The organism is Flavobacterium zhoui (assembly GCF_042787235.1).
GTDB lineage: Bacteria > Bacteroidota > Bacteroidia > Flavobacteriales > Flavobacteriaceae > Flavobacterium > Flavobacterium zhoui.
In genome coordinates this window covers 1-57,671 of record NZ_JBHZPY010000007.1, presented here as the reverse complement: position 1 = coordinate 57,671, position 57,671 = coordinate 1, and the positions used below count along the sequence as shown (strand labels likewise).

The window sequence follows — 57,671 nt, the reverse complement described above, 5'->3', positions numbered from 1 at the left end:
GTAACACACTGGCTGATATCGCATTTTAACAAATAAATCTCTGAATAAGTTTTGTAATTAAGTAAAAAGTATTATTTTTGCCTTTTAATCTACTATTCCGATGGGGTAATAGATAAATTAATTGAATAGAAAATAATATGAATAAAGATTTAAAAGAAAGCAGTGCAGTAATAAAATCGGAAACGTCTTTTAAAGAACGTTTATGGGTTATTATTCCGGTTACTTTATTAATCGGATTGATATCTACATTGGTATATAATCATCATGCTGAATTTTCTTGGAATGCTTTTATAGGCGGATTTAATCAGGAGTTTTTAATCTTTTTCTGCATTGGAATTTTTGCTCAATTGGTGGATGGTACTTTAGGAATGGGCTATGGAGCAACATCAACTTCTTTTTTATTGGCTTATGGAATTCCTCCTGCAATCAGTAGTACTGGAGTTCACGTTGCTGAAATGTTTACTACAGGAGCATCTGCAATTTCTCATCATAGATTTGGAAATATTAATAAAAAATTAGTGAAACATTTATTGATTCCAGGTGTTTTGGGTTCTATAGCTGGAGCTTATTTATTATCAGATGTGATTGATGGGGATGCGATAAAACCTTTTATTGCGGTTTATATGATTGCATTAGCTTGTATTATTATTAGAAAAGCGATGCAAAAGAATATTATAAAAAAGAAAACCAAGCGTCTTGGCATTTTGGCTTCTTTTGGAGGTTTTATGGATGCTGTTGGTGGCGGTGGATGGGGGCCAATTGTCACTTCTACATTACTTGGGCGAGGCAGAAATCCCAGATATACTATTGGATCCGTGAATGCAGCCGAGTTTGCGGTTTCTTTTGCAAGTGGAATAACATTTATGATTTTTGGAGGCATACAAGGGTGGCAAGTGATTATAGGTCTGATTTTAGGTGGTGTTATTGCTGCGCCAATTGCTGCTTTATTAGTCAATAAAATCAAAAGAAAACCGATGATGATTTTAGTAGGTATCTTAATTATCGTTTTGAGTTTACGAACATTATCTAAATTATTATAATGAGTGCAACATTAATAAATACTTTATTAGAAAAAACAGCAAATTTCTCGATTGAAGAGACTTTGGCTTTTTTAGCTAACGAATACAAGGATAAAGTGGTTTTTTCTAGTTCTTTTGGGCAGGAAGATCAGGTGATTACAGCTTTAATTGCTAAAAGCAACTTGCCTATTACCATTTTTACTTTAGACACAGGAAGATTATTTCAAGAGACATATGATGTTTTTCACAAAACAATAAAGAAATATAAAAAAGAGATTAAAGTATGTTTCCCAGAAGCTACGGCTGTTGAAAACTTATTGCAAACAAAAGGTCCAAACAGCTTTTACGAATCAGTTGAAAATAGGAAAGAATGTTGTTTTATTCGAAAAGTGGCTCCATTGACTAAAGCATTAAAAGGCAATGAGATTTGGATTACCGGTTTACGAGCGGAACAATCCGAAAACAGAAATGATCTGGATTTATTTGAATACGATGCGCATTTTGATATCATTAAATTCAATCCATTATTAAAATGGACCTTAGAAGAGGTTCAAAAATATATTGATGATAACAATGTGCCTCAAAACGCACTCCATAAACAAGGCTTTGTGAGTATAGGTTGTGCGCCATGTACCAGAGCCAATACGCCTGGCGAGGATATCAGAGCGGGACGATGGTGGTGGGAGTCTAGTCATAAAGAATGCGGTTTACACCAAAAGTAAAAGTTTAATCGTTTATGTGTTTAGTCGTTTAACCGAATAAACAGATAAACAAATTACCAAATAATAATGAGTTCAATATTAAAAACAAACGCATTAGAAAGCGAAGCGATATATATTTTTAGAGAAGTAATTTCTCAATTTGACAAGCCTGTATTGCTTTTTTCAGGTGGAAAAGATTCAATTACATTGGTACGTTTAGCTCAAAAAGCATTCTTTCCCGCAAAGATTCCTTTTCCATTATTGCACGTTGATACCGGTCATAACTTTCCTGAAACAATCGAATTTAGAGATAGATTGGTCGCTGAATTAGGATTAGAATTAATCGTGCGTAATGTACAAGATGCTATTGATGAAGGGAAAGTAGTAGAGGAGTCCGGAAAATACTCAAGTAGAAACAGTTTGCAAACTGTAACTCTCTTAGATGCTATTGAGGAATTCAAATTTGATGCTTGTATTGGTGGTGCCCGAAGGGATGAAGAAAAAGCAAGAGCTAAAGAGCGTATTTTCTCTGTTCGTGATGATTTTGGTCAGTGGGACGAGAAAAACCAACGCCCGGAATTGTTTGATATTTTGAACGGAAAAATTGAGAATGGTCAAAATGTGCGTGTTTTTCCAATTTCAAACTGGACAGAATTGGATGTTTGGAGTTATATCGAAGAAGAGCAAATTGAAATTCCATCAATTTATTTTTCACATAAACGTAAAGTGTTCTTGAGAGACGGCATGATTTGGTCGCATTCTCCATTTGTATTTCAAGAAGAAGACGAAGAAATCGAAGAAAGAATTGTTCGTTTTAGAACCGTTGGAGATATGAGTTGTACCGCTGCCGTTGATTCTTATGCAGCAACAATTCAAGAAGTAGTTGGTGAAATTAGATCTTCAACCATTTCTGAAAGAGGAGCCAGAATTGATGACAAGCGTTCTGAAGCCGCAATGGAAAAAAGAAAACAACAAGGGTACTTTTAGAATACCAATTGAAAGATTTAAGGATTTAAAAATTAAAAGATTTAAGTTAAGGAGTTTTTAAAACTTGAAACTTTAAACCTGAAACAAAGATATATAATGGAAGTTTTAAAAATAGCAACAGCAGGAAGTGTAGATGACGGGAAAAGTACATTAATCGGGAGATTATTATACGATACAAAATCGTTGACTACTGATAAGATTGAAGCAATAGAAAAAAGCAGCAAGCAAAAAGGATATGATTATTTAGATTTTTCTTTGGCTACTGACGGTTTGGTTGCCGAAAGAGAACAAGGAATCACGATAGATGTGGCTCACATTTATTTTTCAACAGCGAAAAAAAGTTACATCATTGCCGATACTCCAGGTCACGTAGAATATACACGTAACATGGTTACAGGAGCTTCAACTTCACAAGTATCAATTATATTGATTGATGCCAGAAAAGGAGTTATTGAGCAAACCTACAGACACTTTTTCATCAATAATTTATTGCGTGTCAAAGAAGTGATTGTCGCGGTAAATAAAATGGATTTGGTGGACTATTCGGAAGAAGTTTACAACAAAATCAAAGCTGATTTTCAAGCTTTAAATGCAAAAAGTACATTCAAAGAACAGACGGTTAGTTACATTCCGCTAAGTGCTATCAATGGTGGAAATGTAGTGGACAAATCAGAAAATATGCCTTGGTACACTGGGCAAACAGTTTTGGAGCATCTGGAGGCTTTGGAGCCAAAAGACGTTTACGAAAAAGGACAAGCTCGTTTCCCGGTTCAGACGGTTATTAGACCAAAAACGGAGGAATACCATGACTTTAGAGGGTACGCTGGGAAATTATACGGAAACAATATTAAAGTAGGTGATGCAGTAACCGTTCTTCCCTCTTTGACAGAATCTAAAGTGACCAACATTCACTTTTTCGATAAAAAATACGATGAAGCTACTGCAGGTTCTTCGATTACAATCGAATTAGAAAATGATATCAATGTGACCAGAGGAGATATGATTGTAAAATCGAATGAGCTTCCTAGAATCGAAAAAGATATCAATACAACGATCTGCTGGATGGACAGCAAAAAGTTAGTTCCGGGAACAAAATATTTGATTCAACACAATACCAATAGGGTTTTGGCAAAAATTGAAAGCGTAAAAAATGTGATTGCTACTGATTATTCAGGTTCAACTCCAGTAACTCAATTGGCTATTAACGAAATAGGAGAAGTGAATATTAAATTAAGCAAAGCCATCTATTTTGATGCCTATAATGACAATAAGTCAAACGGCGCTTTTATTTTAATAGATACAGCAACCAATACAACTGCAGGAGTTGGTTTTATAAACTAAACCTAGCTTTTGCTAAAAAACAACTACAGATGCAAAGTTTTAGAACCGAAATAGAAGATCCGATTGTCCAAAAAGACATTATCGATTTAGAAAGAAAAATTGCTTTATTCCGTGACGGGAAAATTGATGATGAGCGTTTTCGCAGCCTTCGTTTGGCGAGAGGAGTTTACGGTCAGCGCCAGGAAGGCGTACAAATGATTCGTATTAAATTGCCTTTTGGGAAAGTGACCAGCGAACAATTGTTGCGTATTACCAAAGTTTCTGATGAATATTCAACCGGACGTTTGCACATTACAACGCGTCAGGATATCCAGATTCACTATGTAAGTTTAGACAGAACACCACAACTTTGGGCTGAACTGGAAAAAGATGATGTAACACTTCGTGAAGCTTGTGGAAACACCGTAAGAAATATTACGGCGAGCGAAACAGCAGGAATCGATTTAGAGGAACCTTTTGATGTGTCGCCTTATGCGCATGCTATGTTTCAGTTTTTCTTAAGAAATCCAGTTTGTCAGGAAATGGGACGTAAATTCAAAATGTCATTTTCTTCTTCGGATAAAGATACGGCGTTGAGTTATTTGCATGATTTAGGATTTATTCCAAGAATTGTAAATGGCGAAAGAGGATTTAAAGTAATGTTAGGTGGAGGATTAGGCTCTCAACCAAGTCATGCCGAATTATTATCGGAGTTTATTCCGGTAAACCAAATTATTCCAACAACCGAAGGTGTTTTAAGAATTTTTGATCGCTACGGCGAAAGAGCGAAACGTTTGAAAGCGCGTATGAAATTCTTAATCAAAGATTTGGGAAGAGACGAGTTTTTAAGATTGGTGGAAGAAGAGAAAAAAGCCTTGTCTTACCAAACGGTTGAAATCGATACGACTGCTTTTGATGGTGAAATTCCAGCTCCTTTATTGGAAGCTCCAAAAGTAGTAATCGAAGACACAGCTGCTTTCGAAGCTTGGAAGAAATCAAATGTTTTTTCTCAAAAACAAGCTGGATATGTAGCGATTGGTATCAAAGTTCTATTAGGAGATTTTTATACCGATAAAGCAAGATTATTAGCAGAATTAATCAAAAATTATGCAGCTAATGAATTGCGTTTTTCTTTAAGACAGGATATTTTAATTCGTCACATAAAGGAAGAAGATTTAGCATTTTTCTATCAAGAATTAGCCAAGCTTGACTTTGTAGCTTTGGGATACGATGGTACCGCAGATATCACCGCTTGTCCTGGAACAGATACTTGTAATTTAGGAATTGCAAGCAGCACCGGAATTGCAGTAGAACTAGAAAGAGTATTAGAAACAGAATATCCGCAATACATTAATAATCAGGAAATCACCATAAAAATCAGTGGTTGCATGAATGCTTGTGGACAACACAATATGGCCGAAATAGGTTTTCAAGGAATGTCTATTAATTCGGGAAAACTAGTGGCGCCAGCATTACAAGTATTATTAGGCGGAGGAAATTTAGGAAACGGAAACGGAAGATTTTCGGATAAAGTAATCAAAATTCCAAGCCGAAGAGGACCTGATGCGTTGCGTTTCATCTTAAATGATTTTGAAGCAAACGGAAATGGACAATCATTCTTAAATTATTATGATGCTAAAGGAGAGAAATACTTCTACGAATTTTTGAAACCATTAGCTGATTTGACTAATCTTACTGAAGCAGATTTTATTGATTGGGGAAATGCTGACAACTATGTAAAAGCAGTTGGAGTTGGAGAATGTGCCGGAGTTGTTATTGATTTAGTAGCCACTTTGATATTTGAGGCTAAGGATAAAATGACTTTTGCTCAAGAAGCTTTTGAAGAAGGAAAATGGGCAGATGCAATTTATTTAGCGTATGCTGGATTTGTAAATGGTGCTAAAGCATTGTTACTTGCTGAAAACCAAAAAACAAATCACCATGCAGGAATTATCGATTTGTTTGATACTGTTTTTATAGAAAGTAACAAGATTGAATTGGATTCGACTTTCAAAGAATCAGTTTATCAAATTAAAGAAAACGAACCTTCCCAAGCGTTTGCACAAAAATATATTCAAGAAGGAGTTGCCTTTTTTGATAAAATAGAAAAATACAGAGCAAAAGATTTAGCTGATGCATAATTCAAGACAACCAAAAGTAACTTTAGTAGGTGCAGGTCCTGGCGATCCGGATTTGCTTACTCTAAAAGGAGCAAAAGCATTGGCTGAAGCAAACGTGGTTTTGTATGATGCCTTGGCTAATGAAGAACTTTTGTCTTATGCTCCTAAAAAAGCATTGAAATTATTTGTTGGAAAGAGAAAAGGAAGTCATGCCTATACCCAGGATGAAATTAACCAATTAATTGTAGATAATGCACTTACTTACGGTCATGTAGTTCGGTTAAAAGGCGGCGATCCATTTATTTTTGGAAGAGGAAGTGAAGAAATAGAATTCGTAGAAAGTTTTGGAATTCCTACATTTGTGGTTCCGGGAATTTCATCTTCTATTGCAGTTCCTGCTTCTCGAGGGATTTCATTGACAAAGAGAGGTGTTTCTGAAAGTTTTTGGGTAATTACCGGTACGACTTCAGCACGAAAATTATCGGCCGATGTGGCTTTGGCAGCCCAATCAACAGCAACAGTTGTTATTTTGATGGGGATGAGTAAATTGGAAGAAATTGTAGCTCTGTTTCAAAAGGAATCCAAAGGAGAAATACCTGTTGCGATTATTCAAAACGGAACGACTCCTGAGGAAAAAGTAGGGATTGGAACAATAAACACGATACAAAGAGTCGTGGCAGAGAATAATTTAAGTTCTCCGGCGATAATCGTTATTGGAGAGGTAGTGCGTGATAATAAGAAAAAGTTAAGATTTTATAAAGAATTAAAATTAAACAATAATAAGGTACTGGTATATGGAAAGGAATGAATTATATCCGATATTTTTAAAATTACAGCAACTCAATGTACTTATTGTAGGCGGAGGTAATGTAGGTTTAGAAAAGTTATCGTTTATGCTAAAATCCAGTCCAAATGCCAATGTTGAGGTCGTGGCACCAAAATTTTTACCGGAACTGGAAGCGTTGGTGAAGAAGCATCCTTCAGTAAAACTGACGAAAGCCAAGTTCAAGAAAAAAATGTTGAAGAAACGGCACATGGTGATAGCCTGTACCGATAATTTGAAAGTCAATAAAAAGGTTTTTGATTTGTCACGAAAAAAATACTTGATTTGCAACATAGCCGATACGCCAGATTTATGCGATTATTATCTAGGTGGAATTGTAACTAAGGGTAATGTAAAGATTGCGATTTCTACAAACGGGAAATCACCAACAACTGCCAAAAGATTACGGGAGTTCTTCGAAGAAATAATCCCGGACGATATTAATAAAATGGTCGAGAACCTAAATGAATATCGAAAAACGCTAAAAGGGAATTTTGAAGAAAAAGTTCAAAAAATGAACAAAATTACCGAAGCATTAAAAAACAAAGAATAAAAGAGCCAATAAGAACGAATGATATTTATCATCTAAAACAGTAAAAATCTATCGTTAATTTGCAGTAAAATAGTTTAGCATAATTACATTACACATATAAAGAATAAAAAAATGGTTAAAACAGACATATTAATTATAGGAGCCGGACCAACAGGTTTATTTGCAGTTTTTGAAGCAGGATTGTTAAAACTAAAATGTCATATTTTAGACGCACTGCCACAAGCGGGCGGACAACTTTCAGAATTGTATCCAAAAAAACCTATTTATGATATTCCAGGTTTTCCGGAAGTATTGGCAGGAGATTTGGTAGATAACTTAATGGAGCAAATAAAGCAGTTTGAACCCGGTTTTACACTTGGAGAACGTGCAGAAACTATAGCTAAACAAGAGGACGGAAGTTTTATTGTGACTTCAAATAAAGGAAAGAAATTTCACGCTTCGGTTGTAGCGATTGCTGGTGGTTTAGGAAGTTTTGAGCCTAGAAAACCACTAATCGAAGATATCGAATTTTACGAAGATAAAGGTGTAAAATATTTCATCAAGAACCCGGAGAAATTCAGAGACAAAAGAGTTGTGATTGCCGGAGGTGGTGATTCAGCTTTAGACTGGAGTATTTTCTTGTCTAATATTGCTTCCGAAGTGACTTTGATTCACCGAAGAAACGAATTTAGAGGCGCTTTAGATTCTGTAGAAAAAGTCCAAGAATTAAAAGATTCAGGAAAAATAAAGCTAATCACTCCGGCAGAAGTTGTTGGGTTGAATGGTGCCGAACATTTGGAATCTATAGATATTGAAGAAGATGGAGCGCACAGAACCATTCCTACCGATTACTTTATTCCTCTTTTTGGATTAACGCCAAAATTAGGTCCTATTGGACATTGGGGATTAGAAATCGAAAAAAATGCAATCAAAGTAAATAATGCGCTAGATTATCAAACGAATATTCCAGGAATTTTCGCCATTGGGGACGTAAATACGTATCCGGGGAAACTGAAATTGATTCTTTGTGGATTCCACGAGGCGACATTAATGTGCCAGGCAGCCTACCAAATCATCAATCCTGGAAAAAAATATGTATTGAAATATACTACAGTTTCTGGTGTCGACGGATTTGACGGAACTCGTAAAGAGGCCCCAAAAGCAGTGGTGAAAGCCATTGTTTAACAACTTACTAGAAACTAGTTAAAAAATATAGCGCTAATACTTGCAAGTATTAGCGCTTTGTCTTTACTTTGCACTGTTCTTATATTTATTGACAGTTATCACGAAAGGCGGAGGGAAAGACCCAATGAAACCTTAGCAACCCTTTATTTTTAAAGAAGGTGCTACATTCTACTTTATACAGAACCAATTTCAGTATTTAAGATAGATAACACACGAATACTCACTTAGTATTTCTCAAACCTTTTCTTGACAACATATCGATATTTAGCCTACTGAATTAATTTCAGTAACAGGAGCGAACAATTGGCGTTTTTTTGCCAATACCGTTCCCGCTTTCCGTTGCAATCTTTTACTTTTTTAAAGAAAAAAAGTAAAAGGATTTTTACTTCAATCGGGGCTAAAGAGCTACTAGATTGAACTTTTGAAATTATTTAATCCATTAAAAGCTTTGCGCCTTTGCGTCTTTGCGAGCAAAAAAATAGATATGTCAAGCATTCAAGAAGCCATTAAAAAAAACATACTCATACTCGATGGAGCTATGGGAACGATGTTACAACGTTACAATTTTTCGGAAGAAGATTTTCGTGGAGAGCGTTTCAAAGATTTTCCACATTCCTTAAAAGGAAACAACGATTTATTGTCACTTACACAACCACAAGCTATCAAAGCAGTTCATGCAGCTTATTTTGTGGCGGGTGCAGATATCGTTGAAACCAATACGTTCTCAGGAACCACAATTGGTATGGCAGATTATTATCTGGAAGAATACGTTTATGAACTCAACTACGAATCGGCAAAAATAGCCCGTGAAGTAGCCGATGAATTTACTGCCAAAAATCCGGACAAACCTCGTTTTGTAGCAGGTTCAATAGGACCAACAAACAGAACGGCAAGTATGTCACCAGATGTAAACGACCCAGGTTATAGAGCCGTAACTTTTGATGATTTGCGTATTGCTTACAAACAGCAAGTAGAAGCCTTAATGGACGGCGGTTGCGATTTACTTTTGGTAGAAACTATTTTTGACACTTTAAATGCCAAAGCAGCACTTTTCGCGATTGAAGAAGTAAAAGACGAGCGTAATATCGATATTCCAATCATGGTTTCCGGAACAATTACCGATGCATCAGGAAGAACACTTTCAGGACAAACGGTGGAAGCTTTTTTGGTTTCGGTTTCGCATATTCCGTTGTTGAGTGTAGGTTTTAATTGTGCCTTGGGTGCCGATTTATTAAAACCATATTTGCAAACCTTATCACAAAATACTTCTTTTAACGTTTCGGCACATCCTAATGCAGGATTACCAAACGCATTTGGAGAGTACGACGAAACACCGGAACAGATGCAAGCTTTCATCAAAGAATATTTAGACGATAATTTAGTCAATATCATAGGCGGTTGTTGCGGAACAACCCCAGAACACATCAAGTTGATTGCTGATATTGCGAAAGATTATAAACCTAGAGTATCAACAGCAACAATGTAACCAAGAATGCCCGCGTGAGGGATAGCAGCGAAAAGCCCACAGCCTGACGAAGGAAGAGCGAGGACTTGCAGCGAATAGCCCGACCCTTTTTGGGTCACGCCCAAAATACTAATAAGTTATACGAAACCTACATGTTTGCTGAAATCGTGAAGGATCAAATAAAATAAAAAATGGCACAAGAAACTAGAAAAAACCTTGTATTATCGGGATTAGAGCCTTTAATCATTACGCCGGAAAGCGTTTTTGTGAATATTGGTGAACGTACGAATGTTACAGGTTCTAGAAAATTCCTTCGATTAATTAAGGAAGAAAAATACGAAGAAGCACTCAGTATTGCTAAAGAACAAGTGGAAGGTGGCGCACAAATCATCGATATTAATATGGATGAAGGAATGCTCGATGGCGAATATGCCATGACAAAATTCCTGAATTTGATCGCTGCCGAACCTGATATTTCTAGAGTTCCAATCATGATTGATAGCTCGAAGTGGGATATCATCGAAGCGGGTCTAAAAGTGGTACAAGGAAAGAGTGTTGTGAATTCCATTTCTTTAAAAGAAGGCGAAGAGCAATTTATTCATCATGCCAAATTAATTAAGCGCTACGGTGCTGCGGTAATTATCATGGCTTTTGATGAGGTGGGACAAGCGGATAATTACGAACGTCGAGTCGAAATTTGCCAACGGTCGTATGATATTTTGGTAAACAAAGTTGGTTTTCCTCCGCAGGATATTATTTTTGATTTGAATATATTTCCAGTGGCAACGGGAATGGAAGAACACCGCTTGAATGCTTTGGATTTCTTTAGAGGAACGAAATGGGTTCGAGAAAATTTGCCTCATGCACACATTAGTGGTGGAGTAAGTAATGTTTCGTTTTCGTTTAGAGGAAATGATACGGTTCGGGAAGCGATGCACTCGGTATTTTTATATCATGCGATTCAGCATGGTATGACGATGGGAATTGTAAACCCAGAGATGCTTTCCATTTATGATGAAATTCCAAAGGATTTATTAGAACACGTTGAAGATGTAATTCTAAACCGCCGTGATGATGCGACCGAAAGATTATTGGATTTTGCAGAGAATGTAAAAGGAGATGTAAAGAGTAATGAAAAAGCAGTTCAAGAATGGCGTTCGGGAACCGTTCAAGAACGAATTACACACTCACTTGTAAAAGGGGTCGATGCGTTTATAGAGATTGATGTTGAAGAAGCTCGATTAGCTGCTACAAAACCCATCGAAGTTATTGAAATTAACTTGATGACAGGAATGAATGTTGTTGGGGATTTATTTGGAAGTGGAAAAATGTTTTTACCTCAGGTTGTAAAGTCGGCGCGGGTAATGAAAAAAGCGGTGGCCTATTTGTTGCCTTACATAGAAGCTAGCAAACAAGCAGGTGACAAGCAAGGAAATGGAAAAATCCTTATGGCAACCGTAAAAGGGGATGTACACGATATTGGTAAAAATATTGTTAGCGTGGTGCTGGCGTGTAATAATTATGAGATTGTAGATTTGGGCGTAATGGTACCACCTGAAAAAATTATCGCAGCTGCCATTGAGCATAATGTAGATATTATTGGATTAAGCGGATTAATCACACCATCACTGGACGAAATGGTTTATCTCGCCAAAGAATTAGATAAACGAGGGCTGAAAATTCCGGTAATGATTGGTGGTGCAACGACTTCTCGTGCGCATACTGCCGTAAAAATTGCGCCTCAATATAGAGAAACGGTAATTCACGTAAACGATGCTTCGAGAGCCGTGACGGTTGCTGGAAGTTTATTAAACAAAGATAGAAAGATATACGCAAGCGATATTAGAGCGGAATATGATGCGTTTAGAGAAACATTTTTGAATCGTTCGCGTGATAAAAATTTCCTAACCATTGAGCAAGCACGTAAAAATAAATTGCAGTTGGATTGGGAGAATTTTACTCCTGTAAAACCAAATGTAATTGGAGAACAAACTATCGAAGTCGATTTGGATGTTTTAGTTCCGTATATTGACTGGACTCCATTTTTTAGAACATGGGAATTGTTCGGAAAATACCCTGCGATTTTAACGGATGAGGTAGTAGGAGAACAAGCAACGTCTGTTTTTGCAGATGCACAAGAAATGTTGGAAGTTATTTTGAGAGAAAAGAAACTAACCGCTAAAGGAATTTACGGAATTTTTCCTGCGAATCAAATCAACGATGATGATATTGAATTGAGTGATGAAAACGGAAAACCATTGCAGACATTCTTGACTTTACGTCAGCAATCGCAAAAAACTAAAGGAGCTCCAAACATCGCATTGGCTGATTTTATTGCTCCAAAAGACAGCGGAAAAAAGGATTATATGGGTGCATTTTGTGTAACCACCGGTTTTGGCGTTGATGAATGGGCGGCTGAATTCGAAAGAGATTTAGACGATTACAATTCAATTATGGTAAAAGCATTGGCGGACCGTTTTGCGGAAGCTTTCGCCGAATATTTGCACGAAAAAATCCGTAAAGAAATTTGGGGTTATTCGTCCGATGAAGCTTTGAGTACAGAGGCAATGATTGCTGAAGATTACAAAGGAATTCGTCCGGCGCCAGGGTATCCCGCTTGTCCAGACCATTTAGAAAAACCTACGATTTGGAAATTACTAAATGTAGAAAAAGAAATTGGTGTGACTTTAACGGAAAGTATGGCAATGTGGCCCGCTTCATCGGTTTCTGGATATTATTTTGGGAATCCGGAAAGTAAGTATTTTGGACTTGGAAAAATAAAAGAAGACCAAGTGATTGATTACGCTAAACGTAGAAGTGTTTCCACCGAAGTGGCAACGAAATGGTTGAATCCAAATATAGCGGACTAGCCCCCTAACCCCCAAAGGGGGAACTCCAATCTTTGTAAATAAAATTGGGGCTGGCAGAAATTATTCACTTAACATTCAACAAATTCAATTGTTTTGTCAACATAACAAAAAAAAATCTTGAAAAATTATATAATTATTAACCAAGTTGCGCTGTGTTTTATAGGCACGACTGTAATTCCCCCTTCGGGGGCTAGGGGGCTATGAAAGTAACACAGCATATAGAAGCAGCAAAAGAGAAAACATTATTCTCCTTCGAAATTATACCGCCTCAAAAAGGGAAAAGTATTCAGGAGTTATACGATAATATTGATCCGTTGATGGAGTTCAAACCGCCATTTATTGATGTAACCACTTCTCGCGAAGAATACATTTACGTAGATAAAGGGAATGGTTTGTTAGACAAGAGACTAACCAGAATGCGTCCTGGGACTTTGGGAATTTGCGCTTCCATAAAACATAAATATAACGTAGACACAATTCCGCACGTACTTTGCGGAGGCTTTACCAAAGAAGAAACCGAGTATTTATTGGTTGATTGTCATTATTTAGGTTTAGATAATGTAATGGCTTTGCGTGGTGATGCCATGAAGGACGAGCAATATTTTATGCCAAAAAAGGGAGGGAATGATTATGCTGTCGATTTGGTAAAACAAATCTATCAATTGAATCAAGGAAAATACCTGCATGATGTGATGGAAGTCGATAATAAAGCCAATTTTTGTATTGGAGTTGCGGGTTATCCTGAGAAACATTTGGAATCTCCTTCTTTGCAATCCGATTTAAAAAGACTGAAAGAAAAAGTGGATGCAGGAGCAGATTATGTGGTGACACAAATGTTCTTTGATAATGCTAAATACTTTGAATTTGTTGCCAAAGCCAGAGAAATGGGAATTACCGTTCCTATTATTCCGGGAATTAAGCCGATTGCTGTGCAAAGACATTTGCAAATATTACCTCAAATTTTCCGAATCGATTTACCCGAAGATTTAATTCAGGCTGTGGATCAGTGCAAAAATAATGCGGATATCAGACAAGTAGGAATAGAATGGGCGATTCAACAATCATTAGAGTTGAAAAAGGCCGGCGTTCCCGTGTTGCACTATTATTCTATGGGAAAATCAGAAAATATTCGTCAAATAGCGAGCAAGGTTTTTTAGGAGCTATTTCCAACTATTCGTTACAATCTTTTCTTGTCTCAAAAGACGAGACAAGAAAAGGATTTTCACTTCTATCTGGGCTAGGGATTTAATATTCCTCAATATCGTTAGTCCTTACAAATTCTCATTATTTTGTCATTCCGACGAAGGAGGAATCCCACATGATGAGATTCCTCCTTCGTCGGAATGACAAAACTGAGTTGTTTTATCTAAAATCAGTAATTTGAATACTACTCCTTTGTTATTTCTCTAAAAACAGCCTCCAAGTTTTTATTCTTCTGATTGAGTTGTAAGGTTTTCAAACCATTATCATGAGCAAAATCAAAAACTGCCGGACGCATATCTTTATCGGATACAAAAGTCAGTTCCCAGGAGAAATCATGAGTATTTTTATAATATTTTAAATGTGGAATCTTAGCAATGGCTTGTTCTTCTATTTTATAATCAAACTCTACTTCAATAATCTGTTCTTTGTCGGCAGAGATTAAGTTGTCGAGTTTTTTATCGGCAACTATTTTCCCGTTATTGATAATGATTACGCGGTCGCAAATGGCTTCCACTTCCTGCATAATATGTGTAGAAAGAAAAACGGTTTTGTCTTTACCTGCATTTTTAATTACGTTGCGTATTTCAATCAATTGGTTCGGATCTAAACCGGTAGTTGGTTCGTCCAGAATCAAAACATCGGGATTGTGCAATAAAGCGTTGGCAAGACCTACGCGCTGACGGTATCCTTTGGATAATTGCCCTATTTTTTTTTGACTTTCGGTCGTTAAACCAGTAAGCTGAATCACTTCTTCGATACGGGATTTCGCCACTTTATAGACATCAGCATTAAAAGCTAAATATTCCCTCACATACAAATCCAAATACAACGGATTGTGTTCGGGTAAATAGCCAATAGACAGCTGAACTGCCTTTTGTTGGGTGTTTACATCGTTTCCATTTACGATTGCTGAACCTTTGTCAGCATTAATATACGTTGTCAATATTTTCATTAAAGTCGATTTTCCAGCTCCATTTGGACCTAAAAAACCAACGATTTCTCCTTTTTTTATAGAAAACGAAATGTTATCCAATGCTTTTTGGGCACCATAACTTTTTGATATATTATTTACTTCTATTGACATGGAATATATTTTGTTACAAAAGTAAACAGAATAATCTTTGATTTATTAGTTTTCAGGGGACAATATCTAAAACTGTATTTTCAAAGCTTTAAAGTTTATAATGGTTGAGGTGTTTCTCAATTAGATTTATATATTTATAGAAAATTAAAAAACATGAATCAACAAAGCGGTAAGTCAAGTTTGTTTAAAACATACAGTAGCATCATTTGGTTACTATGCGGAATTATAGCCGGAAGTATATTAGGATTAGTTTTTGGAAAAGGTGTAGAAATCATCAAGCCATTAGGTGATATATTTTTAAATTTACTGTTTACAGCAATAATACCGTTGATCTTTTTTACCATCGCATCTTCGATTGCCAGTTTAGAAAAATCTGAGAAATTAGGAAAACTGTTTGTGATTGTTATTGGGGTATTTTTAAGTACCGTACTTATTTCTGCAATATTAATGATTATTGGAGTATTGCTTTTCCCCATTCATCAAGATATTATCATTTCAAAAATACCATTGGAAAGTATTCAAAGCGGCAATGCAGGATCACAAATTACCCAATTGCTTACCGCAGGTGATTTTTATGAATTGCTTTCTCGAAAAAGCATGTTGGCATTAATTATATTTTCCTTTTTAATTGGATTTGCCAGTTTACGTTCAGGGGAAAAAGGCGCCAGCTTTAGAGATTTTCTGAATTCTGGAAATGAAGTAATGAAACAATTGCTGCATTTGATAATGAAAACGGCTCCAATAGGATTAGGGGCTTACTTTGCGTATCAGGTTGGGATATTTGGACCGCAATTATTCGGAGCTTATGCTAAACCACTGGGACTTTATTATGCAGTATGTGCTTTCTATTTTGTTGTATTCTTTAGTTTATATGCATTTATTGCCGGAGGGAAAAGGGGGCTAAAAATATTTTGGGGAAATAATATCACACCGTCATTGACGGCTTTGGGAACTTGCAGTAGTATTGCGACAATTCCTGCTAATTTAGAGGCAACGGAGAAAATGAATATACCGTCACACATTCGCAATATTGCTATACCATTAGGAGCGCCTCTGCATAAAGACGGATCCAGTATGTCATCCGTTATAAAGATTGCTGTTATTTTTGCTATGTTTGGCAAGGATTTTACAGATCCACACACTTTACTGTTAGCTTTAGGAATCACAGTAATCGTTTCAGTGGTTGAAGGTGGAATTCCAAATGGCGGTTACATAGGAGAGATTTTAGCAATTACAATTTATGGTTTCCCGATGGAACAAGCATTACCGGCTGCTATGATTGTTGGGACTTTAGTGGATCCTATGGCTACTTTATTGAATGCCAATGGTGATGTCGTTTCATCGATGCTGATTACCAGAATTGCGGAAGGAAAAAGATGGCTTTCAGTTAAGATCGCTTCCTAATTGCTATTTTGAATCAAAATTAAAGGAAAAGTCATTTGGAAATCGGTAATAAACCATAAATTAAAAATCATTTATTTAAGTATTTGATAATAAAAAGGTTGTTTAACAAAGAATTCTTTTTTTGTTACGTAAAAAAATATTTTTTTTTGGGTCGGTTCGAAATAAGGCCTACATTTGCATTGTAATTATTAAGAACAACACACACAATCATGTCTCATAACCGTTTTTATTTTAGCAACACTTATTATTTCTTCTTTAGGAAGTAAGGGATTGTGCTATGGTTATTTGAAAAACAACAAACAAATAAAACTAATATACAATCCTGATGAAAATCAGGATTTTTTTTTGCTTAAAAGTTTAGAATATGAATGCAAAAATTGCAATACAAGGTATAAAAGGCTCTTTTCATCATCAAGTGGCACAAGAATATTATTATCAAAATGTTGAGGTAGATGAATGTTTGTCTTTTGAGGAATTGATTGATAGTCTAATGTCAGGCAAATCAAATCAGGCAGTTATGGCGATAGAAAATTCTATTGCGGGACCAATTATCCCTAACTACGCGTTGATTGATAAAAATAATCTGCACATTATTGGAGAGCATTATTTGGATATTCATCAAAATTTTATGGCTTTAAAAGGTCAAAAAATAGAAGATATCCTGGAAGTACATTCTCATCCAATGGCGTTGTTACAGTGTATGGAATTTTTGAAAAAGTATCCAAATATAAAATTAGTCGAAGATAAAGATACCGCTGAAACAGCCAGAAGAATTCATCAAAATCAGTTAAAAGGAATTGCGGCAATTGCGAGCAAAACAGCTTCTGAAATGTATGATTTAGAAATTTTGGCTCCGGAGATTCAGACGATAAATAATAACATGACACGATTTGTTATCATTAATAAAGCTGATAATTTTGTTTCTAAAAATGAAATAAACAGAGCTTCCATCAAATTTGAATTGGATCACAAACGCGGAAGTTTAGCGGCAGTTTTAAATGTAATGAGTGATTGTAAATTGAATTTAACTAAAATACAATCGTTACCAAAAATAGAAACGCCTTGGAAATATTCCTTTTTTGTGGATGTTACTTTCGAAAAATACGAAGATTATGCTAAGGCAAAAGCATTACTGACCATTATGGCAGAATACTTTAAAGTTTTAGGCGAATATAAAAATACAAAGCCTTAATTAGTCATAAAGTTGAAAGTCAAAAAGTCAAAAGAATTTTAAAATAGAAAAATGATTGCAACAGCGAAACGCCTCGATATAATTGAAGAATACTATTTCTCCTCAAAACTGAGAGAGGTGAGACAATTGGCTTCTGAAGGGAAACCAATTATCAATATGGGAATTGGAAGTCCAGATTTACAACCTTCACAAGCAGTTGTTGATGCAGTAGTGCAGGCGATGCAAGAAGAAAGTGCCCATCAATATCAAAGTTATCAAGGGTTACCGGAATTACGACAAGGTATGGCTGATTTTTATCAGAACTATTTTCAAGTAGTGTTGAATCCTGCCAACGAAATTTTGCCTTTGATGGGTTCCAAAGAAGGAATTATGCATATTTCACTGGCTTTTTTGAATGAAGGAGATCAGGTATTGATTCCAAATCCAGGTTACCCAACGTACACTTCGGTGACGAATTTAGTAGGAGCAATTCCAGTTTATTATGACTTAAAAGAAAATAATAACTGGGAGCCGGATTTTGAAGCTTTGGAAAAACTGGATTTGTCGAAAGTGAAAATCATGTGGATTGGTTATCCGCACATGCCAACAGGAGCAAGAGGAAGTTTGCAGTTGTTTGAAAAATTGGTGACTTTCGCCAAAAAGCACAACATTTTGTTAGTCAACGACAATCCATATAGTTTTGTTTTGAATGACAATCCAATGAGTTTGTTGCAAGTGGAAGGAGCAAAAGAAGTAGCATTAGAATTGAATTCTTTGAGTAAAACGTTCAACATGGCAGGCTGGAGAGTTGGGATGGTTTTAGGAAATGCAGCATGTATTGATGCTGTTTTAAAAGTAAAAAGCAACATGGATAGCGGAATGTTTTACGGGATTCAAAAGGGAGCAATTGAAGCTTTGAAAAGTGACAAGACTTGGTTTGAATCGATGAATTCTATTTATAGAAAACGCAGAATTCTTACCGAGCAATTGGCTGAAAAATTAGGTTGTAAAGTATATAAAGAAGGAGTTGGATTATTTGTTTGGGCAAAATTGCCGGACGGAATTACATCGGCAGAGAAATTCATTGATGAAATTTTATATGACAAATCTATTTTCATTACACCGGGAACCATTTTTGGTTCTAATGGAGAAGGATACATCCGATTTGCACTTTGTGTAAAAGAGGAAAAAGTACAAGAGGCTATAGAAAGATTTAGGAATTAGGATTTTTTGATTTAGGAATTCAAATTAATCCTAATTCGAAAATCCCAAATCCCAAATAATATAAAATATGAAAATATACGTAATAGGAATAGGATTGATAGGCGGTTCGATGGCATTGGACATTAAAACGTTGCATCCGGAAGCCAAAATTTATGGAATTGATAACAACGAAAGTCATTTGGCGGAAGCCATTGCTTTAGGAGTTGTTGATGAAGGCGCAGCATTTGATGATTTAGTTGACGCAGACTTTGTAATTGTGTCTGTTCCGGTTGATGTAGCGCTGACGGTTTTGCCAAGAGTCTTGGATAGTATTGGTGATACTACGATTGTTTTTGAAGTTGGGTCCACCAAAATGCCCATTTGCGAAGCAGTAGCCAATCATCCTAAAAGAAGGAATTTTATAGCAACGCATCCTATTGCAGGAACGGAATTTTCAGGTCCATCGGCAGCGATAAAAGGATTGTTTCAGGGGAAGACGAATATTATTTGTGAGGTAGAGAAAACAACTTTCAAATTGCAGGAAAGAGCATTACAACTTTTTACCGCGATGGGAATGAGGATTCGTTATATGGATCCAAAATCACATGACAAACATATTGCTTACGTGTCGCATTTGTCACATATTAGTGCTTTCATGCTGGGAAAAACGGTTATCAATAAAGAGAAAGATGAACAGGATATTTTTGATATGGCCGGTTCCGGTTTTGAAAGTACGGTTCGTTTAGCTAAAAGTTCACCAGCAATGTGGACACCTATTTTTAAACAAAACAGGAAGCAGGTCGTAAAAACATTAGAAGAGTATATTTCTAATTTGTCAAAATTTAAAGAACTATTAGAAAAAGAAGATTACGATGCGATTTACAATGAAATGGAGAGTGTAAATAAAATAAAAGAAATATTGAACGGAATGAACGTGAAAAAATAATCAGTGTTCAGTCGTAATTAAAATTAAAAAGAACAACACAAAAAACTAAAAAAAAATAAAATTAGAAAAGATGGAAAACAAGAAAGAAATGAGAAATTGGTTGAATGAATTCAATTTAACTCACCCATTTGTTATCGCAGGACCTTGTAGTGCTGAAACAGAAGAACAAGTATTGAAAATTGCTCATGAATTGAAAGATTCAGATGTAAGTGTTTTTAGAGCTGGAATTTGGAAACCAAGAACACGTCCGGGAGGATTTGAAGGTGTTGGTGAAATAGGTTTGAAATGGTTGAAAAAAGCAAAAGAAGAAACTGGATTGTTAATGGGAACGGAAGTGGCAAATGCTGCTCATGTAAAATTAGCTTTGGAATATGATATCGATGTATTGTGGATTGGTGCAAGAACGACAGTAAATCCATTTGCTATGCAAGAAATTGCAGATGCTTTAGCAGGAACTAAAAAAATTGTATTAGTAAAAAACCCGGTAAATCCAGATTTATCTTTGTGGTTGGGTGGAGTGGAGCGTTTGTACAATGCAGGAATCGAAAAACTAGGGGTGATTCACAGAGGTTTCTCTACTTACGAGAAAACAAAATACAGAAACATTCCAGAATGGCAAATTGCTATCGAATTGCAAAATAAATTCCCTGATTTACCTCTAATCATCGATCCGTCTCACATTACAGGAGATCGCAATATGATTCTTGAAGTAACGCAAGAAGCACTTGATTTGAATTATGACGGTATGATTATCGAGACACATTATGATCCGGACAATGCGTGGAGTGATGCTGCACAACAAGTGACACCAACTGCTTTGAAACAAATTTTTGTAGATTTGAAAGTAAGAAAAGTAAATGATGTATCTGAAGAGTTTACTCAAAAGATGACGAAATTGAGAACGAATATCGACATCTTGGATGAAAATTTATTAGACTTATTAGGAAAACGTATGAAAGTGGCGGATGAAATTGGTCAAGTAAAAAAAGACGCTAACGTTGCCATTCTTCAAAACACACGTTGGAATGAAATACTAGGTAAAATGATTCTTGAAGGAGAGAAAAAAGGATTGACTGAAGAGTTTGTGCTAAAAATGTTCAAAGCGATTCACCAGGAAAGTATTGGTCACCAGGAAAAAGTGCTGAATAAGTAATTGATTTAAGCAAATAATTTATTTATTAAAACCTACAATTTATTTGTAGGTTTTTTTTGTATTATTGCGACAACCTAAAATCAATTTATTATTATGAAAAGAATTACTTTACTGCTTATCTGCTTGTTGTCGACAACGCTAATGTTAGCACAATTTGAAGGAGCAAAACAAATTTTTGAATCGCCAAAATTAGTTCAGTTAACTGCAGAACACAAAACAGTGGCAATATTGCCTTTTAAAGCATCGATCTCGTATAAAAGATTGCCTAAAAATTTTGATGCGCAGACAAATAGAGATGAAGAAACAAAACTAGGCTCTAACTTGCAATCCGGAATGTATACTTATCTTTTGAGAAAATCAGATGATTATACGGTTACTGTTCAGGATATTGAAAGAACAAATGTTCTTTTGAAACAAAGTGCAGTTTATGATAAAATTGACGAAATGACTCCGGATGCACTTGCTAAAATTTTAGGTGTTGATGCAGTAATCAAATGTGGTTACGCTTATGAAAAAACCAGTAGTGAGGGATTAGCACTTGCAAAAACACTTTTAATTGGTTTTGGAACGGGAAAAGTAGCCAGTGGAGAAATGACTATGAATGTTTACAACGGTACGGATGGGGATTTGCTTTGGAGATTTTATAAAGAGATGAATGAAGATGTAATGAGCTCAGCAAATGCTGTCATGGAAAGAATGATGAGAAAAGTGGGGCGAAATTTCCCTTATCAAGTTAAAAAATAAGGGATCTATATTTCAGTAGTATTCTTGAAAATCAATTTCCATAGCTTTAAATTTAAAGTTGTGGGGATTTTTTATTTATAGGGTAATCTTAAAAACTATAAACTTTATCTTCAACTGTCGGGATAAACTTAAAACAAAAATTTACCTTTGCACCATGACAGGACTAGTTTACAAATCTACAGGAAGTTGGTACACCGTAAAATCAGAACAAGGTGATTTTATAGAATGCCGTATGAAAGGGAAATTCCGTATAAAAGGAATCAAAAGCACCAATCCTATTGCTGTAGGTGATATTGTAGATTATGAACTTGAAGAATCGTCCGATACCGTTACAGGAACTATTCATAAAATTCATGACAGGAAGAATTATATCGTTCGAAAATCAGTGAATTTATCACACCAAATGCATATTATTGCGTCTAATATTGATCGGGTTTTCTTGCTAGTTACGATAAATAATCCGCCAACGACTTTTAATTTTATTGACCGTTTTCTGGTTACTGCCGAAGCGTATGGAATTGAAACGATACTGGTTTTTAATAAAATTGATACTTTTGATGATGCCACGCTGGATGAACAATTGTACATGCAACATGTGTATCAGGAAATAGGGTATAAGTGTTTGCGCGTTTCTTCGACAGAAATGAAAGGAATTGAGGAATTGAAAGCAATGATGATTGGTAAAGTGAGCATGTTCTCCGGACATTCCGGTGTTGGAAAATCGACTTTGGTAAATGCTATGGAACCTTCTTTACATCTAAAAACAAAGACAATTTCTGAAGCAAGCAAGCAAGGACAACACACGACTACTTTTGCCGAGATGTACGATTTGTCTTTTGATGCTAAAATTATTGATACGCCAGGTATCAAAGGTTTTGGAATTGTCGATATGGAAAAAGAAGAGATCAGCGGTTATTTCCCAGAATTTTTCAAACTGAAAGAGCAGTGTAAATTCAATAATTGTTTGCACAAGGACGAACCGCATTGCGCCATCAAAGCAGCTTTAGAAAAAGATGAAATCGCATGGTCCCGCTATAGAAGTTATCTTAAAATACTGGAAGGTGATGATGAAAATTACCGTACAGATATTCATAATGAAGATAGAATTATAAGTGATAAAACAAGGGAATAAATAAGGGAGCGTTAAACAACTAATTACAAATTAATTGTACTATTTTTGAATAAATAATTTCACAATATGATTACCTATCTTAAAATAAATGGATTTAAATCTTTCTATAATTTTGAAATGGAATTTACGCCATTTACAGTAATTGCTGGTGCAAATGCTTCTGGAAAAAGTAATTTATTTGATGCACTAACTTTATTGTCTAGACTTGCTGAATCTGATAATCTTAAAAGAGCTTTTAATGAGCAAAGAGGCGAATTTATTGAATTATTTACACAATACGGAGATGACAAATTTGCTTCAGAAATGGAATTTGTTGTAGAAATGTTAGTAAACAAAAATATAAAAGATGCTTGGGGTAATGAGGGTAAATTAAAATATACTCGATTAAGGTATGAATTGTCAATTAAGAGAATAACAAATTCATCAGGAATAGAAGATTTATTAGTTTCAAAAGAAAATTTAATTAAATTAAATCATCAGGAAGACAAATGGATTAATTTAATATCAAAAAAGACATTAGCGTTTTGGAGACCTAAAGTAGTTACAGGAAAAAGGGGGATTCCATATATTCAAACTGAAACTGAAAATAATTTACCTACCGTTTTAGTTTCACAAGACGGAACGACTGGTAATAAAAGAAGATTTCCTTTAAGTAATGCAACAAGAACAGTTTTAAGTAGTTTTGATACAGTTGATTTTCCACACGTTTTAGCCGCAAAAGAAGAAATGAAAAGCTGGAAATTTTTGCAATTAAATCCTGAAGATTTGCGTCAAGCAACTAGTAAAAATAACGGAGAAGATACCATATCTACAAGCGGAAAAAATTTAGCTGCTGCGTTGTATCGTATTAAGCAAGAAGACAAATATGTTTTAAAAGAAATTTCAAGAAAACTTAATAAATTTTTACCGAACTTCATTGAGGTTGATGTAATAGATGATAAAGAAAATAAACAATTTTTAATAAAACTAAAAGATGTTGAGAAAAAAGAATTTTCGTCACGAGTTTTATCTGAAGGAACTTTAAGGATTTTGGCATTGTGCATTTTAGAATTTGATGATAAGCATACAGGTTTGCTTTGTTTCGAAGAACCAGAAAATGGTATTCATCCATTTAGAATTAAAGCAATGACTGAATTGTTAAAAGATTTGAGTGTCGATTTTAATCAAGAAGAAACTCCTTTACGTCAAGTGATTGTAAACACACATTCGCCTGTTTTGGTTGGTAATATGATGAAGTGGCAAAACGACACGAATGTAAGTATTTGGTATGCTCAAATGAGAAATACAATTACGGAAATAAACAAGACTAGATTAAAAATTAGTACAACCAAAATAAGTAGAGTGATAAAAGATAATAGTTTGCAACAACTTCATTTGGTTTTTTCTGAACAAGACAGAAAATTAACCTTAGCAATTGTAAATGATTATTTGCAAACTGCTGAATTTGAAGATAACATTATTTAATATTTATGAGTAATTTTATTTTAACTGGGTTGTTTACCGAAGGAACTACAGATAATAGATTTTTGGAAAGTGTTGTGAAAAGAACTTTAGAAGAAGTTGCTTTCGATTGCACAGGAGATATAGATGTAGAACTAGAAATAATTAAGATTGATAAAAAAGATTTGAGTTTTAGTGATCAAGTATTAGAAGCTTCAAAGTCTGCTTTTGAAAAATTTAGCATCTTATTATTATTTGTTCACACAGATTCAGACGATACAAATGATGAATTAATTTTTACATCAAAAATTGTTCCTGCCCAAAAAAGGCTTTCAGATCAAGATGGCAGTTCTTATTGTAAAGAAATGATTGCTATCGTACCAATTCATATGACTGAAGCTTGGATGATTGCAGACAGAGAGCTCTTGAAAAGTGAAATTGGTATTGATAAAACCGATGCAGAATTAGGAATTCATTTAAATCCTGAAAGATTAAAAAATCCTAAAAATATAATCGAAGAAATAATCCGTTTGTCTAAAGAAGATTTAACTAAGAGGAGAAGAAATAATGGTTTAAATATTTCTGATTTGTACCAAATTATGGGTCAAAAAGTTGAATTGTCAGAATTAGAAAAATTACCGTCTTATTTGAAATTTAAAAATTCCTTGATAATAAAACTTAAAGAATTGAATTTTTATCATAAATAATGAAAGTTGTAATTCAAAGAGTTTCTTCCGCCTCAGTAACCATCGACAATAAAATCGTAGCCGATATCCAAAAAGGATTATTGGTTTTAGTTGGAATTGAAGATTTAGACAATCAAGAAGACAGTAAATGGCTGGCTTCAAAAATAGCCAACATACGTATTTTTGGAGATGAGAATGACGTGATGAACTTATCTATTGCAGCTATTGATGGCGATATTATTGTGGTAAGCCAATTTACACTTCATGCTTCTACCAAAAAAGGAAATCGTCCTTCCTATATCAAAGCATCAAAACCAGAAATAGCCATTTCATTATATGAAAATTTTGTACTGCAGTTAGAAACAGAATTGGGTAAAAAAGTACAAACTGGCGTTTTTGGTGCAGATATGAAAGTACTTTTGCTGAATGATGGTCCTGTAACGATCGTAATTGACAGTAAAAATAGAGAGTAAGTTTTGCTGGAATTGAACCAATTATTTGTATATTTACTCTAATGCTAAAATAAATCGCATTATCTTTGCACCCTGATTAAAATTTATGTCTCTGAAAATGAATGCATTAATTAATCATTTTAATTATGATAGCTAACAATAAATATTCTCGAAATCAAATTGATAAATTAGGTAATGCTTTAATTTATTTGATTGAAAATATGGGTATTCTTCCAAAGACAAGTTTGTTAAAACTGATTTATATTTTGGATGAATACTCCGTTAAAAAGAGAGGGTTTCCTATGTTTAATTTGCAATATGAAATTTGGAAATATGGCCCTGTTTGTCAAGATTTATATATAGAGTTTAACGATGGGGCTTCACTTTTAAAAGATTATATTAAATCTGAAGTTATTGAGAATGCAACGCATATTTCTCCTGTAAACAGTTTCAATGATGATGAATTTTCAGATTCTGATATCGCAATTTTAGACTCAATCGTTACGACCTTTTCAGGAAAAAACGCCAATTATTTAGTAGATTATACACATCAAAAAAATTCACTTTGGTACACAACTGCTTCAAAAAATGGAGTGCTTGAAGCCTTGTTGAATGAAGAAATCAATGCCACCGATTATAAAATTGATTTTGCGGATTTAGTTGCTCACGATGAAAATAAAGTAGCATTCTACCACGACCATTTAGAATTTTTAAACTTTACGGCATCTTTAAATCAAAGATAAAAGATGTTCGAAAAAGGAAATCTGTTTTATCTTAAAGATTATATTTTTAAAAACGGGAACGAGCCAAAAAACAAATTTTTTCTAGTTTTAAAAACCATTGAAAATGGTTTTATTGCGGCTATTTTGCCTACAAAAGTAGAATCACTACCTGCTAATATTGGAAAAATTCACGGTTGTATTTCTTTTCCTGAAAAAATGTATTTGTTGCTATTATATTCCCAAAGACATAATTGTAACGGATAAAGGATTTTCTTTTCAATTGGATACTTACTTGTATGCTCAATATGTTTTTGATGAAACAGAAACCAATTTATTTTCAACCTATCAAATTGAGGATATTGAATTTAAAGGAAAATTAATTGAAGGTGAATTTGAGAAAATCATTCAATGTTTTTCAAATTCCGCATTACTTCCTAGGAAATTCAGAAAAGACCAATTTAAATTATAAGAAACACCTCACTGAAGGTGTTTTTTTAGGTTCCAATTCTTTACATTTGTTCAAATACAACTGAGATGACCTTAGAACAATACATTCAAAATATAAATTCCGCATACAAAAGAGGAAACGCAACAGAACATACCTATCGTGGGGATTTAAAGCAACTCATTGAAAGTATTGTAACGGATATTGCCGCAACTAATGAACCTAAACGCCAACAATGCGGAGCTCCGGATTATATCATCACCAAAAAAGATATTCCGATTGGTTTTATTGAAGCCAAAGATATTGGCGACAAAGATTTATCGGGTGCAAAGAAAACGGGAAACAAAGAACAATTTGATCGCTATAAAAATTCGCTAAACAATTTAATTTTTACCGATTACTTAGATTTTCATCTTTATATCGATGGTGTTTTTATAACAAAAATTGCCATAGCCGTCCTTCGACAAGCTCAGGATGACAATAAAATGGAAATCGTTCCTTTACCGGAAAACTTCACTGCTTTTACGAACCTCATTAAAGATTTTTGTATTCACAGTAGTCAATCTATAAAAAGTTCCAAGAAACTGGCAGAAATGATGGCGGGAAAAGCCCGATTGTTATCGGATGTGATTGAACAAGCTTTGACTTCTGACGAAAATAATAGTGAAGACAGTACGTTGAAAGACCAAATGAACGCTTTCAAAGAAATCTTAATTCATGATATTACTCCCAAAGGGTTTGCCGATGTCTATGCCCAGACCATTGCATACGGTATGTTTGCCGCGAGATTGCACGACCCAACGTTACCTACTTTTTCCAGACAAGAAGCAGCTGAATTAATTCCGAAATCAAATCCTTTTTTACGAAAACTCTTTGGCTACATCGCAGGACCGGATCTTGACGACCGTATCAAATGGATTGTAGATTCTTTGGTGGATATTTTCTTGGCATGTAATGTGGAACAAATCTTGAAAAATTACGGAAAATCAACTAAAATGGAAGATCCAATCATTCATTTTTATGAAACGTTCCTGAGCGAATACGATCCGAAATTACGAAAAGCACGAGGCGTTTGGTACACACCAAAACCTGTAGTCAATTTTATCGTTCGTGCCGTTGATGATATCTTGAAAACGGAGTTCGATTTGCCGCAAGGTTTGGCCGACAATAGCAAGACCAAAATAAAAATTGACCTTCAAGGTAAAAAAGTAGATCAAGAGGTGCATCGCGTTCAAATTCTGGATCCGGCAACGGGAACCGGAACTTTTTTGGCGGAAGTAGTCAAACACGTTCACAAAAAATTCAAAGGACAACAAGGCGTTTGGAGCAATTATGTAGAAACGCATTTATTGCCCCGATTGAACGGATTTGAGTTATTGATGGCGAGTTACGCTATGGCGCATTTGCAAATGGATTTATTGCTAACCGAAACAGGTTACACTCCCCTCTCGAGAGGGGCTGGGGGTGTGTCACAACGGTTGAAAATATATCTCACCAACTCTCTTGAAGAAAGTCATCCGGATACTGGAACGTTATTTGCCAATTGGTTGAGTTCCGAAGCCAATGAAGCCAATTTCATCAAACGTGACACTCCCGTAATGTGCATTATTGGAAATCCTCCGTATAGTGGCGAAAGCAACAACAAAGGCGAATGGATTATGAAATTGATGGAAGATTACAAAAAAGAACCGGGCGGAAAGGAAAAACTGAAAGAACGAAACCCAAAATGGATTAATGATGATTATGTGAAATTCCTGCGCTACGGACAACATTATATCGAGAAAAATGGCAGCGGAGTTTTGGCATTCATCAACCCGCACGGATTTCTGGACAATCCCACATTTCGCGGTATGCGTTGGAATTTATTGAAAACCTACGACAAAATTTATACGATAGATTTGCATGGTAATGCTAAGAAAAAAGAAACGGCTCCTGATGGTTCAGCGGATGTCAATGTATTTGATATTGAACAAGGAGTTTCTATTAATGTTTTTGTGAAAACAGGAAAGAAAAAAACTAACGAATTAGGACAAGTTTTTCATTATGATTTGTTTGGAAAACGAGAATTTAAATATGATTTCCTTTCTGAAAACTCATTGAAAAGTATTAATTACAAAGAATTACCGAGTGTTGCGCCAAATTATTTTTTTGTTAACAAAAATTTTGATCAACAAACGGATTACGATAAAGGTTTTGTAATAAATGAATTATTTCAAATTAGTTCAGTTTCGATTGCAACTTCGAGAGATGGATTTGTAATTTCAATGGATAAATCTGAATTAATAAAAAGAATTAATCATTTTTGTGACATTAACAAATCGGATGATCAAATATATTTAGAATTAAACTTAAAAGACAATAGAGATTGGAAATTACCTTCAAAAAGAAAACTAATAATAAACGACAATGATAGATTATTAAAAGTTACTAAAATAGATTACAGATTATTTGATAAGAGAGAAATATTTTATCATAAAGACGCTATTGATTTTGGCAGGGAAAACGTAATGAAACATATGTTAAATGAAAATATTTGTCTTATTTCAAATCGTCAATGCAGATTAGAAAGTTATCAACATATATTTATATCAAAAAGCATTACCGATCTTCACATAATGGAAACTGCTAATGCTTGCCCAAATCATTTCCCATTATATCTTTATCCTGAAACGAATGGACAACAACAATCCCTGTCAGGGTTCCAAACCCTGACAGGGTTGAAAGAACCTACCGATGGACAACAACAATCCCGGTTGAAAGAACCTACCAATGGGCAACAACAATCCCTGACAGGGTTGAACGAACCTACCGAGATTTTAAAAAGGATCCCCAATCTTAACGCAGAAATCGTCAATCAAATCGCCAAACAATTAGGCTTGACTTTTGTTGCTGAAAAAGAACCAGAAGGCAATGTTTGTATGGCAAATAATTCCGAAGTTCGTCCTGAATTCAGAGAAACGTTTGCGCCAATTGATATACTGGATTATATTTATGCCGTCTTGCATTCGCCAACTTACAGAGAGAAATACAAAGAATTTTTAAAGATCGATTTTCCTAAAATCCCATATCCAAAAGACACAAAAATCTTTTGGGAATTGGTCGAATTAGGGTCACAAATCCGAGAAATTCATTTGCTGGAAAGCGCAACAGTAGAAGAATTTATTACAGAGTTTAATATTGACGGCGATTGTGTGGTAAACAAACCACGATTTGAAATTAGCCCTAACAGGGTTCAAAACCCTGTTAGGGTTGGAATGGTCTGGATCAACGAAACCCAATATTTCGACAACGTTCCCGAAGTAGCTTGGAATTTCTACATTGGCGGTTATCAACCCGCTCAAAAATGGCTCAAAGACCGTAAGGAACGCAAACTGGAATTTGACGATATTGCACATTATCAAAAAATCATAGTAGCACTAAATGAAACGGACAGATTGATGAAAGAAATAGAAAAAATAGAGATAGAGTAGGCAGTATTTCATCCCAACCCTAACAGGGTTCGAAACCCTGTTAGGGTTAAAATTTAAAAGAAATAGTAACATGGAAATAAAACAACCCATAGTTCACGGGAATTACTACCACATTTATAATCGTGGTAATAACGGAATTGATATATTTCTTGAAAACGAGAATTACTATCATTTTCTTCGGTTGTATGCTAAATACATAGAACCTATTGCCGAAACGTATGCATGGTGCTTGTTGAAAAATCATTTTCATATCTTGGTGCGAATCAAAGAAAAACTTGAAATAGAACAAAATGAATTAACTTACACCACAACCGAAAAACCAAAAACCATTGACCCATCAAGACAGTTTTCGCATTTATTCAACGCTTATACGCAAGCTATAAATAAACGTCATAATAGAACTGGAAGTTTATTTGAAACAACTTTTGAAAGAAAATTAGTTGCTTCGGAAATGTATTTTCAACAATTGATTTTTTACATACATAACAATCCAGTACATCACGGTTTTGTAAAACAAATGAGTTTGTATCCTTGGTCGTCTTATGAAACCATAATTTCGAATAAACCGACTAAACTTAAAAGAAAGGAAGTTGTTGAATTATTCGGCGATGCAGAAAAATTTATTTTTTTTCACAATCAACAACAAAATTTAAACGAAATCAATGATTTAATAATCGAATATTAATCTTTACGATCAACCCTGTCAGGGTTCAAAACCCTGACAGGGTTTAAAATTACAACACCATGAACCTAAAAAATTCCCAACAAGACGTTGACACTTGGATAAAAGAACACGGCGTTCGCTACTTTAACGAATTGACGAATATGGCACAACTTACGGAAGAAGTAGGTGAAGTGGCTCGAATCATCGCTCGACGTTACGGAGAACAATCCGAAAAAGAATCGGATAAAAACAAAGATCTTGGCGAGGAATTAGCTGATGTTGTTTTCGTGGTTTTATGTTTGGCAAATCAAACCGGAATCGATTTGCAGGCTGCTTTTGACAAAAAGATGGATTTGAAATCTATTCGTGACAAAGACCGTCACAAAAACAACGAAAAACTCAAATAAATTATGAATTATAAATTATGAATTATAAAGGAGGAGTGGTAAATTGCGCCCCAAAGTATTTGAGTAGAAAGCCGAAGCTAAAACTCATAATTATAACACATAATTAAAAACATGAATTTACTGTTACAATCTTCCCAATCTAATTTACAAGCTCAAATTGCAGTTACCGGCTCAAAAAGTGAAACCAACCGACTATTATTATTACAAGCGTTGTTTCCCAATATTACTTTGGCCAATACTTCGAACTCAGATGATAGTGAAGTGATGCAAAAAGCATTGAAAGGAAATGAGGAAATAGTTGACATTCATCATGCGGGAACCGCGATGCGTTTTCTAACGGCTTATTTTGCGGTAAACGAGGGCCGAGAAGTGGTCTTGACTGGTTCACAAAGAATGACAGAGCGTCCAATAAAAGTTTTAGTGGAAGCATTGCAACAATTAGGTGCGCAAATCTCTTATGAAAATGAAGTTGGTTATCCGCCTATTCGAATCAAAGGACAAAAAATCACGACCTCTAAAGTTAACATTCCTGCAAATGTAAGCAGTCAATACATATCAGCATTGTTACTAGTGGCGCCAAAATTGGAAAATGGTATCGAAATCACTTTAGGAGGTGAAATCACATCCATTCCTTATATCAAAATGACCTTGGCTTTATTGAATGATTTAGATGTTAAAACCAGTTTTGAAGGAAATGTAATTACGGTTTATCCAAAACAAGAAGTGGAATCGAAAGTAATGACCGTGGAATCCGATTGGAGTTCTGCTTCGTACTTTTTTAGTTTGGCTGCTGTAGCTGATAATGCAGCTATTTCATTGACGAGTTATAATGAAACTAGTTTGCAGGGAGATTCGGCTTTGGTTGAAATCTACAAGCAAATGGGTATTGATACACATTTTGATGGAAACAAAATGACTTTGGTTAAACAGTCTAACTTTAAACCTGAAACTGTAAATTTTGAATTAAATAATACTCCGGATATAGCCCAAACCATAGTGGTTACTTGTCTTGGATTAGGAATTGGCTGCCATCTTACAGGACTTCATACCTTGAAGATTAAAGAAACTGATAGACTGGAAGCACTGCGAATTGAGCTGACAAAACTTGGGGCGAATATTTCGGTGACTAACGATAGTTTGACGCTTGTGGCTTCAAACAATATCAATCATAATGTAACAATCGCAACTTATAACGATCACCGAATGGCGATGGCATTTGCACCTTTGGCCTTGAAAGTGCCAATAATCATCGAAAATGCGGAAGTAGTTTCAAAGTCCTATCCTGATTTTTGGAGTGATTTAAAAAGTCTAGGCATCGAAATTTCAGAAAAATAGCAGTTGTAAACACTAGTGAATCAGCCACTTTTGAAAATAAACAGCAAAACACTTGACAACGCCTATCTCACAATCGTATATTTGCAAACGATTTAGAATTTTGCCGTCCTGAGAGAAGTTGAAGGACATAAATTATAAGTCATAACTCATAAATTTTTTAAATGAAATTATCACATTTTCAATTCGATTTACCAAAAGAACTTCTTGCCGAATATCCAGCTGAAAACAGAGACGAATCTCGTCTAATGGTTATTGATCGTAAGAAGGGAACTATAGAACATAAAATGTTCAAAGACGTTATCGATTATTTTGATGACGGAGATGTTTTAATTCTGAATAATACTAAAGTTTTTCCAGCGCGTTTGTATGGAAATAAGGAAAAAACTGGTGCAAGAATCGAAGTTTTTTTACTTAGAGAGTTAAACTCTGAGCAAAGACTTTGGGATGTTTTAGTTGATCCGGCCCGTAAAATCAGAATTGGAAACAAATTATATTTTGGGGATGATGATTCATTAGTTGCTGAAGTAATTGACAATACAACCTCTCGTGGACGAACATTGCGTTTTCTTTACGACGGTTCTTATGAAGAATTCAGAAATAAATTAACGGAACTTGGAGAAACTCCAATCCCAAAATACATTTCAAGAGACGTAACGCCGGAAGATGCGGAACGTTACCAAACAATATATGCAAAAGAAGAAGGAGCAGTGGCAGCACCAACAGCAGGTTTGCATTTTTCTAAAAATCTATTAAAAAAATTAGAGATCAAAGGAATTAAATTTGCCGAAGTTACGCTTCACGTAGGTTTAGGAACTTTCAATCCAGTTGAGGTAGAAGATTTATCGAAACACAAAATGGACTCTGAGGAATTGAAAATAACTCAAGAAGCGTGTGATATTGTGAATGAAGCCAAAGCTAAAAAGAAACGTATTTGTACCGTAGGAACTACTTCTATGCGCGCCGTTGAAAGTTCAGTGTCCTCACATAACACCTTAAATCCTTTTGATGGATGGACAAATAAATTTGTTTTTCCTCCTCATGATTTCACAATTCCAACGTGCATGATTACTAATTTTCACACACCAAAATCAACTTTATTAATGATGGTTTCAGCATTTTGCGGACACGATTTAATGAAAAAAGCATATGCAGAAGCTATCAAAGAAGGATACAAATTCTATTCTTACGGAGATGCCATGTTGATTATCTAATCTGCCCCGCAACTTCGGGATCAATCAGATTCTAAATAACAAAATCTCGTCAGTAATGGTGAGATTTTTTTATGCAATCTCAAAATATAATGATAATGGCGTTCTTCGGGCTGTACATTGCAAGTTTTTCTCAAAAACAAAGTAATACTAGCACTGTGGGAGCTTCCTCCGGTCGCTTCCTCGTTGCTGTATTACTATTTTTTTTTGTGAAAAAAGCTTTCCATTTCCATCCCTAACGCAATGTGTTGGTATCGATTACTTATTATTATAAACTATAATCTAATTTACTTGATAAACCAGCTTTACAGTAATGTTTGCTGTTTTGTTTTTGGATTGTGTATTGAACGAACCGCCATAAGAAAAATCTTCCGATGAGTTTTGACCCGTAATTTGAAAAACACCCATGTCTGATTTTTTTAGATTTGCAAGATTTGCATCCGCATTTTCAGCAATACTTTTGGCTCTGATACTCGCATCTTTTGTAGCTTCAGCAATCATTTTTATTTTTAGTTCGGCTAATTTGGTGTAATAATATTCCGGTGGATTCGAGTAAAATTCCACACCCGAATTAATCAATTCACTGGATTGTCTCGAAATTTCTTCAATCTTATTTACTTTCTTAGATTGAATACTTACGCTTTGGGTCAACGTAAATCCAGTGAAAATCTGTTGTTTTGTAGTACCGTTATCATTAAAAATGGTTTGAAAATCTTTATTGAAATTCACCGCCGAAAAGACCATTTCATTCGGAGCAATTCCTTTTCCTAATAAATAGCTTTTTATTTTTTCCCGGTCAGCATCTAATGCTGCGTAAGCTTCCTTCAAAGTCATACTTTTTTTAGAGAAAGAACCGCTCCAGACTATCAAATCAGAAACAAAATATTTCTTTCCTAAACCTGTTACACTTATAGTATCATTACTTTTATTTCGATTCTGAAAGGCATTCGAAAATAAATAAGCTGAAATCACAACGGCCAACGAAATAATAATAACGTTCAAATTGTTTTTAAGCATCACTTAGCGTTTTTTTTAATTCAATCAAATATAATCAATAACGAGTTAGTTTATGAAAGAGTATAATATAGAGGAATTATTTTTCGTTCGCGAATTACTTTATTTTAACTTTTATCTTTCTGTGTGAAATACTAAAGTCTTTTATCTATCTATCTTTTTTTATTACTTTTACAGAACAAAATCCAAACAATGACTTTCGAAAATACCCTTGAATTTGCACAAAAACTTGATACACAAGATCAATTAAATAAATACCAAAATGAATTTATTTTTCCAAAAGTAAACGGAAAAAAGGTTATTTATTTCACCGGAAATTCATTAGGATTACAACCTAAACGCACTAAGTCATACGTAGATGAGGTGATGAATGATTGGGCGAATCTTGCTGTTGAAGGTCATTTTTACAGCGAAAAACCATGGTGGGATTACCACGAACGATTTGCTAATCCGTTGAGTAAAATAGTTGGAGCGCTTCCAAGTGAAGTTACCGTGATGAATACTTTAACAGTAAATCTGCATTTACTGATGGTTTCCTTTTACAGGCCGACAAAAACCAGATATAAAATCATTTGTGAGGAAAAAGCGTTTCCTTCAGATCAATATATGTTTCAAAGTCAGGTGCATTTTCGCGGGTACAAACCAGAAGATGCTATTGTGGAAATCAAGCGTCGCGAAGGGGAACACAACATTCGTTTAGAAGATGTTTTGGCAAAAATTGAAGAAGTAGGTGATGAGTTGGCGTTGGTTTTAATTGGTGGTGTCAACTATTACACGGGACAAGTTTTTGACATGAAAACCATAACTGAAGCTGGCCATAAAACGGGTGCCAAAGTTGGCTGGGATATGGCTCACGCAGCAGGAAATATTAAATTAGAACTTCACGATTGGAATGTAGATTTTGCCGCTTGGTGCAGTTACAAATACATGAATTCTGGACCCGGAAATGCTTCTGGTTGTTTTATTCATGAAAAACACCATAATAATTCGGAGTTGCCAAGATTTGCCGGCTGGTGGGGACATAATAAAGAACGTCGATTTAAGATGGAACCAACATTTGATCCCATTCATGGTGCTGATGGCTGGCAAATAAGTAATTTACCGGTGCTTTCTCTGGCACCATATTTGGCTTCAGTAGAAATGTTTGATGAGATTGGGATGGACGCTTTAATCACAAAAAGAGATACAATTACTTCCTATTTAGAATTTATTCTTCATGAAATTGATAAAGAAGTGGATCGTACTTTCGAAATAATAACGCCGTCAAATCCTGCTGAAAGAGCTTCACAATTGTCAGTTCTGTTGCACGGGGAAGGCCGTAGTTTGTTTGATTACCTAATGGAAAATGGTGTAATTACAGATTGGCGTGAACCTAATGTTATCAGATTAGCGCCCGTTCCATTGTATTGTTCTTTTGAAGATATATACAATTTTGGTCAAATATTAAAAGCGGGGATACAAGGTTAGGTTAGCCGTTTAATTATGTAATAAACAGCTTAAATTCTATAAGGTTTGTTTGAATGTTTCGTCTTTACTTTATCGTTAGAAATTCTAAATTTTAAAATCATGAAAAATATATATTTTATAGTACTGTCTTTAGTAATTATTTCTTGTCAAAATCAAGGTAAAATGGAAATTCAAAAAGCCAAACAGGTTAGTATTGATTCTATGAAACAAGTTAGTGCGGATTCAATGACTGCCGAATTCGAGAAGCAACAAGTTATCGATTCCATGCAAATTGAAATGGCGAGAGTTGAAGAGGCTAGGATTGTTCCTCAAAAAGAAGTTGTTGTTGTCAATCATCAAGCGGCAGCTACCACTACTACAACGACTGCAAAAAAGAAAGGTTGGAGCGGGGCTGCGAAAGGAGCTGTGATTGGAGCTGGAGTTGGTGCTGTTACTGGAGCAATTATCAGTAAGAAAAAAGGTCAAGGAGCAATAATTGGAGGTTTAGCAGGAGCAGGAGTTGGTGCTGGAACTGGTGCTATAATTGACGGAAAAAAAGAATAAAGTAAATTTTTATATCAATAGAGAGTGTTTAAGTTCTATTAGAATTTAAGCACTCTTTTTATTTAAGGCATTTTCAGTTCAATACGAATCCATATCTTCAATAATGGTATTGGCCTTAATTTTAATTTTATACATTTCTTCCGGATTGATCTTGTTCAATAGATTCAGCATCATTGCCATGCGTTGGTTTCCTTTGAAATACTCTTTCTTTTCATCCAGGAAATTCCAATACAAAGCATTGAAAGGACAGGCTTTTTCTCCAAATTTCTCTTTGACATTGTAATGGCATTTACTACAATTATTGCTCATTTTATTGATGTAACTTCCGGAGGAAACATAGGGTTTTGTGGCTATAATTCCACCATCAGCATATTGTGACATGCCGCGGGTGTTGGGCATTTCGACCCATTCAATAGCATCTATGTATACGCCAAGGTACCACGCATCTACTTCATCGGGATGAATTTGTGTGAGTAGCGTAAAATTCCCTATCACCATGAGGCGCTGAATATGATGTGCATAAGCTTCGTTTAAACTTTGATTGATAGCGTGGCTCATGCAATTCATTTTGGTTTTACCCGTCCAGAAAAAATTTGGTAATTTATTATCGTTTTTCAATACATTCATTTGGGCGTAATGGGGCATTTCTTTCCAGTAAATCCCTCGAATGTATTCGCGCCAACCTAGTATTTGTCGCACAAATCCTTCTACCTGTGAGATGGAAATTTCAGCTTCGTTTTTATGATAAAAAGTAATAACGGTTTCCAGAACTTCTTTTGGCGAAAGCATTTTGCTATTCATGGCAAATGACAAACGAGAATGAAAAAGGAATTTTTCATCGGTGTGCATCGCATCTTCATAATCACCAAAATGTATTAGCAGATTTTTACAGAAATAATCTAAAACTTCCAAAGATTGCTCACGGGAAGTCGGCCAGCTAAAATTTTGTGCGTCGATGTTTCCAAAAGTAATTATGCCAGCTTCTTTTATTTGAGCAATAATTTCAGAAACGTTGGTGTGGAAATTTTTTTCTGACGGAACAGGAACTTCACCTTTGTATTTTTTGCGATTATCTGCATCAAAATTCCATTGGTTTCCTATAGGAGTTGATCCATTTATTAAGATATGATGTTTCTTACGCATATTGCGATAGAAATTCTGCATCAGCAACAACTTTTTGCCTTCAAAAAAATCGGAAAGTTCATGACGTGTAGTATAAAAATGTTTCGAGTCAAAAGCTTGTGACTCTATTTTTAGATTGGAACTAATCTTTTTTAGTTGTTGATCCAGTCGGTATTCATCAGGTAGTTGGTATTCAAATTTTTCGATTTTATATTTTTCGATACAACTGGCAATGATTTTTTCTAAATTCTGTGGATTGTCCGCATCGGTAATTTGAAAATAGACGGCTTGATGTCCCTGTGTTTGTATTGCTTTGTAAAAATTCCTCATCGATAGAAAGAAGCCTACAATTTTTTGGATATGATGTTTTACATAGTCTGTTTCCTGACGCATTTCGGCAAGGACATAAATTGTGTTGTTATCACTTTCCTGAAACCAGGAGTGCTGTAGGTTTAATTGATCACCAAGTATTAACCGTAGTTTTTTCATTTCTATTTTTTGTAAAAAGAAGTAGTGGGAATTTCTTTTCGGGCATATTCAAAACGATCGACTAATTTTGGGAGGCAATACCCATCGAGTCCATTAAGTGCTACAACATTTCCTTTATCAATTTGTAACCAACCGTCTTTATGCGCCAATTCTTCTTCAAAAAACAAATTTTCAATAGAGGCAATCACATGAATTGTATCATTTTCCTTGATGTAATACTCATTTACATATTTGCAATATAATTGTACCGGACTTCCTTTTACAAATGGAATTGCAATATCATTTTTATACTCTTCTTCGAGATTTGTTTTGTCAAATTCAGAAATTCCCAACTCGTAATTAGCCGAGGTATGATGCGCATTTTCAATCATGTCAACAGTAATATGATTTACGGTAAAATAACCGGTTTCTCTAATGTTTTTATAGGTATCTCTGGGCACTGTGGTAGGACGCGTAACAAATCCGATCAAGGCAGGATTGCTTCCTAAATGGGTAACACTGCTAAAAATAGCTACATTAGATTTCCCGTCAAGTGATTTTGTAGCCAGAAGATTAGCCGATTTATATCCAGTACAGGAATTGATAAGGTTCAATCTTTCTACTTTCTCCATTAGAGAAATAGCATCTTTAGAAATGTGCTTCATGTCTTTATAATTTAAAAAACAAATATACTTTTTGTTTAAGTAAATATAGAATAAATTAAACAAAAATAAAAATATTTATTTATAAATATTTTTAAAGCCAAAAAGGTGCTGAAAATTAATTGTTTAAAATAACTTACAAATCATATATATTTGTTAACCAATTTATTCAAAGATGAAAACACTCAAAAACGCCATACTGGTTTTACTTGCCTTACTAATTAGTATAACAACTGCTTTAGTTGTTTATGGTTTTTATCTAAAACCAAAATATGAAGGCAAGGTGCCGCTGAAAAATATCCAGAAAGAAACTACAGTTTATTTTGATGAATTTGGGGTCCCTCATATTTATGCTAGCAGCTCCAAAGACGCGATGGAAGTTTTGGGTTATGTCCATGCGCAAGACCGATTATGGCAAATGGAATTGATGAGGCGCATAGCTCCTGGGCGTTTGTCTGAAATATTTGGTTCAGTTGCATTAAAGAATGATAAATTTTTTGCAGGCCTTGGAATCGAAGAAGCTTCTGCAAAAGCCATTGCAAGTTTAGATAAAAATAGCCCAAGCTACCAGTTGACAATGGCTTATTTGGATGGGATAAATCAATATATTGACGAAGGAAAAACTCCGATTGAGTTCAGTTTAGTTGGAGTTAAGAAAGAGAAGTTTACGATAAAAGACGTTTATAATATTTTTGGTTATATGTCTTTTAGTTTTGCGATGGCTCAAAAATCAGATCCGTTATTGACTGATATTCGCAATAAATACGGAATGAATTATTTGAAGGATTTTGGTATCGATGGCTCTTTTAATACCACTCGAATCAAAAATGCAAAGGAACAACCTCAGGAATATGTCGCAATTGCTAATTCAGTAGCTTCGCTTTTAGACCAATCTCCAATTCCGCCTTTTGTGGGAAGTAATAGTTGGGTAATTGCACCACAGAAAACAAAAAACGGGAAAGTGATTTTCGCCAATGATCCGCATATTGGATTTTCGGAACCCGGCACTTGGTATGAGGCGCATATTGTCACGCCTGATTTTGAACTGTATGGTTGTTATCTGGCAGGAACACCATATCCTTTATTGGGTCATAACAGAGAATATGCTTATGGTTTGACGATGTTTGAAAATGATGATATCGATTTGTATCAAGAAGAAAATAACCCTTATGATTCCAATAAATATAGAATACCAACCGGTTTCACTAACTATGAAACCAGAAAAAAAATCATAAAAGTAAAAGACTCTGCCGACGTGGTTTTGAACGTAAAAGTGAGCCGCCACGGACCTATTATGAATGATATGATTGATGGTTTAAATAAGGAAAAACCCGTGGCCATGTCATGGATTTATACGCAACAACCTATTCAAATTCTTGACGCAGTTTATACCCTTTCACACGCTAAAAGTAAAGAGGATTTCCATAAAGGAGTGGCATTGATAGCTGCGCCGGGATTGAATGTGATGTATGGTGATGCCAAAGGAAATGTGGCTTGGTGGGCAACCGGCAAATTATATAAACACAACGAAGGTGTAAATACTAATTTTGTATTGGATGGCGCCAGCGGCAAAGATGATATTACGGAATATTTGGATTTCTCCAAAAATCCATCGGCGGAGAATCCCGCTTGGAATTATATATATTCTGCGAATAATCAACCGGAACCTATAGACGGTTTTTTATATCCGGGTTACTATTTACCTGAAGACAGAGCCCGAAGGATCACACAATTGTTAGACCCTAAATCCAATTGGGATAAAGAGTCTGTCAGCAAAATGATTTTTGATAATACTTCAATAGTTACGCCGGAAGTAGTTAAGAATTTAATTTCAAATGTGAATTACAATGTACTTTCTAAAAATGAAAAAGGAGCAATTACTACTTTAAAATCTTGGAAAGGATCTAATAATCTTAACGATGTGGCTCCGACAATTTACAATAAATGGATTTATTTTTATTTAAAAAATACGTTTGAAGATGAACTTGGTGCAACTAATTTCAAGCAGTTTCTAGGAACACACATCATGAAACAAATTGTTGCGAAACAAATGTCAAATATTAATTCAATTTGGTGGGATAATATTGCCAGTAAAAATGTGAAAGAGACCAGAAGGCAGATTCTCTCGAAATCTTTTAAAGAAGCAATGGCCTCCTTAGAAAAGCAACTTGGAAATTCAGTTCCTTCCTGGACTTGGAATCGAGTTCATGTTTTGGAACATCAGCATCCTTTGGGAAAGGTGGTGGCATTGAGAAGAATTTTTAATGTGGGACCCTTTGAAGTTCCGGGTTCGAATGAGGTAGTCAACAACCAATTTTTTGATTATACCGATGATGCAAAATATGTGGTAAAAGGAGGTCCGTCAACGAGAAGGATAATCGATTTTTCGGATGTAGAAAACAGCTGGAGTATTTTGCCAACGGGACAATCGGGAAATCCGATGAGTTCTCATTACAGTGATCAGGCTGAGCTATACAATGCCGGAAAGTTTAGAAAAATGAAAATGAATAAAGCGGAGATTGTTAGGACTTCGACGAAATTAGTTTTCATTGCTAAATAAAAAAAATAGGTTGAAAGATTTGTGATTATATCGATTTTCTACTTTTCTGGTTAAAACGGGTTTTGTTAGTGGCATGATTCGCGTGAGGGAGTGTAGTGGAAATCCTTTTTTGAGGAACGAAAAAAAGATTGCAACGAAAAGCCCGACCTGACCTTTTTGGGAAGGTCACGCCCAAATAAATCTTCTAAATTGCCTGATTCTGTTGATAATTACTTAATTTTGCGAACTTACACTTACTTTTTTCTTGATGCAAACTCCTAAAAAAATAGCAATTGTTGGTTCCGGGTTAGTCGGTTCCTTATTGGCTATTTACCTCCGTAAAGCGGGTCATACTGTTCATATTTATGATCGTAGTCCAGATATTCGACAAATTCAATTTTCGGGGCGTTCCATAAATTTGGCAATGTCTAACCGGGGTTGGAAAGCGTTAGATGCTGTTGGAGTGGGGGATGACGTTCGAACTATTGCAATACCAATGGACAAACGCGCCATACATTTAGTTGACAAACTCAATTTTCAGAATTACGGTCAGGAAGGCGAATCTATTTATTCGATTTCCAGAGGTAGTTTGAATAGAAAAATGATAGACTTAGCGGAGAGTGCGGGAGCTGAATTCTTCTTTGAGCATAAGATTTGGGATGTCACCTTAGAGGATGCGACTTTGCACATCGGTGAAACGGAGCGTGGAGCTTGGGAAGATAAGAAGTACGATATGGTTTATGGTGCCGATGGTGCTTTTTCAAGAATTCGTCACCGTATGCAGCGCCAGAGCATGTTTAATTACTCCCAGGAGTTTTTAAATATGGGTTATAAGGAATTAAATATTCCGGCAAATGCGGATGCTTCCCATAAATTAGATAAGAATTCTTTTCATATTTGGCCGCGAGGCGAATACATGCTAATCGCTCTGCCCAATTTGGACGGCAGTTTTACTTGTACTTTATTTATGCCTTTCGAAGGAGAAAACTCTTTTGCATCTTTGACAGACAGAAAATTGGTGGAGGAGTTTTTTGAAAAGAATCTTCCCGATACGATTGATGTTATTCCGAAATTAGCCGAAGATTTCTTCAAGAATCCTACGAGCACGCTCGTAACGATGAAATGTTTTCCATGGACCTATGATGATAAAGTAGCGTTAATTGGCGATGCTTGTCATGCTATTGTTCCCTTTTATGGACAAGGTATGAATGCCGGTTTTGAAGATATTTCAGTACTTCAGGAAATGATTGAAAAGTACGGCGATGATTGGAAAACGATCTTTTCAGAATATGAAAAATCCCGTAAACCCAATGCAGATGCGATTGCGGAACTTTCCTATCGCAATTTTATGGAAATGAGTTCTAAAACGGCTGACGAGAAATTTTTGTTGCAGAAGAAAATCGAAAAGTCTTTTTCTGATAAACATCCTGATAAATGGATTCCGCTTTATAGCCGAGTGACATTTAGTGATCGTCCTTATGCCGAGGCTTTAGCGATTGGTGATTATCAAAATGCCATTATGGAAGAAGTTTTGAGAATGGAAAACATAGAAAATATCTGGGACAGTAAAGAAGTAGAAAATAAGATTTTGGCTTTATTAGAATAAAAAATAACAATCAAAATTCAATTCTAAAGTGATAGAATTAAATTTTGATTGTCGTTGTTAATCCTCTTCTCGATGCACTTTTGTGAAATCGAAAGCTGGCTTGCAAATAGCAATGTATTCGCAGGCTACGTCAAAAGGATTGGAATATTGAACTCGGGTGTTTTTCTCAATTTTTATGGACTGACCCGTTTCAAGAATGATGATTTCTCCGTCAATGTTAAATTGTTTCTTCCCTTTAATAATATAAGTGTATTCTTCAAATTCAGGAGTTTGAAATGGTTCGCTCCATTTTGGTGGGGCAATCATGTGTGCAATTGAGATTTCAGGATTATTTGTGGTTGCAATTCCATGATGTTCTTCTATGAGTTTTCCATCAGTTGTTGGAACTATAAAAGGATTTTTTTGAATAAAATATTTTTTCATTAGGGATTACTTTTTAAACATTTTGGACAAAACCCCAAAAGCGCCTCTTATAAAAGTAGCACTTGTTAATACTTTAAGAACGGATTTGCCTACAACATCTGCAGTGCTCGGCCCTTTGCTTTCTTCTTTTTTCTCTGACTTCTCTTCTTCTTGTTCTGCGACTTCCTGTTCAGCCACTGCTATTTTTTTGTTAAGCATTTCGTAGGCACTTTCGCGGTCAATAAGTTCGCTGTATTTTTTTACCAGCTTCGATTTGTTGTTTATTTCCTGGATCTCACTCTCAGTCAAAACATCCATTCGGCTCATTGGCGCTCGCATCATAGTAGCGGCAAGTGGCGTAGGGATTCCTTTTTCATTCAGCGCCGTCACTAATGCTTCTCCAATTCCTAAACTAGTCAGTACTTCATCGGTTTTATAAAATTCTGAAATAGGATAATTATCGGCTGTTTTTTTGATAGCTTCTCTATCATTTGCAGTAAAAGCTCTTAAAGCATGTTGTATCTTTAATCCTAGTTGTGCCAAAACGCCACTAGGGATATCCATAGGGTTTTGAGTTATAAAATACACACCAACTCCTTTAGAACGAATAAGTTTAACAATGGTTTCTATTTGTTCTAGCAAGGTTTTGCTTGCTTCATTAAAGATTAGATGGGCTTCGTCAATAAAAATAACTAGTTCAGGCTGATCCATATCTCCTTTTTCCGGCATTTGCTGGTAGATTTCAGCCAATAAACTCAACATAAATGTGGAGAATAGTTTGGGTTTGTCTTGAATGTCTGTCAAGCGGATAATATTGACATATCCTTTTCCATTTTCATCAATTCGCATTAAATCTTCGATGTCAAATGACATTTCTCCAAAAAACAATTCTGCTCCTTGCTGTTCCAGTTCAATTATTTTTCTTAGAATTGTGCCCGTTGTAGAAGTGGATATTTTACCATAATTTTCTTCAATTTCATCTTTGCCTTCCTCGGTTATATAATTGATTACTTTTTTGATGTCTTTTAAATCTAATAAGGCCATCTTATTATCGTCACAATATTTGAATATTACTGAAACTACTCCGGCTTGAGTATCATTCAAATTTAATATTCGGGAAAATAAAACGGGTCCAAATTCTGAAACAGTGGCACGAAGACGAACTCCATTTTGTTCGGAGATCGTTAGCAACTCAACGGGAAAGCTGGAGGTGGAGTAAGGGATGTTTATTTTAGCATGGCGTTCGGTTATAAAAGCTTTTTCTTCGCCTTCTTTTGCGATACCGCTAAAATCTCCTTTAATGTCCATCATTAATACCGGAATTCCAAGCGAAGACAATTGTTCGGAAAGTACTTGAATAGTCTTAGTTTTTCCAGTTCCGGTTGCTCCCGCAATTAATCCATGGCGATTTAATGTTTTCAAAGGTATTTTGACTTGCGCATCAGCTAAAGCTTCACCATCAAGTATAGCTCCGCCCAGAATGATGCTTTCCCCTTTTGAATTGTATCCTTCATTAATATTTTTTATAAAAGCATCTTTTCTATCCATGATTTAATCAAATTTAAATTAATTGCAAGTTATTGGTTTTTTTTAAAATGGCGTTATTTTTAGTATTTACTACTGTTTTATTGCTTTTTTGTTAAGAATTGTTAAAAAAAATATTTTATTTGTCTTTCGCTTGTATATTAACATATTGTCACTATATTTCATAATATTGTATGTTTGTATAAGTTAAATGTTTAAATTTATTATATATTTTGATATAAATGTAAAGTAATGGAAGGTAGTGTATTTATTGAAATAAAATTAATTACAATAAAATAAAAAAAAGTTTTTTTATTTAAACTAAAAATATAAATTTGCTCCACTACAAGTTTATTATAACTAAAGATTATTATTTAAAACTATTAAAATTAAAAAAAATGGCAAACGTTAAAAAAGAAAACGGATCAAAAGGAGGAGGAATGATTTCAGGAATCATTATTGTTGCATGTGTTTTTGTTGGATGGATTGTATGGAATTTTATAATGGGTAATGGTGCTAATTTCGAAGGTGGAGTTAATACAGGTCACCCAATACCAGGAAATTATTTAGCAATGGTTTACAAAGGAGGTCCTATTGTGCCAATTTTATTAGGATGTCTTTTAATGGTTATTGTATTCTCTTTTGAGCGTTTTGCAGTAATTTCAAAAGCAGCTGGAAAAGGAAATTTAGATACTTTCATGAAAAATGTTCAAAATAACATTACTAATGGGGATATTGATGGCGCTATCGCTTTGTGTGACAAGCAAAAAGGATCAGTTGCTAATGCAATAAAATCTGCTTTGCTGAAATACCAAGACGTTAAAAAAGAAGGTTTAGATAGTGAAGCTGCTGCTGAAACTATCCATAAAGAAATCGAAGAAGCTACTTCGTTAGAGATGCCAATGTTAGAAAAACATATGACTATTCTTTCTACTTTAGTTTCGTTAGGAACTCTTGCAGGTTTGTTAGGTACGGTAACAGGGATGATTAAAGCGTTTGGTGCGTTGGCTTCTGCTGGAACTCCAGATCAAGCTGCACTTGCAAATGGTATTTCTGAAGCTTTGATCAACACTGCAACAGGTATCTCGACTTCAGCTTTAGCTATTGTTGCTTACAACTTTTTTACTTCTAAAATTGATACTTTGACTTATTCTATCGATGAGGCTGGTAATACAATTGTAAATACTTACAGACACTACAGAAGTACTCAAAAATAATTAATAATTTAATTTATAAGAAAATAGCAATCTTGTAATAAGATCTATTTTCTTATAAATATTAAAAAATATATTAATGGCTATAAAAATGTCCAAAAAAGCAGCGTCTATTGATATGACAGCTATGTGTGATGTGGCTTTTCTTTTGCTGACTTTCTTTATTTTGACTGCTACAGCTAAGATTCCGGAAGCATTGCCAGTAGACACTCCTGCTTCAACGGTTCAGACTAAGTTACCAGAAACGGACTTGGCTACAATTACTGTTGGAAAAGGAAAAGTATTCTTTGACTTAAAAGGTAGAGAAGTTCGTAAAAGAACGCTTGAATTGATGGGTCAAAAATACGGTGTAGCATTTACTGAAGAGGAAGCAGCAAAATTTGCTCTTATGGAGGGAATTGGTGTTCCGATTGCAAACCTTCAGCAGCTTCTTGCAATGAAAACTGCAGACAGAAGTAAAGAAGGAGTTCAGCCAGGTGTTCCTAAAGATTCGCTTGACAATCAGTTGAAAGATTGGATCTACAATGCTCGTATTGCTAATATTGAAGTAGATGATAAAGAATTGCAGTTCGCTATAAAAGGTGATGCTAAAGAAGAGTATCCGGCTATATTAAAAGTTATGGATATTTTACAAGAGCAAAAAATCAACAGCTTCAATCTAGTTACTGGTTTAAGAGCAAAAGATAAATAACTAAAAAAAATACACTAAAATGGCTGAATTAAATACCGGCGACGGTGGTGGCAAAAAGGGTGGAAAGGTAAGAAGTAAAAAATCAGGATCAAAAGTAGATTTAACTGCTATGGTGGATTTGGCTTTCTTGTTAATTACTTTTTTTATGCTTACTACGACGTTGTCAAAGCCCCAATCCATGGATTTGGCATTGCCAGATAAGGAGAAAGATCCTAAAGAAAAGAACGATATAAAAGTAGATGAAAATCGTACTATGACTATTTTATTGGGAGATAATGATAAATTAGTTCGTTATGTAGGTTTACTTGCGACCCCTGTCTCTGGAGGTGCTCCTAAGGATTTTACTTATGGTAAAGATGGTATTCGTAAAGAGTTATTCTCCAGAAGTAAATTAGTTTTGGAATATTCTGCAGCTAAAGGTAAACCAAAAGATGGTATGATTGTAATTATTAAACCAAGTAAAAAATCAAATTACCGTAATTTGGTGGATATACTTGATGAAATGGCAATTGTTGGAGTTGGTAAAAACGGTGCATATGCGATCGTTAATGACATTACTCCTGAAGAACAAAAATTGTTAGAAGGTAAATAAGATTTATCTTATTACTCAATAACCTAATAACTAAGAAAAATGAAATTAGATATATTCACAAACCAATGGCTTGATATTGTATTCGAAGGTCGTAATAAGGCCTATGGCGCTTATGAGCTTAGAAAAACGAATAACAAGACTACGGTTAAAGCTCTTGTGCTTGGCGCAATTGTTTTTGCTCTTGCAGTTAGTAGTCCTCTTATTGTAAGTCTTCTTCCTAATTCTTCAGATGATACTGAAACATTAGACACGAAAATCACAGCAATCAAATTGCCGCCTAAGAAAGAAGAAATAAAAAAAGATCTTCCTCCGCCTCCACCACCTCCTCCAAAGGTGGATCAAGTGAAATTTGTGAAGCCAGTAGTGGCTAAGGCAGAAGAGATTACAGAAGAACCACCTAAAATGGAAGCTATTAAAGACAAGAAATTAGGTGCTGAAACTATTAAAGGTGATCCAGATGCAGTCTTGACTGTTGAACCAGTAGGTACAGGTCCTGCAGCAGTTGTTGAAGAGGATAACCAAATTTATAATACTGCTGGTATCGAGGTTAAACCAGAATTCCCAGGTGGTATGGATAAGTTTTATGGGTATGTAGCCAAAAATTATCAAACACCTGAAGAAGATGGTTTGAAAGGTAAAGTGTATGTTACATTTGTAGTGGAGAAAGATGGTTCATTAACGGATATCAAAGTAATTAGAGATATTGGTTACGGTACAGGAAAAGAGGCTATTCGTGTTTTAAACAAATGTCCTAGATGGAATCCTGGTGAGCAAAATGGTAAGAAAGTTAGGGTGCTTTATTCTCTTCCTATTACTATTCAAACTGCAGAATAATGTTAAATAACATAGTAAAGAATATTAAGAAGAAATCGCTTAAAGAGCGATTTCTTCTTGTTTTAGGGATTTTGTTTTTTCTAGTTTATCTTATTTTGGGTTTATTTATTATCTTTATGAAGAATTTTCCTCTTGCGATTCAACCAAATTATAGAATTGCTTTTGGGGTATTACTTATAGTGTATGCTTCTATTAGATTCTTCCGGATTATCAATGCTAACACAAACTAGATTATGAAAAATTATGTTAAAATTTCGTATTTTGTTTTTCTTGCAGTAATTATATTATTTTTTGCATGCAACCAATCTAAAAGCTCTAAGAACAAGGAAACCATACTTAAAGGTTCAGCAACTGTTTATGTTGATGAAACTCTAACCCCTGTTATTGAAGACCAGGTTGAAGTTTTTGAAAATAAATATGAAGCTAAAATTAAACTTATTTCTAAATCAGAAGCTGAGACTGTTAACTCATTGTTTAAAGAAAAGTCTGCGATAGCTATCTTGTCAAGAAATTTGACAGTAGAGGAATCAAAGATATTTGAACAAAAGAAAATAGTTCCTAAAGTAACGATTTTTGCTACTGATGCAGTGGCTTTAATCTCCAATAAAAATAATAATGATACTATTGTCGCGTTAAAGGATATTATCAGTTTTATGCAAGGGAACACAGTTCCATCCATCAAGGGATTAGTTTTCGATAATCCAAATTCAAGTACTGTTCGATACATGAATTCTTTGGCAGGAATAAAAGCAATACCTGAAAAGGGTGTATTTTCATTTAAGACGAATGATGAAGTTATTAAATATGTTTCTGAAAATGAGGGGATGATTGGTATTGTTGGGGTTAACTGGCTTTCACAGCCTATGCCGGCCATGCAAAAATATGTTGATAATGTAAATGCATTAAACGTAAAAGGGCTGGATAGTGAAAATGCTTTTGCTCCAACTCAGAATAATATCGCAGAGAGAAAATACCCTTTGGCACGCGATTTGTATATTATCAATTGTCAGGGATATTCTGGATTAGGAATGGGCTTTGCTTCATTTGTGGCAGGAGATATAGGGCAGAGAATAATTTTAAAATCTGGATTGCTTCCTGTTCGTATTCCTGGAAGGAATATAACAATTAGGAAAAATATTGAAAACGATAAAAAATAAATTAACTACAACAAAGATGAATAAATTTAAAATTTTTAGTGTTGCTTTATTAGCTTCGGTAACCGTGAGTCAAGCTCAAGATTTAAATCAAGCAAAAAAAGCAATTGACGCAGAACAATTTGAGAAAGCAAAATCGATGTTAAAATCGATCATTCAAGCTAAACCCAGTAATGGAAGAGCCTCGTTTCTTTTAGGAAATATCTATCTTAATCAAAGTGTTACTGATTCTGCTAAAATCTATTTTCAAAAAGGATTAGCGGGGAGTGATAACGGAAAACTGAATTATATCGGTTTAGGACAAATTGATTTAGATAATAATAATAAAGCTGCGGCTCAAACTAATTTTGGACTAGGTACGAAAGGAATTAATAAAAAAGACGTTGAAGAATTAGTATATGTAGGTAGAGCTTATATGAATGCTGAAAAGCCAGATTATAAAAGTGCCATTGCAATTTTGAATCGTGCTAAAATTAATAACTCATCAGATGCACAAGTGCAGTTAGCATTAGGGGATGCTTATTTTGGCGATAACAATCAGAATGAGGCTTATGTTGCATACAGAAATGCTTTTCAAACAGATAATTCTTTATTAAGAGCTAAAATGCAATTAGGAGTTTTGCTTAAAGGAGCTAAATCTTATGATGAGGCAATTAAAGCATTTAATGAAGTAATCGCTTTAAATCCTAATTATGGTCCGGTTTACAGAGAACTTGCCGAAACCTATTATAAAATTGCTAGAAATAAACCTTCAAAATCTGTAGAGAGTTTGAAAACTGCGATTGGGTTTTATGATAAATACATGAGTTTGACAGATTATTCTCTTGCATCTCGTATGCGTCATGCTGATTTCCTTATTCTTGTGGGTGACTACAAAGCACTGGAAATTGAAGCTAATAAAATGAAACAATTAGACAAGGTTAATCCAAGAATTTTACGTTATTTGGGTTATGCTGCATACGAAAACGGAAATGTTGATTTAGCGAAAACTTCTTTAGAAAGTTTCATATCAAATCCAGCTAACAAGATTATCGCTAAAGATTATATTACTTTAGGTTTGGTAAAAATTAAAAAAGGAACTAGTGCTAATGGTCTTTCGGTTGATCCAACAGCTTTCAAAGAAGGTTTGGCTATCATCAAAAAAGGAATCGAACTTCTACCTATCGCAGCTGAAGAATTGAATGAAGTGGGTAAAAAATTATTTGCTCAAAAATTATTCAAAGAAGCCGCTGCAATTTTTGAACTTAGTTCAAGTAATAAAGAGTCAAGAAATTATTTAGATGATAATGTTTATTACGGTTTATCGTTATATTATGATAATAACAGAAAAGACATAAAAGCCGATCCTATTGCTTTACAAAAAGCAGATGCTGCCTTTGCTAATGTAATTGCTGCATCTCCTGACTATCAAGAAGCTTATTTGTATAGAGCGAGAACAAATAGATTGCTTGAAAACGATGCTGTAATGACTAAAGCATACCAAGATTATATAGATAAGACTACACAAAAGGGAGCTGAAGAATTAGCTAAACCAGCTGTGAAGACCAAATTTATAGAAGCTTACAATAATATAGCCGTAATCTATTCTAAAACGGATAAAGTAAAAGCAAAAGAATACTTAAACAAAACACTTGCTATTGATCCAGCTAATCAATACGCATTAGATGCATTGAAAACTTTGAAATAATTTTAAATATTTCAACATTTATAAAACCGATAGTTTCAAAAGAACTATCGGTTTTTTTTTGAGCATAAACTCCAGGATTATTTGCTAGCATTATTCCCGCTATTCGCTCTATCTTTTTTAAGGTCAAAAAAATGCCCTTAAAAAAGGATGCCGCTTCTATCGGGGCTAGCAGTTATTAATAGTGATTTTCAGCAAGCATTTTCTAAATATCAAATTAACTCCCTTTCAAATTAACTATCTTTGCACTTTAAAATAAAATAATGTTATCAAAAGAAATACAATTAGAAGTTAATAAAGGCGCAATGCTTCCATTGATGGAAGAATTTTATACCATTCAAGGAGAAGGTTTTCACACAGGAACAGCAGCTTACTTTATTAGAATTGGTGGATGTGATGTGGGTTGTCATTGGTGTGATGTTAAAGAAAGCTGGAATTCCGAATTACATCCGCCAACAAGTATTGATCTGATAGTTGCCAATGCAAATAAATATGCAGATACTGTTGTCGTTACCGGAGGGGAACCGTTAATGTGGGATATGACTTTACTTACTCAGAAACTCAAAGATCAAAATTTAAAAGTACATATTGAAACCTCAGGAGCGTATCCGCTTTCAGGATCTTGGGATTGGATTTGTCTTTCACCAAAGAAAAATAAATTACCTACAGAAACCGTTTATGATAACGCGCATGAGTTGAAAGTAATCATTTATAATAAACATGACTTTATTTTTGCCGAAGAACAGGCAGAAAAAGTAAATCCGAATGCTATTTTATTTCTTCAACCAGAATGGAGCAAAAAAGAAGAGATGACTCCATTAATTGTGGATTATGTAATGAACAATCCTAAGTGGCGTGTATCTTTACAAACACATAAATATTTAAATATTCCTTAAAAAATGAATACCCCAAACGTAATTTCAGTTTGGGGTATTTTCATCGGTGGGTATGTTAAAACACTAGGCCAACTTAATTACCAACCTTTTTGTTTTTTCAATTCGGTGATATGAGTTAAATGGTGATTGCCATGCCAAGCGTAAAGCCCAATTATTTCCTTGATTTTAAATTCGCTATTATGTTCCGGGTGAATGAATATCTTTTCTAAATCTACCTCGTTTAAACTTTTTATTAAATAGGACAATCGGAAGTGTAACCCTTCTAGAAAAGATAATGTGGGTTGAATAGGCATATTTAAATTATCATGCATTTCTGCCCAACGGTCTTCATGATAGAATTTTATTATGGGTTTATCTTCTGTTAAAGCCCATTTGATTCTGATAAAACAATTAATATGACTATCTGCGCAATGGTGAATTACTTGACGAATCGTCCAGCCATCTTGTCGATAAGGAGTATCGAGTTGATCATCGGTTAAATAAATCACTTCTTTTTTTAGTCGTTCTGGGAAACTTGCGATTTCAGCTATCTTTTCTGCTAAATAATTGCTTGAATATAATTCGGGTGCTGTAAACTTTCCTATGGGATAGCATAATTTCTCAAATTCTGAATTTTCCATAATTTCAGTAGCGTATGTTACGGTTTCTTTTTTCTTTCTTTAAATCGAAAGCTTCGCTAAATAATCATAATGCTCGCCTTCATGAATTAATTCACATTGAAATCCATTATCTAAAGCGGCATTTTGCAAAGTATTATAATCAATGAACATCCAATCGAATGGTTTTTCCTTCTCGCCTTTGTAGGAGATATTAAAAACAATTTCGCCATAATATTCCTTTTTTGAAGGAATCCACTTTCCGCCGTCTTCATCATCATCAAACATATAAATGATATCTGAACTATCCAATAGAATTTGTCCGTCAGGATTTAATAAAGATTTTAGTTTTAGAAGGAAATTAGGAATGTTTTTTAATTTTCCACACATTCCGGCACCATTCATTAAAAGTAATATAGTGTCGTACTTTTCATTATCTAGTGTCATCACATCCTGAACTTTTGCATTCTTTAATCCACGAAGTGTGCATGCTTGGATTGCATTTGCTGAAATGTCAATTGAAGTAACGTTTAAATTCCGTTCGTTTTGTAAAGACAAACTATGGCTGCCTGCGCCACAACCTACATCTAGAATTTTTCCTTTGGCAAGTTGCAACGCTTTTTGTTCCATTTGTGGCATTTCTTCATAAGAGCGAAATAAATAGGCAACTGACATTTCATCTTCTTCAGAAATGGTAGTCTCCGTAATTAAATCTTCGGGAGCATTATTAGTTTGATAATCAAGTATGGCTTTGCCGAAAAGGTCTTTCATTAGAGTTGGTATGTTAATTTAGTTATTTGTTGATTTGTTTTAAGTAATTTCGCAAAATGTTTTATCGAATAACCGAAGAGACAACTCTGCAAATGAATACTATTTTAAATAATCTTCCTAAAGAAGCCAAAGATAAGCATATCGAAAACAAAAAGTATTTCGATAAGCTAAAAAAGAAAACACCAAAGAATTTAGATTATGTTATGCAGGATTTGCATGATGCTGAATTCAAAAAAACGGATTGTTTAAAATGTGCCAATTGTTGCAAAACAACTGGGCCTTTATTTACCGATGCCGATATTGAACGTGTTTCAAAATATCTTAGACAAAAACCCCAACAGTTTATCGCGCAATATCTTCAAATTGATGAAGATAGGGATTATGTTTTGCAAAGTGTGCCTTGTACTTTTCTAGATAATGAAAATGCTTGCATGATTTATGATGTACGGCCGAAAGCGTGCAGGGAATTTCCGCATACGGATAGAAAGAAATTTCAACAAATTACAGATTTAACTTTAAAAAATGTTACCATTTGCCCGGCTGCTTTTAATATTGTGGAGGAAATGAAGAAGAAACTACCTCTTTAAAAAAGATTTCATTCAAAATAAACTAAACATATTCGGTCTCATCTCCCTTTCCTTTGGAGAGTCCCGTCCCGACGCTTCGGGAGCGGGAGGGGTAAGGACTAATATATCAAATACTTCACTCGCATTTTTTTAAACTGTTGCAATCCCTCTTTCCAGCTTTCTCTGATTTCCTTTTCTGGGATTCCACTTTCTATTTGTTGCTGTAGTTTTTTTGTTCCAGCTAATTTTGTAAAAAAAGGATTAAAGAATTTCGATTTGTCATTCGTACTTTGATAAGCTTTAATTAGCCATTTCAATTCCAGTTGGTTTACTCGTGGATTTGTTGATAAATCTTCCCCATAACAAATCACTCCGTTGTAAGTAGGATTTTGGGCACCTAAGTTTGGTTTTGGAATAAAACTAAAATCACTTTTTGGTAAATAAGGAGAGCCATAAATTTGAAATTGTTTTTCAGTACCTCGACCCACACTTACATTCGTTCCTTCAAAAAGGCATAAACTGGCATACAAATTCACGGCTTGATCATTCGGAAGATTTGGAGATGGTTTAATTGGTAAACTGTAATCCATTTTTCTGTTGTAATTAAGACACGGAATAACGGTCAATTTACACTGAATCCCATTTTTCAACCACTTTTCACCATTAATCATTTTAGCATATTCACCAATAGTCATTCCGTGGAGTAAAGGAATTGGGTGCATACCTACAAAACTGGTAAACGTTGCTTCAAGAACTGGTCCATCAATAATAGTTATATTGGGATTAGGTCTGTCAAGAATCAATAGCGGAATGTTATTTTCGGCGCAAGCCTCCATAATATAATGTAGTGAGGAAATATAAGTATAAAATCGTGCGCCGACATCTTGTAAGTCAAAAACCAATATATCAATTCCGGCCAGTTGTTCAGGTTTTGGTTTTTTATTATCTCCATAAAGTGAAATAATTGGCAGTCCTGTTTTAAGATCCTTTCCATCGACAACATGTTCGCCTGCATCTGCTGTTCCCCGAAAACCGTGTTCGGGAGCAAAAATAGTTTTGATTGCAATGCCTTTTGCTAATAGAAAATCGACTAAATGAGTTTTGTCGGATAGAATTCCAGTTTGGTTAGTTACGATTCCAATTTTTTTGCCTTTTAATAAAGGAAGATAGGCAGTATAATTATCTGCGCCCGTTTTAATATTGTTCTTGGAAATGCTTGTTGCTTTTATTAAACTGTCGTTTTTCATTTCCTGTGATTGAGTTTTTTTGACAGTACAAGAGATTAGTGTGGTAAATAAAAATAAAAGAGAAAGTGTATTTTTTATAAATGTAGTCATGTGATAAATCATAATAAAATTAATGTCTATTAGTGTAATTCGTGTTTTAGCTGTATTTTTGGCGCAAGCGACGCAAACTGGCTTAGCAAATCCAAAATAGAAATCGAATCAACTTGAATTTAGAATATTTCATTGCTAAAAGACTCATCACTGCTAAAGATTATAAAAGTAGCATATCTGCGCCAATAATAAAAATTGCAATATCGGCGATAGCTATTGGTATGATCATGATGATTGTTTCCGTGGCAACGGGAATTGGCTTGCAACAAAAAATTCGCGAAAAGGTTTCTGCTTTCAATGGGCATATCATTATTTCAAATTATGATAACAATCAATCAGAAGTTACTTTGGTGCCTATTTCCAAGAAGCAGGATTTTTATCCAAAGTTCACTTCGGTTCCAGGAATAAGTCACATTCAAGCAATCGCGACAAAAGCCGGAATTATCAGAACCGAAACAGCTTTTGAAGGAATCATTTTAAAAGGAGTAGGGAAAGATTACCAATGGGATAATATTAAAGAATACCTGATTTCGGGTAAACTGCCTGATTTTTCTAAAGACCTAAATCAAGAGGTGCTAATTTCTCAATTTTTGGCAAATAGACTAGATCTGAAAGTTGGCGATTCATTCAATACATTCTTCATCAAAGAGAGCCAAAATAAGTTACCCAACATCCGCAGATTCAAAATCACTGGTATTTTCAACTCTGGTTTTCAGGAATTCGATGCTACTTATGTAATAGGGGATATTCGACACCTACAACGCATCAATAAATGGAGTCCAAATGAAGTAGGAGCTTTCGAAGTTTTCGTGAATGATTTCAACAATATAAAAGCAACAGGAGAGCAGGTTTATGAGCAAACTGCTTCAACGCTTGATACAAAAACCATAATCGAAAAATACAGCTACATATTTGAGTGGCTCCAATTATTCGATTTCAATATCATAATCATATTAGTAGTTATGATATTGGTGGCAACAATCAACATGGTCGTTGCGTTATTAGTTCTTATTCTTGAGCGAACCCAAATGATAGGAATATTAAAAGCATTAGGAGCTAATAATTGGTCGGTTAGGAAAATATTTCTTTACAACGCCTTTTACCTAATAGTAAGAGGATTATTTTGGGGGAATTTAATTGGGATATCTTTGTTGTTGATCCAGCAACATTTTGGAATAATTAAACTTAATCCCGAAAATTACTATGTCAACCAAGCTCCAGTATACCTTAATTGGGGTTACATACTGTTATTGAATTTGCTCACGGTCACCGTTTGTTTCCTAGTGTTATTAATTCCTTCCTATATAATAACCAAAATATCGCCGGTAAAAGCCATTCGTTTCGATTAGATAATCATTTGGGCGTTCCCCATTATAAAAAAGAGGCAATTATCTTAGTGGATAGTTGCCTCTTTTTTTATAATGGGTCGGGCTATTCGCTGCAAGTCCTCGTCAAGTTGCGTTTCACTTCACTTTCCTGTGGGCTTTTCACTGCTATCCCTAACGCGGGCATTGTTTCATCGACTTTGTTATTTCTACGAAGGATAAATTCTACCGTCTATGTTCATTTCATTCCATTCTCTTGTGGGTTTTGCTTTCCTTTCTTAACTCGGCATAGTATACCGGTGACTTTGTCATTTCGACAAAGGAGAAATCTCATTAACTAGTTTCATTTCTTACCTTATATATAGGAGTACGGTGTCTTATAAGAAAACAGTATTTCGACTACTTATATATAATGACATCCGTATTTTTACCCATAAAGTTACCCTTTCCTTCGGAGAGTCCCGAAGCGTCGGGAGGGGAGAGGAAAAAAGTTTCCTTTCAAAAACCATGTTTCCAGCGAGTTAAAGTTTAAGTTAAGAAAACATCAAAAAAAAGGTTTAAAAAAGCTTGCAGAAGCGAATAAAGGTGGTACTTTTGCACCCGCAACAACGCATACGTTCTTTAATAAACTGACAAGTATTCTGAATCAAAAACGGGAATTTATTTTCAAAAAAAAGATTTACAAAAGCTTGTGAGATTGGAAAACGGATGTTACATTTGCACCCCGCAAAACAAGCAAAGTTCCTTGACAAACTGATAAGAAAACGAGAAGA

51 protein-coding genes and 1 riboswitch (1 of these 52 running past the window's edge) are annotated in these 57,671 nt (G+C 34.9%); of the genes, 42 read left to right on the top strand and 9 right to left on the bottom strand.

What is annotated here, in order from left to right; all coding sequences use genetic code 11:
• The 12 genes from ACFX5F_RS09600 to metF all read left to right on the top strand — a co-directional run.
• Positions 1-29, top strand: the 3' end of a protein-coding gene (locus ACFX5F_RS09600) for an RrF2 family transcriptional regulator (protein WP_379851846.1). 382 nt of this gene lie to the left of the window's left edge; the window shows 29 of its 411 coding nt (coding positions 383-411); its start codon lies beyond the left edge, outside the window; the stop codon is at positions 27-29.
• Between the two features lie 108 nt (positions 30-137).
• Positions 138-1,040 (top strand): sulfite exporter TauE/SafE family protein, encoded by a 903-nt coding sequence (locus ACFX5F_RS09595; RefSeq protein WP_379851845.1) that lies wholly within the window; start codon positions 138-140, stop codon positions 1,038-1,040.
• Positions 1,040-1,741: a phosphoadenylyl-sulfate reductase gene (locus tag ACFX5F_RS09590; RefSeq protein ID WP_379851844.1), complete on the top strand. Its 702-nt coding sequence runs from the start codon at positions 1,040-1,042 to the stop codon at positions 1,739-1,741. The genes ACFX5F_RS09595 and ACFX5F_RS09590 overlap by 1 nt, the downstream gene beginning before the upstream one ends.
• A 66-nt stretch (positions 1,742-1,807) precedes the next feature.
• The gene (cysD, locus tag ACFX5F_RS09585; protein WP_379851843.1) at positions 1,808-2,707 is read left to right on the top strand and encodes a sulfate adenylyltransferase subunit CysD; all 900 of its coding nucleotides are present in this window, start codon (positions 1,808-1,810) and stop codon (positions 2,705-2,707) included.
• Positions 2,708-2,803: 96 nt separating this feature from the next.
• On the top strand, positions 2,804-4,048 hold the full coding sequence (locus tag ACFX5F_RS09580) for a sulfate adenylyltransferase subunit 1 (protein WP_379851842.1): 1,245 nt from the start codon (positions 2,804-2,806) through the stop codon (positions 4,046-4,048).
• Positions 4,049-4,077: 29 nt separating this feature from the next.
• On the top strand, positions 4,078-6,168 hold the full coding sequence (locus ACFX5F_RS09575) for a nitrite reductase (RefSeq protein ID WP_379851841.1): 2,091 nt from the start codon (positions 4,078-4,080) through the stop codon (positions 6,166-6,168).
• The gene (cobA, locus tag ACFX5F_RS09570) at positions 6,161-6,955 is read left to right on the top strand and encodes a uroporphyrinogen-III C-methyltransferase (protein WP_379851840.1); all 795 of its coding nucleotides are present in this window, start codon (positions 6,161-6,163) and stop codon (positions 6,953-6,955) included. Before ACFX5F_RS09575 ends, cobA begins: the two co-directional genes overlap by 8 nt.
• Positions 6,942-7,523, top strand: coding sequence for a precorrin-2 dehydrogenase/sirohydrochlorin ferrochelatase family protein (locus ACFX5F_RS09565; RefSeq protein ID WP_379851839.1), 582 nt, complete (start codon positions 6,942-6,944; stop codon positions 7,521-7,523). Before cobA ends, ACFX5F_RS09565 begins: the two co-directional genes overlap by 14 nt.
• 111 nt (positions 7,524-7,634) lie before the next feature.
• Positions 7,635-8,687 (top strand): NAD(P)/FAD-dependent oxidoreductase, encoded by a 1,053-nt coding sequence (locus ACFX5F_RS09560; protein WP_379851838.1) that lies wholly within the window; start codon positions 7,635-7,637, stop codon positions 8,685-8,687.
• 92 nt (positions 8,688-8,779) lie between these two features.
• Positions 8,780-8,899: riboswitch (SAM riboswitch) on the top strand.
• A 272-nt stretch (positions 8,900-9,171) separates the two neighbouring features.
• Positions 9,172-10,173 (top strand): homocysteine S-methyltransferase family protein, encoded by a 1,002-nt coding sequence (locus ACFX5F_RS09555; RefSeq protein ID WP_379851837.1) that lies wholly within the window; start codon positions 9,172-9,174, stop codon positions 10,171-10,173.
• Positions 10,174-10,343: 170 nt separating this feature from the next.
• Positions 10,344-13,022, top strand: a complete 2,679-nt coding sequence (metH, locus tag ACFX5F_RS09550; protein ID WP_379851836.1) for a methionine synthase — start codon at positions 10,344-10,346, stop codon at positions 13,020-13,022.
• Between the two features lie 200 nt (positions 13,023-13,222).
• Positions 13,223-14,179: a methylenetetrahydrofolate reductase [NAD(P)H] gene (gene metF / locus ACFX5F_RS09545; protein WP_379851835.1), complete on the top strand. Its 957-nt coding sequence runs from the start codon at positions 13,223-13,225 to the stop codon at positions 14,177-14,179.
• A 230-nt stretch (positions 14,180-14,409) separates the two neighbouring features.
• On the opposite strand, the gene gldA is transcribed toward metF, so the two are convergent.
• On the bottom strand, positions 14,410-15,309 hold the full coding sequence (gene gldA / locus ACFX5F_RS09540; RefSeq protein WP_379851834.1) for a gliding motility-associated ABC transporter ATP-binding subunit GldA: 900 nt from the start codon (positions 15,307-15,309) through the stop codon (positions 14,410-14,412).
• Between the two features lie 153 nt (positions 15,310-15,462).
• Between gldA and ACFX5F_RS09535 the strand changes: the two genes are divergently transcribed.
• The 17 genes from ACFX5F_RS09535 (at position 15,463) to queA (ending at position 33,894) form a co-directional block, all read left to right on the top strand.
• Positions 15,463-16,713: a dicarboxylate/amino acid:cation symporter gene (locus ACFX5F_RS09535; RefSeq protein ID WP_379851833.1), complete on the top strand. Its 1,251-nt coding sequence runs from the start codon at positions 15,463-15,465 to the stop codon at positions 16,711-16,713.
• 364 nt (positions 16,714-17,077) lie between these two features.
• Positions 17,078-17,905 carry a prephenate dehydratase gene (locus ACFX5F_RS09530; protein WP_379851832.1) on the top strand — a complete coding sequence of 276 codons (828 nt, stop codon included), beginning with the start codon at positions 17,078-17,080 and terminating at the stop codon, positions 17,903-17,905.
• 51 nt (positions 17,906-17,956) lie between these two features.
• Positions 17,957-19,108 (top strand): aminotransferase class I/II-fold pyridoxal phosphate-dependent enzyme, encoded by a 1,152-nt coding sequence (locus ACFX5F_RS09525; protein WP_379851831.1) that lies wholly within the window; start codon positions 17,957-17,959, stop codon positions 19,106-19,108.
• A gap of 67 nt (positions 19,109-19,175) precedes the next feature.
• Positions 19,176-20,033, top strand: a complete 858-nt coding sequence (locus ACFX5F_RS09520) for a prephenate dehydrogenase (RefSeq protein ID WP_379851830.1) — start codon at positions 19,176-19,178, stop codon at positions 20,031-20,033.
• Between the two features lie 70 nt (positions 20,034-20,103).
• On the top strand, positions 20,104-21,186 hold the full coding sequence (locus ACFX5F_RS09515) for a bifunctional 3-deoxy-7-phosphoheptulonate synthase/chorismate mutase type II (RefSeq protein WP_073205684.1): 1,083 nt from the start codon (positions 20,104-20,106) through the stop codon (positions 21,184-21,186).
• Positions 21,187-21,279: 93 nt separating this feature from the next.
• Positions 21,280-21,930 carry a hypothetical protein gene (locus ACFX5F_RS09510; protein WP_379851829.1) on the top strand — a complete coding sequence of 217 codons (651 nt, stop codon included), beginning with the start codon at positions 21,280-21,282 and terminating at the stop codon, positions 21,928-21,930.
• A 154-nt stretch (positions 21,931-22,084) separates the two neighbouring features.
• Entirely contained in the window at positions 22,085-23,062 is a 978-nt protein-coding gene (gene rsgA / locus ACFX5F_RS09505) for a ribosome small subunit-dependent GTPase A (RefSeq protein WP_091173304.1), read from the top strand.
• A gap of 66 nt (positions 23,063-23,128) precedes the next feature.
• Positions 23,129-24,526: an AAA family ATPase gene (locus ACFX5F_RS09500; protein ID WP_379851828.1), complete on the top strand. Its 1,398-nt coding sequence runs from the start codon at positions 23,129-23,131 to the stop codon at positions 24,524-24,526.
• Positions 24,527-24,531: 5 nt separating this feature from the next.
• The gene (locus tag ACFX5F_RS09495; protein WP_379851827.1) at positions 24,532-25,209 is read left to right on the top strand and encodes a DUF4276 family protein; all 678 of its coding nucleotides are present in this window, start codon (positions 24,532-24,534) and stop codon (positions 25,207-25,209) included.
• Positions 25,209-25,661 carry a D-aminoacyl-tRNA deacylase gene (gene dtd / locus ACFX5F_RS09490; protein WP_379851826.1) on the top strand — a complete coding sequence of 151 codons (453 nt, stop codon included), beginning with the start codon at positions 25,209-25,211 and terminating at the stop codon, positions 25,659-25,661. The genes ACFX5F_RS09495 and dtd overlap by 1 nt, the downstream gene beginning before the upstream one ends.
• Positions 25,662-25,786: 125 nt before the next feature.
• A complete protein-coding gene (locus ACFX5F_RS09485) occupies positions 25,787-26,383 on the top strand; it encodes a Panacea domain-containing protein (protein ID WP_379851825.1) in 597 nt (198 codons plus the stop codon).
• Positions 26,384-26,386: 3 nt separating this feature from the next.
• Entirely contained in the window at positions 26,387-26,626 is a 240-nt protein-coding gene (locus ACFX5F_RS09480) for a hypothetical protein (RefSeq protein WP_379851824.1), read from the top strand.
• Positions 26,627-26,896: 270 nt separating this feature from the next.
• Positions 26,897-30,277: a type ISP restriction/modification enzyme gene (locus ACFX5F_RS09475; protein WP_379851823.1), complete on the top strand. Its 3,381-nt coding sequence runs from the start codon at positions 26,897-26,899 to the stop codon at positions 30,275-30,277.
• A 70-nt stretch (positions 30,278-30,347) separates the two neighbouring features.
• The gene (locus ACFX5F_RS09470) at positions 30,348-30,962 is read left to right on the top strand and encodes a transposase (protein ID WP_379851822.1); all 615 of its coding nucleotides are present in this window, start codon (positions 30,348-30,350) and stop codon (positions 30,960-30,962) included.
• 59 nt (positions 30,963-31,021) lie between these two features.
• Complete coding sequence (locus tag ACFX5F_RS09465; RefSeq protein WP_379851821.1) at positions 31,022-31,348, top strand: nucleotide pyrophosphohydrolase; 327 nt, start codon at positions 31,022-31,024, stop codon at positions 31,346-31,348.
• Positions 31,349-31,459: 111 nt separating this feature from the next.
• Positions 31,460-32,683 (top strand): 3-phosphoshikimate 1-carboxyvinyltransferase, encoded by a 1,224-nt coding sequence (gene aroA / locus ACFX5F_RS09460; RefSeq protein WP_379851820.1) that lies wholly within the window; start codon positions 31,460-31,462, stop codon positions 32,681-32,683.
• Between the two features lie 161 nt (positions 32,684-32,844).
• Positions 32,845-33,894 carry a tRNA preQ1(34) S-adenosylmethionine ribosyltransferase-isomerase QueA gene (gene queA / locus ACFX5F_RS09455; RefSeq protein ID WP_379851819.1) on the top strand — a complete coding sequence of 350 codons (1,050 nt, stop codon included), beginning with the start codon at positions 32,845-32,847 and terminating at the stop codon, positions 33,892-33,894.
• A 279-nt stretch (positions 33,895-34,173) separates the two neighbouring features.
• On the opposite strand, the gene ACFX5F_RS09450 is transcribed toward queA, so the two are convergent.
• Positions 34,174-34,908, bottom strand: a complete 735-nt coding sequence (locus ACFX5F_RS09450; protein ID WP_379851818.1) for an SIMPL domain-containing protein — start codon at positions 34,906-34,908, stop codon at positions 34,174-34,176.
• A gap of 189 nt (positions 34,909-35,097) precedes the next feature.
• Between ACFX5F_RS09450 and kynU the strand changes: the two genes are divergently transcribed.
• Together kynU and ACFX5F_RS09440 are read left to right on the top strand one after the other, a co-directional pair.
• The gene (kynU, locus tag ACFX5F_RS09445; protein ID WP_379851817.1) at positions 35,098-36,372 is read left to right on the top strand and encodes a kynureninase; all 1,275 of its coding nucleotides are present in this window, start codon (positions 35,098-35,100) and stop codon (positions 36,370-36,372) included.
• Positions 36,373-36,471: 99 nt separating this feature from the next.
• Entirely contained in the window at positions 36,472-36,915 is a 444-nt protein-coding gene (locus ACFX5F_RS09440) for a glycine zipper family protein (protein WP_379851816.1), read from the top strand.
• A 78-nt stretch (positions 36,916-36,993) separates the two neighbouring features.
• On the opposite strand, the gene ACFX5F_RS09435 is transcribed toward ACFX5F_RS09440, so the two are convergent.
• Complete coding sequence (locus ACFX5F_RS09435) at positions 36,994-38,526, bottom strand: cryptochrome/photolyase family protein (protein WP_379851815.1); 1,533 nt, start codon at positions 38,524-38,526, stop codon at positions 36,994-36,996.
• Between the two features lie 2 nt (positions 38,527-38,528).
• A complete protein-coding gene (locus tag ACFX5F_RS09430) occupies positions 38,529-39,170 on the bottom strand; it encodes a flavin reductase family protein (RefSeq protein WP_379851814.1) in 642 nt (213 codons plus the stop codon).
• A 172-nt stretch (positions 39,171-39,342) separates the two neighbouring features.
• Here ACFX5F_RS09430 and ACFX5F_RS09425 point away from each other — a divergent pair, with 172 nt between their 5' ends.
• Positions 39,343-41,727 carry a penicillin acylase family protein gene (locus ACFX5F_RS09425; protein ID WP_379851813.1) on the top strand — a complete coding sequence of 795 codons (2,385 nt, stop codon included), beginning with the start codon at positions 39,343-39,345 and terminating at the stop codon, positions 41,725-41,727.
• A 247-nt stretch (positions 41,728-41,974) separates the two neighbouring features.
• The gene (locus ACFX5F_RS09420) at positions 41,975-43,312 is read left to right on the top strand and encodes an FAD-dependent oxidoreductase (RefSeq protein ID WP_379851812.1); all 1,338 of its coding nucleotides are present in this window, start codon (positions 41,975-41,977) and stop codon (positions 43,310-43,312) included.
• 57 nt (positions 43,313-43,369) lie between these two features.
• On the opposite strand, the gene ACFX5F_RS09415 is transcribed toward ACFX5F_RS09420, so the two are convergent.
• Positions 43,370-43,735 (bottom strand): cupin domain-containing protein, encoded by a 366-nt coding sequence (locus ACFX5F_RS09415; RefSeq protein ID WP_379851811.1) that lies wholly within the window; start codon positions 43,733-43,735, stop codon positions 43,370-43,372.
• A 6-nt stretch (positions 43,736-43,741) separates the two neighbouring features.
• Complete coding sequence (locus ACFX5F_RS09410) at positions 43,742-45,262, bottom strand: helicase HerA-like domain-containing protein (RefSeq protein ID WP_379851810.1); 1,521 nt, start codon at positions 45,260-45,262, stop codon at positions 43,742-43,744.
• Positions 45,263-45,636: 374 nt separating this feature from the next.
• On the opposite strand from ACFX5F_RS09410, the gene ACFX5F_RS09405 reads away from it, so the two are divergent.
• The 7 genes from ACFX5F_RS09405 to ACFX5F_RS09375 all read left to right on the top strand — a co-directional run bounded on the left by ACFX5F_RS09405 (position 45,637) and on the right by ACFX5F_RS09375 (position 52,303).
• Positions 45,637-46,455 carry a MotA/TolQ/ExbB proton channel family protein gene (locus tag ACFX5F_RS09405; RefSeq protein WP_073205750.1) on the top strand — a complete coding sequence of 273 codons (819 nt, stop codon included), beginning with the start codon at positions 45,637-45,639 and terminating at the stop codon, positions 46,453-46,455.
• Between the two features lie 76 nt (positions 46,456-46,531).
• Positions 46,532-47,143, top strand: a complete 612-nt coding sequence (locus ACFX5F_RS09400; RefSeq protein WP_379851809.1) for an ExbD/TolR family protein — start codon at positions 46,532-46,534, stop codon at positions 47,141-47,143.
• A 19-nt stretch (positions 47,144-47,162) separates the two neighbouring features.
• On the top strand, positions 47,163-47,735 hold the full coding sequence (locus tag ACFX5F_RS09395) for an ExbD/TolR family protein (protein ID WP_379851808.1): 573 nt from the start codon (positions 47,163-47,165) through the stop codon (positions 47,733-47,735).
• A gap of 39 nt (positions 47,736-47,774) precedes the next feature.
• Positions 47,775-48,569 carry an energy transducer TonB gene (locus ACFX5F_RS09390; RefSeq protein ID WP_379851807.1) on the top strand — a complete coding sequence of 265 codons (795 nt, stop codon included), beginning with the start codon at positions 47,775-47,777 and terminating at the stop codon, positions 48,567-48,569.
• Between the two features lie 233 nt (positions 48,570-48,802).
• Positions 48,803-49,726, top strand: coding sequence for a PstS family phosphate ABC transporter substrate-binding protein (locus tag ACFX5F_RS09385; RefSeq protein WP_379851806.1), 924 nt, complete (start codon positions 48,803-48,805; stop codon positions 49,724-49,726).
• A 16-nt stretch (positions 49,727-49,742) separates the two neighbouring features.
• Positions 49,743-51,410 (top strand): tetratricopeptide repeat protein, encoded by a 1,668-nt coding sequence (locus tag ACFX5F_RS09380; RefSeq protein ID WP_379851805.1) that lies wholly within the window; start codon positions 49,743-49,745, stop codon positions 51,408-51,410.
• A gap of 260 nt (positions 51,411-51,670) precedes the next feature.
• The gene (locus ACFX5F_RS09375) at positions 51,671-52,303 is read left to right on the top strand and encodes a 7-carboxy-7-deazaguanine synthase QueE (protein WP_379851804.1); all 633 of its coding nucleotides are present in this window, start codon (positions 51,671-51,673) and stop codon (positions 52,301-52,303) included.
• Between the two features lie 77 nt (positions 52,304-52,380).
• On the opposite strand, the gene ACFX5F_RS09370 is transcribed toward ACFX5F_RS09375, so the two are convergent.
• Together ACFX5F_RS09370 and ACFX5F_RS09365 are read right to left on the bottom strand one after the other, a co-directional pair.
• Positions 52,381-52,923, bottom strand: a complete 543-nt coding sequence (locus ACFX5F_RS09370; RefSeq protein WP_379851803.1) for a YfiT family bacillithiol transferase — start codon at positions 52,921-52,923, stop codon at positions 52,381-52,383.
• Between the two features lie 39 nt (positions 52,924-52,962).
• Positions 52,963-53,670, bottom strand: a complete 708-nt coding sequence (locus ACFX5F_RS09365; protein ID WP_379851802.1) for a class I SAM-dependent methyltransferase — start codon at positions 53,668-53,670, stop codon at positions 52,963-52,965.
• Between the two features lie 92 nt (positions 53,671-53,762).
• Here ACFX5F_RS09365 and ACFX5F_RS09360 point away from each other — a divergent pair, with 92 nt between their 5' ends.
• Positions 53,763-54,257: a YkgJ family cysteine cluster protein gene (locus ACFX5F_RS09360; protein WP_379851801.1), complete on the top strand. Its 495-nt coding sequence runs from the start codon at positions 53,763-53,765 to the stop codon at positions 54,255-54,257.
• A gap of 98 nt (positions 54,258-54,355) precedes the next feature.
• On the opposite strand, the gene ACFX5F_RS09355 is transcribed toward ACFX5F_RS09360, so the two are convergent.
• Positions 54,356-55,483: an exo-beta-N-acetylmuramidase NamZ family protein gene (locus ACFX5F_RS09355; RefSeq protein ID WP_379851800.1), complete on the bottom strand. Its 1,128-nt coding sequence runs from the start codon at positions 55,481-55,483 to the stop codon at positions 54,356-54,358.
• Between the two features lie 203 nt (positions 55,484-55,686).
• Between ACFX5F_RS09355 and ACFX5F_RS09350 the strand changes: the two genes are divergently transcribed.
• Positions 55,687-56,922, top strand: coding sequence for an ABC transporter permease (locus ACFX5F_RS09350; RefSeq protein ID WP_379851799.1), 1,236 nt, complete (start codon positions 55,687-55,689; stop codon positions 56,920-56,922).
• The last annotated feature ends 749 nt before the right edge of the window (positions 56,923-57,671 follow it).

Bases quoted from the DNA above. Each gene is read 5' to 3' on its own strand.
- ACFX5F_RS09595 (WP_379851845.1), top strand. From the start codon at position 138: ATGAATAAAGATTTAAAAGAAAGCAGTGCAGTAATAAAATCGGAAACG.
- ACFX5F_RS09590 (WP_379851844.1), top strand. From the start codon at position 1,040: ATGAGTGCAACATTAATAAATACTTTATTAGAAAAAACAGCAAATTTC.
- cysD (WP_379851843.1), top strand. From the start codon at position 1,808: ATGAGTTCAATATTAAAAACAAACGCATTAGAAAGCGAAGCGATATAT.
- ACFX5F_RS09580 (WP_379851842.1), top strand. From the start codon at position 2,804: ATGGAAGTTTTAAAAATAGCAACAGCAGGAAGTGTAGATGACGGGAAA.
- ACFX5F_RS09575 (WP_379851841.1), top strand. From the start codon at position 4,078: ATGCAAAGTTTTAGAACCGAAATAGAAGATCCGATTGTCCAAAAAGAC.
- cobA (WP_379851840.1), top strand. From the start codon at position 6,161: ATGCATAATTCAAGACAACCAAAAGTAACTTTAGTAGGTGCAGGTCCT.
- ACFX5F_RS09565 (WP_379851839.1), top strand. From the start codon at position 6,942: ATGGAAAGGAATGAATTATATCCGATATTTTTAAAATTACAGCAACTC.
- ACFX5F_RS09560 (WP_379851838.1), top strand. From the start codon at position 7,635: ATGGTTAAAACAGACATATTAATTATAGGAGCCGGACCAACAGGTTTA.
- ACFX5F_RS09555 (WP_379851837.1), top strand. From the start codon at position 9,172: ATGTCAAGCATTCAAGAAGCCATTAAAAAAAACATACTCATACTCGAT.
- metH (WP_379851836.1), top strand. From the start codon at position 10,344: ATGGCACAAGAAACTAGAAAAAACCTTGTATTATCGGGATTAGAGCCT.
- metF (WP_379851835.1), top strand. From the start codon at position 13,223: ATGAAAGTAACACAGCATATAGAAGCAGCAAAAGAGAAAACATTATTC.
- gldA (WP_379851834.1), bottom strand. From the start codon at position 15,309: ATGTCAATAGAAGTAAATAATATATCAAAAAGTTATGGTGCCCAAAAA.
- ACFX5F_RS09535 (WP_379851833.1), top strand. From the start codon at position 15,463: ATGAATCAACAAAGCGGTAAGTCAAGTTTGTTTAAAACATACAGTAGC.
- ACFX5F_RS09530 (WP_379851832.1), top strand. From the start codon at position 17,078: ATGAATGCAAAAATTGCAATACAAGGTATAAAAGGCTCTTTTCATCAT.
- ACFX5F_RS09525 (WP_379851831.1), top strand. From the start codon at position 17,957: ATGATTGCAACAGCGAAACGCCTCGATATAATTGAAGAATACTATTTC.
- ACFX5F_RS09520 (WP_379851830.1), top strand. From the start codon at position 19,176: ATGAAAATATACGTAATAGGAATAGGATTGATAGGCGGTTCGATGGCA.
- ACFX5F_RS09515 (WP_073205684.1), top strand. From the start codon at position 20,104: ATGGAAAACAAGAAAGAAATGAGAAATTGGTTGAATGAATTCAATTTA.
- ACFX5F_RS09510 (WP_379851829.1), top strand. From the start codon at position 21,280: ATGAAAAGAATTACTTTACTGCTTATCTGCTTGTTGTCGACAACGCTA.
- rsgA (WP_091173304.1), top strand. From the start codon at position 22,085: ATGACAGGACTAGTTTACAAATCTACAGGAAGTTGGTACACCGTAAAA.
- ACFX5F_RS09500 (WP_379851828.1), top strand. From the start codon at position 23,129: ATGATTACCTATCTTAAAATAAATGGATTTAAATCTTTCTATAATTTT.
- ACFX5F_RS09495 (WP_379851827.1), top strand. From the start codon at position 24,532: ATGAGTAATTTTATTTTAACTGGGTTGTTTACCGAAGGAACTACAGAT.
- dtd (WP_379851826.1), top strand. From the start codon at position 25,209: ATGAAAGTTGTAATTCAAAGAGTTTCTTCCGCCTCAGTAACCATCGAC.
- ACFX5F_RS09485 (WP_379851825.1), top strand. From the start codon at position 25,787: ATGATAGCTAACAATAAATATTCTCGAAATCAAATTGATAAATTAGGT.
- ACFX5F_RS09480 (WP_379851824.1), top strand. From the start codon at position 26,387: ATGTTCGAAAAAGGAAATCTGTTTTATCTTAAAGATTATATTTTTAAA.
- ACFX5F_RS09475 (WP_379851823.1), top strand. From the start codon at position 26,897: ATGACCTTAGAACAATACATTCAAAATATAAATTCCGCATACAAAAGA.
- ACFX5F_RS09470 (WP_379851822.1), top strand. From the start codon at position 30,348: ATGGAAATAAAACAACCCATAGTTCACGGGAATTACTACCACATTTAT.
- ACFX5F_RS09465 (WP_379851821.1), top strand. From the start codon at position 31,022: ATGAACCTAAAAAATTCCCAACAAGACGTTGACACTTGGATAAAAGAA.
- aroA (WP_379851820.1), top strand. From the start codon at position 31,460: ATGAATTTACTGTTACAATCTTCCCAATCTAATTTACAAGCTCAAATT.
- queA (WP_379851819.1), top strand. From the start codon at position 32,845: ATGAAATTATCACATTTTCAATTCGATTTACCAAAAGAACTTCTTGCC.
- ACFX5F_RS09450 (WP_379851818.1), bottom strand. From the start codon at position 34,908: ATGCTTAAAAACAATTTGAACGTTATTATTATTTCGTTGGCCGTTGTG.
- kynU (WP_379851817.1), top strand. From the start codon at position 35,098: ATGACTTTCGAAAATACCCTTGAATTTGCACAAAAACTTGATACACAA.
- ACFX5F_RS09440 (WP_379851816.1), top strand. From the start codon at position 36,472: ATGAAAAATATATATTTTATAGTACTGTCTTTAGTAATTATTTCTTGT.
- ACFX5F_RS09435 (WP_379851815.1), bottom strand. From the start codon at position 38,526: ATGAAAAAACTACGGTTAATACTTGGTGATCAATTAAACCTACAGCAC.
- ACFX5F_RS09430 (WP_379851814.1), bottom strand. From the start codon at position 39,170: ATGAAGCACATTTCTAAAGATGCTATTTCTCTAATGGAGAAAGTAGAA.
- ACFX5F_RS09425 (WP_379851813.1), top strand. From the start codon at position 39,343: ATGAAAACACTCAAAAACGCCATACTGGTTTTACTTGCCTTACTAATT.
- ACFX5F_RS09420 (WP_379851812.1), top strand. From the start codon at position 41,975: ATGCAAACTCCTAAAAAAATAGCAATTGTTGGTTCCGGGTTAGTCGGT.
- ACFX5F_RS09415 (WP_379851811.1), bottom strand. From the start codon at position 43,735: ATGAAAAAATATTTTATTCAAAAAAATCCTTTTATAGTTCCAACAACT.
- ACFX5F_RS09410 (WP_379851810.1), bottom strand. From the start codon at position 45,262: ATGGATAGAAAAGATGCTTTTATAAAAAATATTAATGAAGGATACAAT.
- ACFX5F_RS09405 (WP_073205750.1), top strand. From the start codon at position 45,637: ATGGCAAACGTTAAAAAAGAAAACGGATCAAAAGGAGGAGGAATGATT.
- ACFX5F_RS09400 (WP_379851809.1), top strand. From the start codon at position 46,532: ATGGCTATAAAAATGTCCAAAAAAGCAGCGTCTATTGATATGACAGCT.
- ACFX5F_RS09395 (WP_379851808.1), top strand. From the start codon at position 47,163: ATGGCTGAATTAAATACCGGCGACGGTGGTGGCAAAAAGGGTGGAAAG.
- ACFX5F_RS09390 (WP_379851807.1), top strand. From the start codon at position 47,775: ATGAAATTAGATATATTCACAAACCAATGGCTTGATATTGTATTCGAA.
- ACFX5F_RS09385 (WP_379851806.1), top strand. From the start codon at position 48,803: ATGAAAAATTATGTTAAAATTTCGTATTTTGTTTTTCTTGCAGTAATT.
- ACFX5F_RS09380 (WP_379851805.1), top strand. From the start codon at position 49,743: ATGAATAAATTTAAAATTTTTAGTGTTGCTTTATTAGCTTCGGTAACC.
- ACFX5F_RS09375 (WP_379851804.1), top strand. From the start codon at position 51,671: ATGTTATCAAAAGAAATACAATTAGAAGTTAATAAAGGCGCAATGCTT.
- ACFX5F_RS09370 (WP_379851803.1), bottom strand. From the start codon at position 52,923: ATGGAAAATTCAGAATTTGAGAAATTATGCTATCCCATAGGAAAGTTT.
- ACFX5F_RS09365 (WP_379851802.1), bottom strand. From the start codon at position 53,670: ATGAAAGACCTTTTCGGCAAAGCCATACTTGATTATCAAACTAATAAT.
- ACFX5F_RS09360 (WP_379851801.1), top strand. From the start codon at position 53,763: ATGAATACTATTTTAAATAATCTTCCTAAAGAAGCCAAAGATAAGCAT.
- ACFX5F_RS09355 (WP_379851800.1), bottom strand. From the start codon at position 55,483: ATGAAAAACGACAGTTTAATAAAAGCAACAAGCATTTCCAAGAACAAT.